A 56,084-nucleotide genomic window follows, 5' to 3' on the forward strand; every position below is an offset into this window, starting at 1 on the left:
AATTTTAAGAGTTTATAGTATGATTTATGTGCTATTTTGACAGTAATTTAAGAGTTTATAGGATACAAGAACGACGAAAGGATCTAGTTCTCACTAGATCCTTTCGTCGTTCTTGCCTATATAAATAAATTATTAGGTGGAAACTTTTGTTAAAATTAGATCACCAATTGTCTTTCTATCAGTCCAATACTGGCCTTCCAATATAGATTCATCTTCATTTATTCTAAGTATAACTGAGCCATAATGTATAGGACTCTTGGCTTTAACAGAGGCTTTAGGCTCGCTTCGGTAAGAGTACCATAGGTTTTTATATCCTCGTTCTAAGTCTATGTCAAGTGAAGATGCAGCACTATTACTTTTCATTTCTTTAGTCTCAATTTTTACATTAATATGAAACAATGACTGAGTAATAGTTGCTTTTGCATCTATTGGATCTGGAGTCTCTCCATTATCGTCTTGCCAACTTGATATGAGTTGACCTTCCCAAGTTCCTGACAAGTCAGGAACTTGTATTAGCCATCCTTTAAATATTTTCCATTTCCACATATACTTGATGAATAGTCCCCAGAATAATACATTAATTGATACGACAGAAGATATTTGGCCGAAATCTGAAACATCAAGCTGGCCTAATTTAAAACCATGATGATACCATATTAGTGCAAACCAGGTCGCAAGGGCTAGGCCAATAATTGCGAAGCCGAATGTTCTTAAGTCGTGTTTAATCATTTTTTGTGAATTCTGCGTATTCCCAAGCTGATTCTGCAAACTTTACTCCATCCTGAGCTGTCCACTTAGAATGTCCTCTGAATAGATATAGAAGTTCACTTACTTCTCCCCATTCAGAATACTTGCTTTCGTCAGTAAGGTTGGCGTGTAAAAACTGAAGTGATGCCCGAACTGCGTCGTAGTAGGTCGAATGATTTATAAGAGTTTCATTTGGTACATTCCATGCCAAACACTCAATGAAAAATGATGGCAACCTTTTATAACCAGAAACACCATCCATTTCTATATTTAGTGTTTTAAGTATTCTGGCGATCCTCTTGTATTGATGGCCTGTTGCTACATTCTTTGTTGTGCCATTTTCTATGTGATGCAGTGGAAAGTTGATTATTTTATCTCCCAATGTTGATCGAAATTCAACACCTGAATAGTAGCCGCCATTTTCTCTATACCGTCTGTGTTCATAGCATATTACGACGTCGGCATGAATGCGATAGGAATTTTCTATAACTACGACTGCCTTCTTTCCCACTTCAACGTTTTTCTCGCCAAACTTCGCTACCAATGCATTAATCACTTCTTGCTTGTAATCTGCATATTTGGGGCCTACTGCATCAGTTAGGCCGAATGTTTCATTGGATGAATTTGGAGGTAAGTGCGTAAAAAATACATCCATCAATCTTACACAAATGTCTATGTCACTTTCTGTTCTAACATTAGTATTATTTCTATAAGAACCTTGTAAGAATATTTCTATGTTTCTTTTTGCTAATTCCGTGTCGGCTTTTAATGCCTCCTTTACCATCCTTTCTGCATTGGCGCACCTTTTTTCCTCTGTTTCTGAAAGTGGTTGCCGCCATTGGTTAAGGCGGTTCTCCCATTCTGACTTGTTCATCGTGTTATATAGAAAAATGAGTTTACGGATTTGGCAACTTGGGACACAACAAAGCGCAAGAGGCACTTCGTTGCGCTCCGTTGCACTCAGAATGACAGGGATAGTTACCCCAGCTTCTCCAGCGTCTGGTCGTTGTCGCCTGTGCGCTTGCCGGGGCGGTCAATGATGAGGCGGGCGGCCTGGATGCGCTGGTAGAACTCGGGGGCGGAGCGGGCATACTTGCGCAGGCTGCGGTCGAGGCGGTCTTCGAGCAGGGTGGCCAATTGGGAGAACTTGTCTTTGATGGCGAGGCGGGCGGCTTTGGCTTCGCTGATTTGCTGGCGCGGGTCGTTTTTGCTGGTGCTGAAGGCGGCGAGGGTGTCGCGCAGCTCGGCGAGGCGCTCGGGGCTGACGCCGTAGTCGAGCAGGTGCTGGGCGGCGTCGGTGAGGGCGTTGGCGCGCAGGTTGAGGAGGGTGCCGTAGCTGTGGTTGGCCGAGGCCTGGAGGCCGGGGTCTTGCTGGGCGGTGGCGTAGGCGTACAGGTCGCCGGCTATTTCGCTGGCGCTGGTGGCCAGCTGCTCGCGGCGGTCGGTTTTGGCGGCGGTTTTGCCTTTGCTGGCGCGCTGGGTTTGCTGGCGCAGGGGGCCGAGGTCGTCGGTGAGCTGCTGGAGCTCGGCGAGGGTGTTTTGGAGGGCTTTGTCCTGCTGATAGGGGGTGGGGTCTTGCCGGAGGGCGAGCAGGGTGTTTTGGGCGGCGGTGAGCCGGTTGTCTTGTTTGGCGGTAAGCATTAGTAGTAGGGTATGAGGGTATGGGGGTAAGAGGGTATGATGGGGTAGAATAGGTGTGGGCGCGGGGATACTCAGCGTAAAGCTCAAGAATAGAAATATTCGGGAAGATTATAGGTATGCGGTGGGTAGAAAAGTGTGACCGGGCTTTGGACGACTAGGGCTATGCTTTGGACGGTTGGGGCCGGGCTTGGAAGAAGTGTGCCCACGCGTTGGACGAGTGCGGCCAGACTTTGGATGATGGGGGCTACGCTTTGGACGATTCGGGCCAGGCTTTGAGAACCTGTGACCGGGTTTTGGACAAGGAGGGCTGCGCTTTGGCGGAGTAAGGCCGGGCTGAGAGTGAGTGCGGCTATTGTTTGGTAGGGGCGCTGCTTTCGGGGGGAGGGTGCCGAGGCGTTTTGCGCTCAGTGTAGCCAACAGAAACGCCCCGAAACCAGCGTGGCTCCGGGGCGTTTCTGCTACGTTCAACCAGGCTTTTCTACGCCACCGGCCGGCCTTGCTCTTCACTGGCCCCCGCCGCCCGCCGAAACAGCAGCCCCGCCGCAACCCATAGGCCGGCAAAGACCGTGTTGAGTACAATCACCCACAGCACGCCCATCGTCAACTCCGGCTGCTTGATGAGCAGCGCCACGAACGGCACGGCGAACTGTGTAAGCGCGGCTCCGAACATGGCCTTGGCCATTCCTTGCGGCTGGAGTTTCGCTGCCACCGCTCCAATGAAGCCCACGGCCAGCACCACGCCGTAGAGCAGGTTCACGGGGTTGTCCTCGCTGCCGATGAAGCCCACGGCCAGGTTGCCCCACACCAGCAGCAGGGAAGCTGTTGCCGCTATTGCGGCAGCCAACTTATAGGCCATCGGGCGGCGCTGGCTGGCTACCAGCACGTACGTGAGGCCCGTACCAAACAACAGAGCACCGGCCACCACAAAATCCGAGAGAGTCCAGACGACTTCGCGGGTGAACTGCATGGCTACCAGCGGAATGGCGAGCAGGAGCATTGTGGTAAGTGTAATCCAGGTGAGGCTTTTGCGAAGGATCATGGTCAGGAGAGGTTTAGGTAGTACGGTTGTCAGGCGGCATTTGGGAACCATGGAATGACAAAGCTCTGCGAAGTATGCAAAAGAACTTTGTATTTCAAAGTGTAAGAACCAATAGTTGGCAGGATAGGGGTAAATAGCGTTGCAGAAGCGAATTATGAATCGGTTGGCCAACCACGGCCTTACCCTCGGCGGGCTACTCCGCCAACTCCCCGTTCTCGTGCAGCCAGTCGAAAATCAACTGGTCCACGGCCGACACCTGGGGGCGGTGGCGGTAGGTGAGCCAGACGATTTCCTCGATTTCGGTGGCGGGCTGTAGCTGGCCGGTATAGGTGGCGGCGTAGAGCGTCATCTGCACCAGTACCTCGGGCGCGTGGCCGTGGGCGGGGGCCGTGAACACGCCGCGCGGTTGCAGACTGGTCGCATCCAGCGTTACGGTCAGCTCCTCCCGGATTTCACGCAGCAGCGTATCGGCGTCGGTTTCGCCTGGCTCGCGCTTGCCGCCGGGCAGGTAGTACCGGTTTTTGCCCCGGCTGCGGGTGCTGAGGATGCGGCCATCGTGCAGGTGCAGCCAGGCAATCTTGTCGATGAGGGGCATGGGGCCTAAGGTAGGGCAGAACGAGGCGTGCAGCGGCTAGACGCGCTGCGGCAGGCGCTGCAGCAGGCCCTGGTAGAGGCGGTCCACGTCGGGCTTGCGGAACAGCTCGGTGCCGGGGTTCATGGTGGCGGCCGAGCCGCAGGCCACGCCCAGGCGGGCCGTTTCGGGCAGGCTCAGGCCGGTGCTGAGGCCGTATACCAGGCCCGCCACCATACTGTCGCCGGCGCCCACGGTGCTGCGCTTTTTCACGGCGGGAGCCGGCACGTGGTCCACGGCATCCTTGGTAACCACGCAGGCGCCCTGCGGCCCCAGCGACACCACCACGATATCGGCCTGGCCCTCGCGCACCAGCTGCTGGGCGGCGGCGGCTACGGCTTCGTCGTCGAGCTCTTCCACGCCGGTCATCTTGCTCAGCTCGCCCACGTTGGGCTTGATCAGGTACACGCCTTCCTGCAAAATGCGCTGCAAAGCCGGGCCGGAGGTATCGGCAATGATGCGGGTGCCGGCCTGCTTGGCCCAGCGGGCTATTTCGGCCAGAAACTCCGGCTCCACACCGGGCGGCAAGCTGCCGCTAATGACCAGGAACTCGGGGACCTCGGGCAAGTTCCGCAGGGCCGCCAGCACCTGCTGCTGCTCGGTGGCGGTCAGCTCGGTGCCGGGCATGCCGAAGCGATACTGCTGGCCACTGGAAGCATCTACCACGATGAAATTTTCGCGGGTGCGGCTGGCTGTTTCCACGGCCAGCTGCTGCACCTGCTCCTGCGCTAGCAGCTCCTGCAGCAGCTGGCCGGTGGGCCCGCCGGCCGGAAACACCGCCACCGAGTCGGCCCCCAGCCGGCGCAGCGCCCGGCTCACGTTGATGCCGCCGCCACCGGGCTCGAACTTGGGCGCGGCGCAGCGCAGCTTCTGGTCGGGGATGATGTGGTCGGCGGTGGTGCTCTTATCAACGGTCGGGTTCAGGGTCAGCGTGACGATGTGGGCCATGGGAGTAAGGTAGCTGCGGCTTGGGCAGAGATGCCGTAAAGGAAAAGTAAAGCTAAAGATGCGGGAAGCAGACCAGAGCAACGAGGCGCTAGCGCCCAGAGTCAGGCCCGCCGGCAGCCGCCAGCGGCTTCGGGGCCAGCTGCCGCAGGAGCACCAGCAGCATGTGGTAGATTTCCTGCAGCTGGGCGGGATTGGTGAGGGCCTGCTCTTTGGTGAAGGTCAGGAGCGTGCCGGCCTGCGGCGCGGCCGGGTCGGCGGTAAGGTCGAGGCGCAGCTCTTGGTACTGCAGCAGCGTCTGGCGCACTACGGGGTCGGAAAGGAGCAGGGCGCGGAGCTGGTCGGGGTGGTTGGTGCTGACGATGTAGGCCGCGTTCAACTCCGGGTCGCCCAACTCTACGTCCTGCAAGCCCAGCAGCTTGCCCAGCTCGTGCACCCAGTCCTGCTCGTGCAGCGCGAAGTGCAGCGCCGTCTGGCCCGGCACCACGGCCCGAAACGTGGTGGTTTCGTAGCCGCTCTCAAAGCCGCCACCTAGGTCGATATTCAGCTCCAGCTGCACCTGGTAGCCGTTCTGGTGCAGCGTGGCCGTGTATTCCAGCAGGTCGGGGGTGCGGGCCATGTCGGCGGCTACTTGCTGCCACAGGGCGGTTTCGGTGTCAGCGGAGAAGGTAGGGGCAGTGTCCATGGCAGCAGGCAGAGAAGGGGTGTGGTAGTTGTACCGGCCAGAGCGTCGTCAGGTTGTTGAGGGGCTGGGCTGGTCAGAAGCGCAGGTACCTAACCGGTTGGGGTTGAATGTGTGGTGAATTTTCGGTAACTTCTAACCACCAGCGCATTAGCGCTGGTTTGCTGCCATGCTGACGAGAGAGAGAAGCCTGCTTACCCGGCTTACCCATCTGCCCTGGTGGGCCTACATTTTTCCCATAGTGGGCTTTTACCTGCTGGGCTGGGTGCTGCATTTAGTAGGTGTCATTCCTGGCCAATAGGCTGAGGCGGCCCGCCCACGGGTGCCATCGGCTACATCTGCAACCGGATGTGGGTGGGGCGCTGTGTGCCCGAACGTGCCCAACGGCATAGCGGCCCAACCTGCGGCGCAGGCCTGCGTTAGGAAGGGTATGAGCCGTGCATTCACCAAAGAAGACGATTCGCTGGAGGCGCCCATCGTGCCGCCCCGTGCCCCCCTGCCGCCCGGCATGGCCAACTACGTCACGCCCCGCGGGCTGGCTTTGCTGCGGGCCGAGCTGACCACGCTGGACGCGGCCCGCACCCGCGCCGAAGCCAACCGCGAAAACGACGCCGACCGTACCCGCCTGCTGTCCCTCTACAACGCCCAGCTCACGGCCCTCAACGCCCGGCTCGGCAGTGCCCGGCTGATAGACCCGCGGGCCCAGCCGCCCCAGGAAGTGCGGTTTGGCGCCACCGTAACGCTGCGCACCCGCAGCGGCGGCCGGCCCGGCACCGAGCGGCGCTTCACCATTGTCGGCGTAGACGAAGCCGACGTGGCCGAAGGCCGGCTGGCCTTTGTAGCGCCCATTGCCCGGGCGGTGCAGGGCGCGCAGCTGGGCCAGCTCGTAACGCTGCAGTTGGGCGGCCAGCAGGAAGAAGTGGAAGTAATCGGCATTTCCTACGACGACCTGGCGCTGCCGGCCGCCTAGCCGCAACGCGGGCCGCCGGCCATAGCTCAGCTGCTTCCGGATAAGCCCGTCGGGGCTTTCCGGCTGGCTTCATTTCTTTTACACGTCGTTTTAAGCCTCTTTCCTATGCGCCTTCGATTTCTACTCTGCTGCGGCCTGCTGCTGGCCGCGTCCGGCCTGCGGGCCCAGTCCACCATCACGGGCACCATCCGTTTCGGGGGCGCCGTGCGCGACTACCGCCTCTACGTGCCGCGGGCCTATACCGGAAACCAGGCGGTGCCGCTGCTGCTCAACCTGCACGGCTACGGCTCCAACAACCTAGAGCAGGAGCAGTACGGCGACTTCCGGGCCATTGCCGACACGGCCAATTTCCTGGTAGTGCACCCCAACGGTACCCTCGACGGTACCGGCAGCCGCTACTGGAACACGTTTACGCCCCCCGGCAGCGGCGGCCCCAACGACGTAGCGTTTCTAGCCGCCCTAATTGACACGCTCAGCGCCCGTTACCGCATTGACGCCAACCGCGTGTACAGCACCGGCATGAGCAACGGCGGCTTCATGAGCTACGAGCTGGCCTGCCAGCTGAGCGGCCGCATTGCCGCCATTGCGTCGGTTACGGGCAGCATGGTGGCCAGCCGGCAGGCGGTGTGCATGCCGGGGCGGGCGGTGCCCATCCTCGAAATCCACGGCACCGCCGACGGCACCGTGCCCTACAACGGCAACATTCTGTTCTTGCCCATCCCGACGCTGCTGGCCAGCTGGGTGCAGCGCAACGGCTGCAACCCCACGCCCATCATCACCCAGGTTCCCGACATCAACACCGCCGACGGCAGCACCGTGGAGCGGCAGCTATACACGGGCGGCCGCAACGGCAGCGTGGTGGAACACTACCGCGTCATCGGGGGCGGCCACACCTGGCCGGGCGCGCCGGTGAACATCGGCGTCACCAACCGCGACATCAACGCCAGCCGGGAAATCTGGCGGTTCCTGCGGCCCTACCGCCTGACCGGGCTGGTGGCTTCCACCAAACCCGAAACCTCCGGCCGGTTGTTGCAGCTGGCTCCCAACCCGGCGCAGGAGCTGGTTACGCTGCGCGCCGAAGCCGGCCAGCCGCTAACCCGGCTGCGCGTAACGGATGCGCTGGGCCGCGTGGTGCCGGCCACCTCGCGCCGCACTTCCGACGGCAGCCTGCAGCTGTCTACATCTGGCTGGGCGCCCGGCATCTACTGGGTGCAGGCCGAAGTAGCCGGGCAGCCGGTGGTGCGCAAGCTGGTGAAGGAGTAGGCGGCCTTGCTTCTTTGGCGGCGCAGGGATTTTACTCAGAACGTCATGCTGAGTTTACCGAAGCCTCTCTACTGCAACGATAATTCAACGAAGCGGTAGAGAGGCTTCGGCAAACTCAGCATGACGTTCAACTAGCGCTTCTCAATACCCGCGGGCCAACTGCACCAGGTTTTGCAGCGGCTGCTGGTGGCGCAGGCGGTGCAGGTTGTCGAGCAGGATTTCCACTTTGCCTTCGTCTTCGCGGGGCTGGCCGCCGCCGCTGTGCTGGGTGAGCAGCACATTGGGCAGGCTCCACAGCGGATTATCGGCAGGCAGCGGCTCCTGGGCCGTCACGTCGAGGACGGCGCCAGCCAGGCGGCCGGCTTGCAGGGCGGCCAGCAGTGCGGCTTCGTCGGTGGTGTTGCCGCGCCCGACGCTGGCGTAGAGGGCGTGGGCGGGCAGGGCCTGCATCATCTCGGTCGAGAAAAACTGGTCGGCGCTGCCGGGCAGGCAGTTGATTACCAGGTCGGTTTCGGGTAGTGCGGCCAGCAGGTCTTCGCGGGAGTGGAGCTGAGCCCGGGCGTCGGTGCGGGCCAGCAACTGTACGTGGCAGCGGAACCCCGCCAGCTGCTCGGCCACGGCCTGCCCGATGGCGCCACTGCCCAGAATCACCACCCGCTTGTCGCGCAGCAGGCCCACGCGGCCCCGGATGGGGCCGCCCACCCACTGCCGCCGGCTCTGCAGCACGGCCAGCTCCGGAATGGCGCGGTACCAGCCCAGAATGCCCGCCACGATGGTTTCGGCGCAGGGCCACGCGAAATAGTCGCCCACGTTGGCCACCAGAAACTCCACTCGTAGCTCCTGATACCGGTCGATACCGGCTGAGTCAATCTGCCAGAACTGCAGCGTGGCCGGCGCCCCGGCCGCAAACCACTCCGGCGGCGGATTGCCAAATACGACTTCGGCCTGTTGAAAAGCCGCCTGCTGCTGGCTTTCCGGTAGGTCCTGCCGGAAGGTGGGGTGGATGCCGGCGGGCAGCTGCTGGAGCAGTAGCTGCCGGGCCGGGTCGTTGAGCGTTGCGTACACGAAGAGTTGCATAGCGTGCTTGTTCTTGAAATCCTCTCTGCGGGTTGCAGTTGAGCTTGCAAATGCCCGCATTGTACCGGACACCGGCCGGGACGCGCCGGCCGATCAATCTGAAAAACCTGATAGCTTCGTAGGTCAGAATCCTCTCACACGTATCACGCTAGCTTTACATGCAAGACCTCACGCACAACCAGGTTCAGGACTACTACGGTCAGCAGCTGCGCACGCAGGACGACCTGCAAACCAATGCCTGCTGCACCGACGATATACCCGACGAGCACAAACGGATTCTGGCCCAACTGGAATCGGAAGTGCTGGAAAAATACTACGGCTGCGGCGTGGCCTTGCCGCCGCTGGTGGAAGGCTGCACCGTGCTTGACCTGGGCAGCGGCAGCGGCCGCGACGCCTATCTGCTGTCCAAGCTGGTGGGGCAGGAGGGCCACGTAATCGGGGTGGACATGACCGAGGAGCAGCTGGACGTGGCCCGCCGCCACATCGACACCCACACGGCGCGCTTTGGCTACTCGCGGCCCAACGTGGAGTTCCGCCACGGCTACATCGAAGACTTGTACTCGGCCGGCCTGCCCGATAACAGCGTGGACGTGGTGGTCAGCAACTGCGTGCTCAACCTCAGCACCGACAAGGAAGCCACCTACCGCGAGATTTTCCGGGTGCTGAAGCCCGGCGGCGAGCTGCACATTGCCGACGTATTCTCGGACCGCCGCGTGCCCGAAGTGCTGCGCCAGGACCCCGTGCTGTACGGCGAGTGCCTGAGCGGCGCGCTCTACATCGACGATTTCCGGCGCCTGCTGCAAAAGCTGGGCGTCGATGACTACCGCCTCACGGCCAGCCGCCGCCTCACCATCGGCAACCCCGAAATTGAGGCCAAAGTGGGCAACATCGGCTTCTACTCGCTCACGGTGCGGGCCTTCAAGCTAGCTCTTGAAGACCGGTGCGAAGACTACGGCCAGGTGGCCACCTACCTCGGTACCATCCCCGGCCACCCGCACGCCTTCGTCCTCGACGACCACCACCGCTTTGAAACCGGCCGCCCCATGCTGGTGTGCGGCAACACCGCCGACATGGTGGGCCAGACCCGCTACGGCGCGCACTTCCGCGTGCTGGGCAGCAAGGAGCAGCACTTCGGCCTGTTCCCGTGCGGCCCCACGGCCGCCGCGCCCGCCGGCACCGACGCCGCCGTGGCGTCCTGCGGCTGCTGACAGCGCCAGTCAAGGTGCCAGCTTGGCTTCCCTAAGCAAGTGGACCTATACCGATAGGCTGAGTGCTCAATATTCCTGTCTGATTACTAAAAAGGCCCCGTACCAATTGGTGCGGGGCCTTTTTGCTGACGTCGAATGTCAGGAAACTAGTCTTTCTTGGAGTACTGCCGGTAGCGGACCGGATCCTTTTTCTTGTCGCGCTTGCGGCCGATGATGGCCCCGCCTACGGCACCAGCTGCGCCGCCAATGATGGCACCTTTGCCCCGGTCGCCTTTACCGGCAATGACGGCGCCGGCCGCGGCACCCGTGCCGCCCCCGATGATGGCGCCTTTGCCTTTCCGGCTCATGCCAGACTGGGCAGCGGCGTCGGAAGCGGAAACTGTGCTGCCCAGCAGCAGAACGGCCGACAGCATGGCCGCATATAGTTTGATGGTCTTCATGTCAGTGGAATTTAGCAGTTGGGAAACTGAACTATGCCCCTGAAACGGCCGGTGGAATAATTGGGTTGTAAGCAGGCCATAATATTGCACATCAGGAGTATGACGGCCAGCCGGTAGCAAAAAAACACCCCGAGCCAGATGGCCCGGGGTGTTGGAAAATGCGTTGGCGGAGCTGGCTAGTTGCCGGGCGCCTGCGCGCCGGCCGGTACCGGCGCCGAGCCTACGGTGGCGGGCGTCTTCACGTACTTGTTCAGCCAGGAGTTCATCTCCCAGAGCATGTGCATGATGGACTCGCGGGCGGCGTAGCCGTGGCTTTCGGCGGGCAGCACTACGTAGCGCACGGTGGCGCCGTGGCCTTTCAGGGCGTTGTAGAACCGCTCACTCTGGATGGGGAAAGTGCCGGAGTTGTTGTCGGCCTCGCCATGAATCAGCAGAATGGGCGTCTTGATCTTGTTGGCGTAGTTGAACGGCGACATGGCATTGTACACCTCCGGGGCCTGCCAGTAGGTGCGCTCTTCGCCCTGGAAGCCGAACGGCGTGAGCGTGCGGTTGTAGGCGCCGCTGCGCGCAATGCCAGCCCGGAACAGGTTGGAGTGGGCCAGCAGGTTGGCCGTCATGAAGGCGCCGTAGCTGTGGCCCATCACGGCCACGCGCTTGGGGTCGACCACGCCCAGGCGCTGGCCTTCGTCGATGGCGGCTTTGGCCGAGGCCACCAGCTGCTCGGTGTAGGTGTCGTTGGGCTCCTTAGTGCCTTCACCCACAATCGGTATGCTGGTGCCCTGCAGCACGGCGTAGCCCTGCGTCACCCAGAACACCGGCGAGCCCCACGAGAGGCGCGTGAAGGTGTAGGGCGAGCCTTTCACCTGGCTGGCGTCTTTCTTATCCTTAAACTCCACGGGGTAGGCTTCCAGCAGCGTGGGCAGCGGGCCATCTTCCTTTTTGTAGGTGGGCGGCAGGTAGAGGTTGGCGGTCAGGTCGACGCCATCGGCGCGCTTGTACTTGAGCACCTGCTTTTTCAGGCCGCCGAGGCTGGCGTAGGGGTTGGCAAACTTGGTAAGCGGCGTGAGGCGGTTGCTGCGGGCGTCGCGCAGGAAGTAGTTGGGCGCGTCCGTCACCGACTCGCGGCGCGTAACGAGCTGGCGCTTGCTCTCGTCGAGGATGGCAATGGGCTGCTCGTAGAATGGGGCTTCGGAGCGCCACCAGCGCAGAATCTTCTTGGTACGCACGTTCATCTCGTCCACAAACGGCCGGTCGCCTTCCGGCGAGGCGCCGTTGCTGAACAAATAGATGGTGCTGCTGGTGGGGTCGGTGGCCAGCACCTGGCGGCCCAGGGCGTTGCGCTTCAGGTACGGCGTGCCGGGGTCGGTGTAGGTGTCCTGCGACGAGCGGTCGAACAGGACCGTGAGCGAGGTTTTGGTGGCCAGGTCCAGCGTCCAGGTGGTTTCGTGGCGGTCGGCCCAGCGGTAGCCCTGCACCAGCGCCAGCTTGTCGGTGCCCCAGTAGATGCCGGCGTAGCGCATGGGCAGCGCGGCCAGCTCCAGCGGCGCGCCCTCAAACGGGGCGGCCAGCGCAAACACTTTGTCGCGGATGGGGGCGGCCGTTTTAGGGTCGCCGCCGTCCTGGGCTTCCACCCAGAACACGGTGGCCGGGGCGTCTTCGCGCCAGCCGTGGGCCCGCGGGCCGGTAGGGGCCGCGTCGAAGCTGGTAGGCACGTTATCGGCCAGCGGCAGATCTTCCAGCGCCTTCACTACGGGCCCGTCGATGCTCAGAATGTCCACCCGCACCGGGAAGCTGCTCACGGGCAGGGTGTAGGAAAACGGCCGGTGGCGCGTCTTCACCAGCACGTAGCGGCCATTCGGCGAGGGCGAAGCCTGCTGAATGATGCCCGGCTCACCGAGCGGCTGCATGCGCCCATCGGTAGTCACGCGCACGGCCTGCGACAAGGCGAAGTACTGGAACTGCCGCTCGTCGGCGGGGTTTTTCAGCAGATCCTGGTAGGTGCGGGCGGCAGCGGTGCGGCCGCTGTTTTCCTGGATGGTGGGGCCGGTGGGCGCCACCGTGGCCGACGGCACCTCGCCGCGGCCGCCCACAATGGCGCGCGCAATCACAGCCTTGCTGTCAGACACCCACTCGTAGCTGGACCCAAATACGCCGTTCAAAAAGATGTTCGGCACCAGCCGGGCCGAGGCCGAGGCCACGTCGGCCAGCCACAGTTCTATGTGGTTGTTGGTGGTGTGGGTGAAGGCAATTTTGGTGTTGTCCGGCGACCAGGTGACTTCGCTGATGCGGGCATTGGCCGGCAAGCCCTGAATCAGCAGCTCCTTGCCGTCGGGCAGGCGCTTGAGGCGCAGCATGGTGGCGTACGTCACGCGGCTGGGCCCGTTGGTGCGCGGGTTGATGCGCAAGCCCGCCAGGCGCAGCTCCGGCTGCGAGAGGTCGGCGATGGTGGGCATATCCTGCACGTCGAGCTGCAGCATCCACTGGCCATCGGGCGAGATGCTCACGCGCGGCGTGGGCGGCGTTTCGGCCAGGGTGGCAATGGCTTTGGGCGGCAGCTGGTAGGGCAGATCCTGCGCCCGTGCGGCCAGGCTGGCCAGCGCCAGCGCAACAAAGAGAAGAGTTTGTTTCATATGAGTAAGCAGACGCAGACCAACGGATTCGTCGGCAAAAGTCGGTATTTAATCCCGGCTGAATAGCATAGGCGTATCATAATCTGTTGGTTGTGAGGGCACGGGCTGCTGTTAATAGCGAGTTCCGGCCGGCACGCCGCTCCAAAAACGCCATCAGAGCTTCATCCGCCCCCTCTGCAAGCCTGCTGACGACCAAGCCGGTAGCCCCAAACGCCACCGGCCCGACAACTGCAACGCTGCCGGGCCGGTGAGTATGGAAACGGCCTACGCCGCCAATAAGCGCCTAGTGATTGATAGGCGCTTCGATGACAATAAACTTGCTTTCCGCTTCGCAAACGATGTGCACGTCGGCGGTTTCCCACAAGCCCAGGCTTTCGCGCGGCGCCACGGCCTGGCCGTTCACGGTCAACTGGCCTTCGAGCAGAAAGATGAATACGCCCTTGTTAAGCGGGTTCAGCGCGTAGTCCACAGTCTGGCCGGCGTCGAAGAAGCCCAGCGAGAGTTTCGCGTTCTGGTTGATCCAGCAGTGGGCCGTGCCTTCCTCGTTGCTGACGATGGTGGTGAGGCGGTTGCGGCGCTTCTCGGCCGGGAAGTGGCGGCGCTGGTAGCGGGGCGTCACGTTCTGCAGCTTGGGCTCAATCCAGATCTGCAGGAAGTTCACCTCGTCGTCGCCGATGTTGTGTTCCTCGTGGCGCAGGCCGGTGCCGGCGCTCATGATCTGCACCCAGTCGGTGGAAACCTCCTCGGAGTAGCCCAGCGAATCCTTGTGATTCATGCGCCCGGCCAGCATCACCGAAATGATTTCCATGTTGGCGTGGGCATGCAGCCCGAAGCCGCCGCCCGGCTGCACAAAGTCGTCGTTGAAGACGCGCAGCAACCCGAAGCCGCTGCGGGCCGGGTTGGCGTAAGGCCCGAAGCTGAGTGAGAAGTTGCTCTGCAGCCAGCCGATATCTTTCAGGCCGCGGTCGGCGGCGGAAATGAGAATGTGTGGCATAATACTAGGCTGGTAGTTGACTATGGAAGGCAATTTCGCTTACGGGCTTGCGCTGGCGGGGCGCTTTCTCGCGGCTCAGGAACGGCTCCTCCAGCTGGTCGGCCTCACCGACGTAGCCTAGCGCCAGCATGGCCACTGGCTGCAACGACTCCGGAATCCGGAAGGCTTCGCGGGCCTTATTCGCATCGAAGCCTGCCATGAAGTGGCCGTGCAGATCCAGGGCCGTGGCTTCCAGGATCAGGTTGGCATTGGCCATGCCCAGGTCGTGGAGGGCGGCGCCGTTGGGGTTGCCGTTGTCGTAGTGCGTTTTCACCAGGGACAGGATAAGCACTGGGGCGTTTTTGGCCCAGGGTTGGTTGCCGGGCAGCAGGCAGTCTACCAGCTTCTGAAACGTTTCCTGGTCGGATTTGTGGGCGTAGATATAGCGCCAGGGCTGCTCGTTCATGGCGCTGGCAGCCCAGGCGGCGGCCTCAAACACCTGGTTCAGGGCGTCGGGCGCTACGGGCTGGCTGGTGAAGGAGCGCGGGCTCCAGCGCTTCCGAATCAGCTCGTGGACAGGGTAGGTGGTGGGGGCGTAACGCATAGTATCGCAGATGGTGCAGATGAAAAGGATGTTGCAAATGATGAGTAGCAGATGAAAAGGATATTGCGGATGGTGCAGGGAGCATCGATCCGCGACATCCTTTTCATCTGCATCATCTGCGACTTACAGGCTCATGGGTACGTCCATCAGCAGCAGGCGGGTGTTGCTGTCAGCCTGCACCGTGAAGGACGTGGTGTCCCAGATGCCGAAACCGTCGCGGGCGTGCAGGGCCTGGCCGTTGATGGTGGCGTCGCCTTCCAGCACGAATACGTAGACGCCGTTGCCGGAACGCTTCACCTGATAGTCGGCGCTGAAACCGGCGTCGAAATCGGCCAGATGGAACCAGGCATCCTGATGAATCCAGACGCCGGCATCATCGGGGTTGGGCGAGAGGACCTGTTGAAACTGGTTGTGGCGGTCGGCGGCCCGAAAGCTCAACTGGTCGTAGCGGGGTTGCACGCCGCGCTTGTTCGGAAACACCCAGATCTGCAGAAACTTCACTTCCTCGGTGCGGCTGTGGTTTTTCTCGCTGTGCGCGATGCCCGTGCCGGCGCTCATCACTTGCACGTCGCCGCTCTGGATGATGCCGTGGTTGCCGGCGTTATCCTTGTGCTCCAGCGTGCCGGCCAGCGGAATGCTGATGATTTCCATGTTGTCGTGCGGGTGGGCGCCAAAGCCCATGCCGGCGGCCACGGTGTCATCGTTGAGCACGCGCAGCACGCCAAAGTGCATCCGCTCCGGGTTCTGGTAGCCGGCAAAGCTGAACGTGTGGTAGGAGTTGAGCCAGCCGTGGCTGGCGTGGCCGCGGGAGCCGGCAGTGTGCAGGAGCGTTTGCATAATCGGGAAGTTGAAACGGGTCTGAAGGAAGCCGCAGAGTGCGGTTGGTGATGCAATATATGTACATACATCAATTGCTTCCTAAAAGTTTACTTCATTTCCGATATTCTGTTTGGAAGGGGAGAGGCGGTTGTCGCACAAACGGCGCGCTCGGGGCGCCTCACCCCCCGGCCCCCTCTCCGAAAAGGAGAGGGGGTGCCAGGCGAAGTCGGCTAGCGCATAAACACGACGGTGGCCGTGAGCCTTGGAATAGCCGCATAGCGGCGGCAGGTTCACCAATAGAACCTGCTGCCGCTACGTGGCTTTTGCTATCTGCCGTACTTTCTGCTACATCCCTGCCGCCGCTACGCGGCTGCTTGAAAAGGTGGTTCGGCTGCTGCAATGGAAATCACTCCGTAGCCCAGGACTTAAACTCCGGGCTACTGCCGCCTACTGCTTCTGCAGCTTGCGTGAGGCCAGCACGCGGCCCTGGCCGTCCAGCCATTGCACCAGGTACAGCCCCGGAGCCACGCCGGCCACCGATACTTCCGTTTCGGCGGTGGCAGCGGGGGCGGGCCATTGCCGGGCCACCTGGCCGCGGCTATCGAGCAGGCGCACGGTGCGGCTGCTGGCCGGGGGACCCAGCGTGAGGGTGGTGGCGGCGGGGTTGGGGTAGAGCGGGAGGGTGGCGGCTACGGCGGAACTGGCCGCCAGCGGCCGGCATTGCATGGTGGCTGTCAGGTAGCGCCACAGCTCGGTATCAAACGACGACACCGCCAGCCGCGAGTCGCCGGCCGACTTGCCCTGGCGCACCACCACCAGCCCCAGGCTGGGCACCACGTAGATTTTCTGGTCGTTTTTGCCGAGCGCCGCAATCAGGTCGGCGGGGGCCGTGGGGATGAGCGGGCCGTTGAAAACGAGCTGCAGGCCCGGCAGCATGTAGGAGGGCTGCCCGTTCAGCCACCAGAGGTAGCCGTAGCTGCGGTTCAAGCTCTGCGAAGGCGTGGTCATGCGGCGGAAATAGGCGGTGTCGCGCAGAATGGCGGTGCCGTTCCAGGTGCCGCGGGCCAGCGTGAGCAGCCCGAAGCGGGCCATATCGCGGGCCCGGCTGTAGTACACGTCGTTCACCCATAGCCCGCTCATGCCGATGCGGCTAGCCAGCTTCTGGTTGGTGTACTGATTGATGGTGAGGCCGCTGGCCTGGGCCACCACGTCCTGCAGCAACCGGTAGGGGCCGGTGTGGTAGGCCCAGCGCGTGCCGGCGTCGGCGCGGTAGAGCAGGCAGCCGGGGCTGGTGCTTTCGTTGTCGCAGGGCGGGGGCGGGGCGTCGTTGAGGCCGGTGCTCATCGTGAGCTGATGACGCACCGTGATGAGTGCCTGCTTGGCGGCCGGCGCCGACGTCCAGCTGCGGCCGAGGTAGCGGGAGGTGCTGTCCTGGAGCTGCAGCAGGCCCTCCTGCTGGGCCACGCCCACCAGCGTCGCCGTCAGCGACTTGCCCGCCGACGCCCAGTACCAGACGGAATCCTGGGTGAATGTGCCGTAGTAGCGCTCCACCACCAGCCGCCCGTCTTTCAGAACCACAAACGACTTGGTACCCTTGCGGCCCAGAAACGCCACCAGCGAATCGAGCTGGGGCTGGCACCAGCCCAGGCTCTGGGGCGTGATGGTGGCCCAGTTTCCGCTGGCGGGCGGAAAGTACAGGGGAGTTTGCTGCGCCCGGCCCGGCAGCACCGGCAGCAGCAACAGAATCAGCAGGAAGCGTAGAACGTGTTTCATAGGGCAACTACAAGTATAGCGGTTGCCAGATGGACGGCGAAACGGCGGCCGGGTTTAATGCGGCGCTACCGGCTCAGCACCAGCCCTTGGGTGTCGGGCGGGTCGGCAGTTACTGGCACAGAGTTGAGCTGGAAGCGGCGGCGCGTAAGCTGGGAGCAGGCACAGCAGCCTTTGCCTTCCTCAAAAGCCAGTTCGATATTCGTGACATCGTACTGGCGCTGCGCCGCCGGAACCAGCACTCGGTAGCTGTATTGATTGAAGCGCAGGCTGTTGCCGGGCCGAGGTGCAAACAGCCCATTTAAGGGCAGGTCAAAATCACGCGAATAAAAATTAAAAGAAGAATCGCGCTGGCGGCGTACAGTGTCGAGAGGCTGCTGATAGTTGTTGAGCGTATAGCGCACTACATACGCCGAGCGTACCTCCGCCCACCGGAATCCGCCATTTAGGCTGTCTGCGTCGAAACGCAAACCAAGGCCTTCCGCAATACATGAGTCGCAGTTTTTAGTGCCGCAGCAGCCGGCCAGTGCAGCGGTCAGCAGACCGGCAGTTATGAAGCGTAATAGCATAGGTAAGAGGAAGTAAAGGCGATTTAAACTTTTCAATAAGCCGCGCTACCAGAAACCACCTGCCGGTCCGACGGCGGCAGCCGTCCGACCGGTTGCCGCGTGCTGACGTTGTTTCTGCGGTGTCGTGGAGGTGGCGCTACCGGCAACCGGTCGGACGGCTGCCGCCGTCGGACTGGTGTTACCGGAGCGGCGCTACCGGCTCAGCACTGTGCCCGTGTAGGAAGTGCCGTCGGCGGTGATGGGGCGGCTGTTGAGGAAGTAGCGGCGGCGGGTATTATAGGAGCAGGGGCAGCAGCCAGTGCCTTCCTCGGTGCTGATTTCCAGGTTGCTGATGTCGAACTCGCGGTTGGCCAGCGGCACCACGATGCGGTAGCTGGAGCCCAAGAACTGCGCCGCCGTGCTGATTTTGCCCGCAAACAGCAGGTTCAGTACCACGTCGCGGTTGGAGTAGCCGAAGCCTTGGTAGATGTTCTGGAACTTCTGCCGGATGGTGTCGCGGGGCTGGGTGAAATCGGGGTTAGCGTAGCGCACCACGTAGGCCGAGGCCACCTCGGCCTGCCGGAAGCCGTTGCGCAGCGTGTCGGCATCGAGGCGAAACAGCACCAGCTCGTCGGCAAATGGGTCGCAGGTGTCGCAGTCGACGGTGCCGCAGCCGCAGCCGGCCAGGGTGGCGCTCAGCAGGCCGGCGGCCAGCAGGCGCAAGGAAAGCGGGCGGGAGGGTAGAAATGATAGCATAGGATAGCAAGAAGGGAATGAACACCGCGCAGTTGCATACAGCACCGTAATTTGCCGGCCCTGCAATATACCTATGCTGCCTTCAGAACCGATAGTGTCTCGCCTGGCGCCCACGCCCAGCGGCTTCCTGCACCTCGGCAACGCCGTCAACTTCACCCTCACCTGGCTGCTCACGCGCCAGGCCGGCGGCACGCTGCACCTGCGCATCGACGACCTGGACCGCGCCCGGTTCCGCCCCGTCTACCTCGACAACATCTTCCAGACAATCGAGTGGCTGGGTGTCGACTACGACGCAGGCCCCACCGGCCCCGCCGACTTCGAGCAGCACTACTCGCAGCGCCACCAGCTGCCCGCCTACGAGGCGGTGCTGCAGCAGCTGGCGCAGGTGCCCGGCCTGCTGCAGGCCAGTACCCGCTCCCGCACCGGGGCCACGCCCGCCGCTACCGTGCCGCTGCACACGCCCGAAGCCGCCTGGCGCGCCCAGGTACCGCCCGAAACGGAAATCAGCTTCCCGGATGCCGCCCAGGGCTCCACCACGGTGCCGCTGGGCTCCCTGATGCCCGATTTTGTGGTGCGCAAAAAAGACGGCGTCGCCGCCTATCAGGTGGCGTCGGTGGTGGATGATCTGCGGCTGGGCACCAACCTGCTAGTGCGCGGCCTCGACCTGCAGGCAAGCACCGCCGCCCAGCTCTGGCTGGCCCTGCAGCTGCCCGAAACCGCGCCGTTCAACGCCACCCGCATCCGGTTCCATCACCATGGCTTGCTGCTCGCGCCCGATGGGGAGAAGCTCTCGAAATCCACGCAGGCGGGTGGCTACGGCGGGATTGTGAACGAGGCCGCCGGTCCGCAGGTGGTGTACGAAGCCGTGGCTAGGATGCTGGGCTTGCCGCCCGGCCCGGTTGGCTCGTTGCCGGAACTGGCTGACAGGTGGCGGGAGGTGGTTGGTTGAACGATGAACTATCCGGCTGTCATGCAGAGGCGCAGCCGAAGCATCTCGCGTGCTGAGGTTTTGGAGGTAGATGTCATGCTGAGCTTGTCGAAGCATCTCGCGTGCTGACACAGGATTACCATTGTAACATCAGCACGCGAGATGCTTCGACAAGCTCAGCATGACGTTCTATTGCTACCAGCCTCTACCGCAACTCCTTCTTGAACTCCTCGGCCCAATGATCCGCCAGGCGGGTGGGTTCAGGGAGCTTGTAGCCGCGCAGGCAGGCCAGCGTGAGGCGGGTGGCGGTGGCCTGGTCGCAGCGGTGGCCGGGGCTCACGAACAGCGGCAGCACCTTGTCTTTGCTGCGGACAACTTCGCCCAGCAGCTCGCCGCTCCGGTCGGTGAGCGGGCTGAGGCTGCCGCGGGTGGGGGCCGGCTCCTGGAACGAGCCGGTCAGCTTCTGCTTGGCCACCCCGAACGTGGGCACATCCAGCATGACGCCGATGTGGGCCGCAATGCCCATGCGGCGCGGGTGCGCAATGCCGTGCCCATCCACCATGATGATGTCGGGCTTCTGGCGCAGCTTTTCGTAGGCCAGCAGCACGTTGGGCGCCTCCCGAAACGACAGCAGCCCCGGAATGTAGGGCAGCGTGACGGCGCTGGTGTGATACACCTTTTCCACCAGCTCCAGCGACGGAAATTGTAGCACCACAAACACCGACAGGATGGTGTCGGTCGTGGGAAACGATGAGTCGCAGCCGGCAATGAAGGCGGGCTCGCACTGCAGCGGTTCCTGGCGCACTTCGGCGCGCATCGTGTCCTGCAGCTGCGTCAGCTCCCTGACGATAAGCGGATCGGCGGGTGGGCCGGGCGGGCGGTAGTAGGCCATATGGTGGGGTGGCGGATGGGCGGGATGGTGGGGTAGTAGCGGAAACCGTTTACGCAGAACAGTGCCTGGCTGTAACGGTTGTCAATCGTCGTACGGGACTATGTACGCAACCGGGCAAGGTTCTGCGCGAGCTTTGGATGACAGCTTCTCGCCTAACTTCCTCAATCCGCCATTCCACTACTCCATCAACCCGCCAGCTACGCCCTCCAGCCGCTCACGCCACTGGGGGAAAAAGAGCAGCTGGATCTGGATGAGGGCCCAGGCCAGAATCATGGGCAGCACTTTCAGCTTGTAGGGGTCGAAGACACTTTCGCGCACCGAGGAAGGAAGCAGGTCGGTGGCCGAGAGCGTGGTAAGCAACGCCACCAGCACGAACAGCGGCAGCGCCAGCGGCGTGCTGCGGCGGTAGTACATCCACCAGAGCACGAAGCCCGCCACCGGAATGATGAACGTCGGCGACTCGGCCATCTGGTTGAACACCACCACGAAAATCAGGATGGCCGACACGTAGAGGCGGCGGTAGTCGGGGTGGCGCCAGAAACGCCAGTGCACCAGCGGCAGCAGCAGCAGCAGCAGCCCGGCCGCCTGCACCGGGCCTTTGGGCACGTTCAGGTTGAACCACGCATCGAGCAGCCCCATCAACGAGAGCTGCACCGCCGTAGCCGAGGCCCGCACGATGTCGAACCAGCCCTGGTAAATCATCAGAAAGTCGGCCCACGAGGTAACTAGCAGCGGCGAAAACGCCAGCGCCAGCCCAAACAGCGCCGACCACAGCACGCCCCGCACCAGCTGCGTGGGGTAGAACAGAAACAGCAGCCCGATACCGATGCCGTAGATTTTGATGAACAGTGCCAGCATCAGGCACAGTGCCGCCCAAGCCGTTTTCTGGTTTTCGAGGTTGATATACACCCACAGCATGAGGCCGACCAGCAGGCAGTTGGCCTGGCTGTTATGGAAGGCTGTCATGGCATCAATCAGCACCAACAGCAGAAACAGCATGCTACGGTTGGTATCCGGAAACAGGCGCCGGCCGGCCGTGTAGAGCACCACGCCGTTGAGCAGGTTCCAGCCCAGCAGCCCCAGCCAGTCGGGCAGCACCGCAAATACGCCCATAAACAGCGCAAACGTAGGGCTGTACTTGTAGGTGTCGTAGTAGTACTGCGGATATTCGAGGTAGAGGTCTTTGCCCTCCAGCAGGTTGAAAAACGGCTTCGCGAAGATGTAATAGTTGTTGATGGTACCCTTGAGGTAGTGCTGGGCCGTGACGATGACAATGAGCACCGTGTAGACCACAGCCACAAAACGAGGATTCAGCAACACGCGGGAGTAGCGGGCAGGCAGCATAGGCAGAAAGGAATAGGAGCGGCAAAAGTACACCGATTCGTGCCACGCTCCTGCTGGTAGCGGCACCTGGTTAACCTGAGGACCAGCTGAACGGCCGTAGCGCGAACTTTGTAGTTCGCGGCCCCGCGCCGTTGCGACGGATGTCCTTGCTGGCCGCGAACTGTAAAGCTCGCGCTACGGCCCGCTATCCGGTTCCATTCCAACCCCCGCCCGGGCTCCCGCGTTAGGAAAGCAGACAGTTTTACCTGTTTCCGCTATGTCCAAACCTGAACAACCTGCCCACACCGGCAGCGGCGCCTTTTTCGAGCGCCGCTACTGGGTGGACGTGCAGCACGCCCGCCAGCCGGCCGCCGAACTGCTCGACCACATTGAGAGCCACCTGCCCGACTTTTCGCCCGATCTGCTGGCCGAGTTCGAGAAATCCAAAGGCGCCGCCCATCGCCTGAGCGTCGGCGACGAGTTCGGCGTGAAAATCCTGGGCCCCTGGAACGGCGACGTGCGCGTCACCGACATCGGAGACGATTACTTCGAGCTGGCCACCCTGGAAAGCCACCCCGAGGCCGGCCGCATCTGCTTTTCGCTGAAGCCGCACGCCACGCTGCCCGACACACTGCGCTTTGAAATCCACTCCAAAGCCCGCTCCCGCGACGGGCTGGTGGCCTTCACCTACGACACGCTGGGCTTTGGCAAGAAAGTGCAGCAGCAAACCTGGGAAACCTTCTGCCAGCGCGTGGCCGACTACTGCGGCGGCCTGCAACTGGGCCCGGTGCAGGTAGAAACCATCCGGCAGGACGAATCTGGCACTGAAATCACGCACGATGCCTAAACCGGCCCCTCTCTACGAGCTGCAAAAGGCGCGGCTGGAATCGTATGCCCATGCCGGCTACAACTTCGACTACGCCCGCTTGAGCGAGTACACCCGCGCCAACGGCTGGAACGTGGACGACTACGAAACCGAGCTGCCCGCCGAGGCGCCTGGCCCGGCCGAAGCGCACGGTTCCTGGGCTGCTGCCCGCGAAGTGCTGCGTAACTACACGTTTCCGCCGCCCGGCCTCATCACCGGCATCTTCGTGCCCGACCAGCCATTGGAGCAGCGCGTGATGGTGCTGCGGGGGCAATTCCTGTTCTTCACGTTCTGGTTCGGCGTACGCATCGGCGGCGTTACGGACGAGACGCGCACCCTGCCCGACGGTTCCCGGGAGCAGGTATGGGGCTACAACTACCGCACGCTGGAAGGCCACTTCGAGCGGGGGCAGATTGAATTCACCGTCCACAAGCACCTGACCACCGGCCGGGTGCGCTTCCATATCCACGCCGTTTCGCAGACGGGCCGCATCCGCAACCCCTTCTACTGGCTCGGGTTCAAGCTGTTTGGCCGGATGCTGCAGGTGCGCTTCTCGCAGCAGTCGGTGCGGCGGCTGAAGGAGCAAGTGGAGGAGATGCTGCGCAAGGGCTGGACCTCGCCCGACGCCTCGGAAGCGCCGCCCATTCGCTCTACCACCGACCACACCAGCGCCCAGGAGCAGTTGGATGAAGCCACGTAGGCAGGTCAACTGGCACGTCATGCAGAGGCGCAGCCGAAGCATCTCGCCAGTGTAGTAATCAATGAGGCTACCACACGGGCGAGATGCTTCAGCTGCGCCTCTGCATGACGTTCTGGTAAAACGTGCTGATTTCTACGCTTCCTCTACCGGCTCACCGCCGTTAATCATGTCCGACGTAATGCCGGGCTCGTCGGTGACTTCGGCGCGGAACACGCCTACGATGTGGGCCACCACGAAGGCCAGCACCACATACATCGAGAATTCGTGGATTTCCTTCATCGTGTGCTCGATGCTGCGGAAGTTGTCTTCGAAGACCAGAATCATGCCCGTCACCACCATCACGGCCAGCACCACATAGAAGGCGCGGTAGCTGTAGCGCACCCACACGGCTTTGGTGGAGCCCGGCTCGCCGGCGGCTACGCGGCTTTTGAGGCGGGCCAGCTTGGCGGCGGTGCGCTGCCCGCCCCGCTGCCGGAAGCTCACCAGCACGCGGTAGGCCAGCAACACCGAAATGGTAATGCCAATCCAGATATGCCAGTCCCAGATGCGGTGCGCCACAATGCGCGTGAGGCCGCGCAGCTTGTCGGGCGCAATGGCCACGCCCTGGTCGGCCAGCACCTTGCTGAACTCCGGCGCCAGCGTCTTCACCTTCACGATGACGAACAGAAACAGAATGGTCATCAGTTGGGCCAGCACGAGGCCGGAATTGGCCCAGTGCCAGATGCGCAAACCCAGCGAATTACGTTTGGGGCCCGTGGCGTTGGGCGAAGAGTTAGGGGAAGAAGTCATCGTGTGGAATAAGAGAGGAACGGGAAGAGTAATGTGGCCCGTAATGTACACGCTTATGCCCGCACGCCCATACGCCTGGCGGCTTTTCTGCGGGGTTCCGTACCGCCTCCGCCCGGCTGGTAGCCTCCTCCGCAAAACTTTTCCGGCGCCATAGAGTTATAGCCTCTCGCACTTTTCTGCTTACTCACTTACCTGCCAAACCATGACTGCAGCCAAAGGCTACGCCGCTCACACGGTAAACGCTCCCCTTGCTCCCTTCGATTTTGAGCGCCGCGACGTCGGCCCGCACGACGTGCGCATTGAAATTATGTTCTGTGGCGTGTGCCACTCCGACGTGCATCAGGTGCGCGACGAGTGGGGCGGCTCGATCTTCCCAATGGTGCCCGGCCACGAAATTGTGGGCCGCGTAACCGAAGTAGGTGCCCACGTAAAAGGCTTCAAAGCCGGCGACCTGGCCGGCGTGGGCTGCATGGTGGACTCCTGCCAGCACTGCGCCGAGTGCAACGACGGCCTGGAGCAGTACTGCGACAATGGCTTCACCGGTACCTACAACGCCATCGGTAAAGACGGCCAGCCTACTTACGGTGGCTATTCCAACAGCATTGTGGTAACGGAGAAATTCGTGCTGCATGTATCCGAAAAGCTGGATCTGGCCCGCGTGGCGCCGCTGCTGTGCGCTGGTATCACCACTTGGTCGCCGCTGCGCCAGTGGAACGCCAAGAAAGGCGACCGGGTAGCCGTAATGGGCCTCGGCGGTCTGGGCCACATGGCTGTGAAATTCGCCGCCGCTATGGGCTGCGAAGTAACTGTGCTCAGCACCTCGCCTTCCAAGGAAGAAGATGCCAAAGCTCTGGGTGCTCACAAATTCGTGGTTACCAAGGATCCTGAGGCCATGAAAGGCATCAGCAACTACTTCGACCTGATCATCAACACCGTGTCGGCCCCGATGGACCTGACGCCCTACGTGGCCAGCCTGCGCCTCGATGGTACGATGGTGCTGCTGGGCGTACCGCCAGAAGCGCCGCAGCTGCACGCCTTCAACCTCATTGCCAAGCGCCGTCGCATTGCCGGCTCGCTAATTGGTGGTATCCAGGAAACCCAGGAAATGCTGGATTTCTGCGCCGAGCACAACGTAATGAGCGACGTGGAAGTAATCCGCATGGACTACATCAACGAAGCCTACGAGCGGATGATGAAGTCCGACGTGAAGTACCGCTTCGTTATCGACCTGGCCACGATTTAACTGTCATTGCGAGCAGCGCGAAGCAATCCTTCCTCTCTTTGCCAGACACGTTAGATTAAGCAAAAAGCCCTCCGGCGTTAGAGTACTACTCTACTGCCGGAGGGCTTTTCGCTTAGGGCTGCTTTGCTCTCAGATAGGAAGGATTGCTTCGCTATGCTCGCAATGACAAGGGGTTTACTTGCGTGCAAACACGTACGGGTCTTCCTCTACGTAGTCGTTCACGCGCAGCTCCACAGTCTGCACCTTGCCATCGGCTACCACGAACTTGGCCGGCATCACCCCAAACACCAGGTCGGAGTAGGTGGCGCGGAATTCCTGGCCGTCCATGTAGTCGAGGGTAGCGGTGAGGCCGGGGTGGTTGGGGATGGTGATGAGCAGCTGCTTGCCTTTCTGGCTGATCTGGATGCGGCCGAACAGCGGGTTTTCGTACTCGCCTGTATAGGCGCTGAGTTGCAGCGGGGCTTTGGCTTTCTTGCTTACGCGGGCAGCCAGAGCGGCCGTGGGGTCGGGAGCGGTGCTTTGGCCGGCCTTGCGGCGGGCTAGGGCCTGGGCGCTGCGGTCTACGTAGGGCATGCCCAGGTAGCTGTCTAGCAGCTGGTAGCGCAGGGCCTCGAAGAAGCTCTGGTTGTCGTTGTTGGTGAGTACGGCAATGCCCAGGCCGGCTTCCGGTACGAAGCACACGTTGCTGACTTCGCCCGAGGCCCCGCCGGTGTGCCAGAACACCTGCCGGCCGTTGTAGTCGGCGGCCTCCACGCCCAGCCCGTAGGTGACGAAGTGCATGGGGTACAAGCCCGATTTGCGGCTGCTGATGATGGTGTTGGCGTCGCGGGTTTTGCGCAGCGCGGCCCAGGGCAGCACCTGCCGGCCCTCGTAGCGGCCACTATCCAGCTGGAAGCGGAGCCACTTGCCCAGGTCCGTGACGTTGGATACCATGCTGGCGCAGGGGGCCATATTGTCCCAGTTATCAAACGGTACCCGCGCCAGCGGCCCGAAGGTGTTGGAATAGGCGTAAGCAATGTTGGGCCGCTGCCCAAACCCGGCCGACGACACGAAGGTGCTGGTCATGCCCAGCGGTTGCAGCAGATTCTGCTGCACGTAGGTTTCCCAGCTGGTGCCGCCGGTGGTGGCCGGTATTACCTCGCCCGCCGCTACAAAGGCCGAGTTGGAGTAACCGTAGTCTTTGCGAAACTGGCGGGTGGGCTGCATCAGGCGCATGCGGCGCACAATTTCGGCCCGCTCCAGGTTGGACTTGAAGAAGGTGAAGTCGCCCTGAAACGTCTTGAAGCCCAGGTGGTGGCTCATCAGGTCGCGCACCGTTACCAGGCGCGAGGCGGTGGAATCGTAGAGACGGAAGTCGGGCAGGTACTTGGTCACGCGCTCATCCAACCCGATTTTGCCCTCCCCATCGAGCTTGGCCAGGGCCGTGCCGGTGAACAGCTTGGTGTTGGAGGCAATCATAAACAGCGTATTGGCGTCCACGGGTTCGGGCTTGCCTACCTGCCGCACGCCGTAGCCCTTTTGCACCACCACCTGCCCATCCTTCACTACCACCACCGCCAGCCCCGGCACGTCCCACTTCTGCATGCCGCGCCGGATGTAGCTGTCGAGGCTGTCGGTGATGAAGCGGTTGGGGGCGGGCGTCTGAGCCTGGGCGGCGGTGGCGAAAGCCAGGCTGGCGGCCAGCAGGCAGGGGCGGAGGAGGGTATGTGTCATTGAAGGAATAGAAAAGCAGGATTGGGCCTGCAATATGCCAGAATGCCGTTACTCCTTCTCCACCGGGTACTGAAACTCGCCTTCCAGCACGAAGCGGCGGCCGCCGCGGCCGGCCTCGCACACCTGGCAGCGGTAGGTGCCGCGCAGCCAGTGCCGCGTGGCATCCACACCCGTAACCACCACGAAACCCGTGTTCTGCCCGCACGATTTCGAGTAGGCGGCCACCTTGCCGAAGCGGTAGGAGGCGTCGCGGTTGCGGCCGCTCAGGATTTCCTGGAAGCTGTAGGTGCCCGCCTGAATGGGAAACCGGTCGATGATGATGGTCAGGCCCTCGCCGTCGGGGTCGTCGGCGCGCACCACGTTCAGGCGCAGGGCGCGGTCCTCGCTCAGGAAAAACCGGGAGCTGCTGGTATCGGCCTTCACGGCCTCGCCGTTGATGCGCAGCGTGAGCTGCCGAGCCGATTCGGGCAGGGCGGCGGGCCGTTTCGGGGCCAGGCTGAGCAGGGGCAGCAGCAGGAGTGGGAGCAGGCGGTTCATGGGCGGAGCAGGGCAAGAATCAGCCCAGAAGATACGCAATACCACTACCAGAACGTCATTCCGAGCGGAGCGAGGAATCTCGCGTGCTGACGTCGGGAGTACCACCACAACATCAGCACGCGAGATTCCTCGCTCCGCTCGGAATGACGATCTGATGAAAATGACGTGCCTTATTCGCGCCAGTCAGCTTACACCAGCGTGCGGCCGGGGTACTGCTCCAGCGCGGCGGCCAGGCAGTCCATGGCTTGGCCGATGACTTCCTGGTTGACTACGTAAGCCAGGCGCACCTGCTGGCGGCCCAGGCCGGGCGTGGCGTAGAAGCCCGAGGCCGGCGAAATCATCAGCGTCTGGCCGTGGTGGCTGAAGCTTTCGAGCAGCCACTGCGCAAACCGGTCGGCATCGTCTACGGGCAGGTGAGCAATGACGTAGAACGCGCCGCTGGGCGTGGGCACCTGCACGCCGGGCATCTCACGCAGGCGGCGCAGCATCAGGTCGCGGCGGGCCAGGTACTCGGCTTTGGTGTGGTCGAAGTAGGTGTCGGGCAGGTCGGCGGCGGCTTCGGCCAGCAGCTGGCCCAGGCCCGGCGGGCTCACCCGCAGCTGGGCCAGCTTGAAGAATACGTCGCGCAGGGCCCGGTTCTTGGTGACGATGGCCCCGATGCGCGCCCCGCAGGCGCTGTACCGCTTCGAGATGGTGTCGAGCAGCACGATGTGGTCGTCGGCGCCGTGCAGGTGCAGGGCGCTGGTGTACTCGGCGTCGTAGCAGAACTCGCGGTAAGCTTCGTCGGAGAGCAGATAGAGGTTGTGGCGCAAACACAGGTCCTTGAGCTGCTCCATTTCCTGGCGGCTATACACGTAGCCGGTGGGGTTGTTGGGGCTGCAGATCAGGATAGCCTTGGTGCGGGGCGTGATTTTGCGTTCGAACTCCGCGATGGGCGGCAGGGCGAAGTTGTCTTCCAGGCGGGCCGTCACGGCTACCACGTGGGTGCCAGTAGCCACCGCAAACGCCGAGTAGGGCCCGTAGAACGGCTCCGGGATAATCAGCTCGTCGCCGGGGTCGAGGCAGCCCAGCAGGGCAAACGAAATGGCCTCACTGCCGCCGGTCGTCACCAGCACGTCGTCGGCCACCACCGGTAACCCCAGGCGCTGGTAGTAGTCGGCCAGCTTGTGGCGGTAGCTGAGGTAGCCGGCCGTGGGGCTGTATTCCAGCACCCCGATGCTGGCCTGCTGCACGGCCGCCAGCATGGCCGGCGGGGTTTCGATATCGGGCTGGCCGATGTTGAGCGGGTGCACCACCAGGCCACGCTGGCGGGCGGCATCGGCGTAGGGCGTGAGTTTGCGGTACGGAGAAGCGGGCAGAGCTACGCCGCGCTGAGAAAGCTGAAGCATGGTCTTAAATATAGGCTAGCCCACGCAAAACCCGGCCAGTATCGGCGGAAAAACCCGCGTCCGGCCCCGCTGCACCCCAACCCGCGGCCCGCTTCGGCAGTTACAGCCCATATGAACTCTCCCGCGTCTCTCCCGGAACACTGGCTGCGTGGCCCGCTGCCGGGCTTCTCCCCGCTGCTGCAGCCCCTGGCCTACGCCCTGCTGCAGGCCCGCGACGAAGTAGCCACCGCCCTCCACCACTTCCCCGACCACCTGCTGGGCGCGCGGCCGGCCGGCGTGGCCTCGGTGGGGTTTCATCTACGCCACCTAGCCGGCGTGCTCAGCCGCATGCAGACCTACGCCGCCCGTCAGCCCCTCAGCGAAGAGCAGTTCCGCTACCTAGCCGCCGAAACTACGGATGATGCCGCCGCCAGCACCCCCGCGCTGCTGCGGCAGTTTGGAGAGGCCGTGGAGCAGATGCTGACTACGCTGCGCAGCACGCCGGAAGCCACGCTGCCGGAATTCCGGCCGGTGGGGCGGCAGGCCCTGCCCAGCACCGTGATGGGTTTGCTCACGCACGCCGCCGAGCACACCACGCGCCACACCGGCCAACTGCTGGTAACGGCCCGAGTGGTGCAGGCCGCCGAAGGGCATTCGTAACAAAAAAAGGGCTCCGCAATGGAGCCCTTTTTCGTGCGTGCTGCAGTTGATTCTGCTGGCAATAAACGCTAGTACATGGCGTCGATGCCGGTTTTGTCGCCGGCTGAGAGGCCGGTGCGCTGGATGTTGAAGGTCGAGCCGTCTTTCTTGGTGATGGTGGGCTGGCCGTTCGAGGAAAACGAGAACGAGCCGTACATCATGATGGAGCCGAAGTCGAGCACGCCGTAGTCGGTGCCGCCGTAACCCAGGCCCGAGTACTTGGTGAAGTTGCCTTCGTAGCCGGCCTGAATGTTCTGGGTGAGGATGTTCACATAGGTGTCCCGGTCGTTGCGGGTCTGCTCATGGAACAGGCCCAGTGCGTGCCCGATTTCGTGGATGGTGTTGCCCGTGGAGCAGCCCGAAGCCAGGTTGATGTACTGGCGGCTCCCGATCATGCCGATGTTGGAGGAGCAGCCCGAGCCCACCCGGAACGTCACGTAGTTGGTCTGGGTGGTGCGGGGCACGAAGCGGATAGGCGAGTTGGCCTGCCAGTGGGCAATGGCATCCGTCACCCGGGCCTGGTTGGGCAGGGCGGTATCAATGGTGTAGTACACCACGCCCGACGGCCAGCGGCCGGTGGTGCGGCCGGCGCTGCCGGGGCGGCCGGGGTCCTGGCTCTGGCTGGCTTCTACCTGCTCCTGCGTGAGCAGAATGTCGCCCTCGTATACTTTCTCGCCGTTGATTTCCTGGTAGCTGATGGGCTGGCCGCCCCATTCGCCTGCTTTGGCCGCGCCGGTCTGGCCGGGGTAGGCCTCTTCGGCTTTGGCATCCTGCGCCTGCTCCAGCTGGGCGGGCTGAGCGGCATTGTCTTGGTCCTTGTTGCAACCGATTAGCGAAATAGTGCTAAGTGCTACTGCGGCGGTTAGTCCGGAAAAAGAGTGTTTGCGCATTGTAAAGGAGGTTTGGTTGTGGATGGCCGGATAACGTGCATCGGAAAAGAAATATTCCCCTGACGCCGCGAAAAAATATCGTTCTGGGAATAATACCGCACCCCCTAACCAGCATAACCCACCTAACGGCCCGGCCGCACGCAAAACGGCGCCCCCGCCGCCGAACCTGCCAGATGAACGGCAAGTTTCAGCGGCGGGGGCGCCGGACGGGCTAGCCCGAAGAGGGAAACTACATCTTGGTCTTCGTCTTGTTGGTCTTCATTTTGCGCTTGTCGGAGGGGCGCATGGTGGCAGGGTCGGGGGCGCCGTAGTTGCCTTCGCGGGTACCGGTGCCAATTTGAGTTTCGATGGTGGCACCCTGGGGCTGGGTGGTGGTGGGGGCAGTGCGCTCCGGTACGCCGGAAGTGGCGGGGGCTCCGTAGTTGCCCTCACGGGTGCCGGTGCCGAGCTGGGTCTCGATGGTGGCACCCTGGCGCACGCCCGACGGCGACGTGGTGGTGGCGGGGGTGTTGGTGGTAGTGGGGGCCGGCGTGGTTTGGGCCTGCGAGGCGGTAGCTACACCGGCTACCAGCAGGGCTGCAAGAAACAGGGAAGATTTCATAATCTGGAAAGTCAAGGGATGGAATATGAGGGCTGTACGCGCCGGCCAAGCCGCCGGTTATCGTTGAGCTGGCCGGCGGCGCGGTGGGCAGGGAGCAGTAACTCCTGCCCTGGCAGCGTCTGGGGGCACTGACGCCGGTATTCCGTATCCTTGGGGCTATGGCTAAACAAGATTATGGCAATTGGGGGCTGCCCGCGCCGGCAGGGGCTACCGTGACGCAGTGCCAGCAGCAATTACTGCAACAGTTGAAAGGCGGCGGCGCGCTGTCATCCTCCGATAAGGAGGGCCACCGCACGCTGTGCTACTACCGGCAGGCGTTCCTGTTCGTGAGCGTGGGCGACGAGGGCACCCAGGTGCTGCACCTGCCCACCGACGAGCACCTGCTGACCTACGTGTGGCGCGACAGCCGCGGCAAGCTGGTGCTGCAGAATGGCCATTACCACTGGAACTACGATCTGACAGAGGCAAAAACCTTGGAGCGCTGGCAGGCGCTGGTGGCCCGTGTAAAGCCGTTCAGTGAAAGTCAGCAACGGTTTGTGGCCTTGGTGCTGCGCGACTTTGGGGCCCTGGGTCAGTAGCTAGCAGTGATTGGGTTGCTCTTGACAGGACAGCAACAAGGCACGTTTGCACTTGCATGAGTTCAGCGCAGCGTACGTGTACCGGCTCATGAAGCGAGTTTTCAACTCGCCCGCCAGAACCGCCAGATGCCGCGGGGCCGGATTGCCGCGTCGCGGCGGTGGAGGCACCGCCTCCATATCAGGGGCTGGCTATGAGTTATGATGTGCTAAACGCGCGTCAGGCGGGGCGCTCCGGCAGGGCTTGGCTACCTGCTGGGTGCTGATCCATGACCAGGAAGAGACAGCGCGCCGGGAACAGTTGGCACAGATTTTGGCACCGGATGGGAACTATTTTACCTTTTTCGTTTACCCCAATGAAACACGCCCTACTCCTCGCGCTATCTGCTACGGCCATACTGTTTTCGGCCTGTGCCAAAGACGACGACCTACCCGCACCTGCCGCTGCTCCAACTGCCCCCTCGCCCGTGGTGCCCCCCGTGGTGAATCCCGGCTACGTGCGGGTGGTCAACAACCTGGCCGTGCGCCCCGGCAGCAACGTGCAGCAGGGCGCCGTGCAGCTCCAAGTGGACTTTCAGTCGCTGGGGCCCGCTGCCGCCATTGCTACGGCATCACCCTACCAGGCGCTGTCGTCTGGCGAGCGGGCGGTGCAGGTGGCGCTGCCGGTCAGCTCCGGCTCCGGCTGGGTGTCGTTCAGCCGGCTGCCGATTGCCAAAGACCAGCGCTATTCCCTGTTCACGTATAGCAACGGCAGCCAGACGTCGGCGCGGGTAGTGCAGGAGGCGGCGCTGCCGGCTCCCGTGGCCGGCAAGGCCCAATTGCGGGTGCTCAACCTGGCCGCCGAATCCACGCCGGTGCGCATTGAGGAGTCGGCCGCGCCTGCTGCTCTCTACCCGGAAGTGGCCTGGGGCTCCATCACCGGCTATCAGGCCGTGGACGCCCGCGCCTACACGCTCTACGCTTCGCGCACCAACGGCAACTACGACCCGCTGTTCAACCAGGCCGTGACGCTGGTGCCCGGCAAAGCCTACACCCTGGTGCTGCGCGGCAGTAACTATCCTGATGTCGTAGCCCCCGAGAAACTGGCCTTCGACCTGATAGAGGACGAATAGTATCCACTTCCCCAAAACTGAAACAGGGCACCCACCGGGTGCCCTGTTTCAGTTTTGGGCGCTGGCACGAGTTTATCATAGCGTAACTCGTGACGACCCATATCATGAGGCTGTACCTTATCTGCCAGCACGATACTAAACGGGTGGCGTGTGATCTGTTTACCGCGTTGCGGCAGTGGAGGCACAGCCTCTACCTAATGGGCTGTCCATGAGTTACCCTTCGCTAAACTCGCGCCAGATGGAGGCAAGTGGAGCCAGCTGAACCGAAAAGCTACAAGATAAAGTTTCCACTAACTTTGAGAATAAATGTCAAAATAGTAACGATCGATCAGCAAATATGGCAAACTATTATGCCTTCAGGCTTATGCTATCTAAGCCAGCTCAAATGGATGCATTTGAACAAGAGTTATCTAAGCGGCAGCTATTGGAGCTCGCAATTTCTAGGATAAACGAAAGTCGCCTATTTGCATTCAATGCTAAAGGTAAAAGATATTTGATTTATTATCAAATTGAAATAAATGCTGGTACATATGCTCTGCAAATAGCGCGTGAGGATATAGTTTTAGAGCCTAAAGCAGGAGAAACGGGAATTACGAACCAACAGGATGTTATTTATCCATATAGTTATTTTATTGTAGATATTCCACGTCAAATATTATTGGTTCAAGAAAAATTTAGTTCTTTTAGGGATGTTGATTCTATAGTCAGTAGAGTGAAGGATTTTTTTGAAAAGACACTAGAGGATCAAAGAGTAACTGTAGCTATTGATGCTATTAGTTATGCGGAATATATCTGGACTGAAATTGAAAATGCTCAAGAATTATACTCTTTAGTACTGGACATAGATCCACCAAACTTCTTCGGGTCAAGGTTTAGAAGTAATATAGATATTCGTGAAGCATACGAGGAAACTAACTTTACAAAATTTAAGTTAATACTCTCAAATAAGTTTGGTCAATTAAGATTGAGAAGAGAGGAATTTGAAGAAATTATCAGAACTGTATCTTCCGGTGCTGGCAACTTTATCGTTAAATTACGTGATAGTTTAGGTAGAATAGTTAGTGTGGGAAATCACACTAGACCTAAAAGTGTAGAAATGCCGGAAGACCCTATTAACATCCCTCCAGATGTTCTTGAAGAAGAAATAGATCAAGCAGACAAATTGAACAATAACAGGCCGCTGTAGTGAAAAAAATGATTCAAAGCTTGGGGTTTATACTCTTCGGAGCCCTTTTTGCTTTGGGTGCCTTCGTGCTGGTGAATATACCTCAGATAAAATTCGCTGAAAGTGAGTTTCTCCTAGGGTATTTGGGTATATTTTTAGGCTTTGCTTTTTCTGTCGTGACATTTGTGATGACCCTCGTTGATAAGGGAAGGCAGAGGATTATAGATGCTAAGAATTACACTGAAGATGAAAAAAAAGAAAGTAAGAGTAGAATGAGTATGCTTATTAGTGAGTTAGAGGATATAATGATATTCTTATTTACTTCCTTTGTCATAGTTGTATTTATAATGATTTGGGAAGTTGTTGATATTTCTTTTATAAAAATTCCAGAAAATATGTGGTATTCCAAGGTTAGATTGCTCAAGGCTGTCAAATTTTCTATTTTTGGCTGGAGCGTATATGGTATATATGATCTTTTGATAGCCGCATTTAAAGTGAATGAGAGAGTTGAAAAAATAATTGAGCGTACAGAAATCACCAAGTAGTCAATTAATCATTGAAAAACCCCGCGTTGGCCGTAAGGCTGGCGCGGGGTTTTTCAATGATTAATTGACTACTGCCAAGCTATTACATCCGGGCGATAATCTCGTCGCCGAATTCCGAGCATTTCAGGAGCGTGGCGCCTTCCATCAGGCGTTCGAAGTCGTAGGTGACGCGCTTAGCGGCAATGGCGGCTTCGAGGCCTTTGTAGATGAGGGCGGCGGCTTCGTTCCAGCCCAGGTGCTCCAGCATCATGGCGCCGCTCAGAATCACGGAGCCAGGGTTCACCTTGTCCTGGTTGGCGTACTTGGGCGCCGTGCCGTGGGTAGCCTCGAAGATGGCGTGGCCGGTGAGGTAGTTGATGTTGGCGCCCGGCGCAATGCCGATACCGCCCACGATGGCGGCCAGCGCGTCGGAGATGTAGTCGCCGTTCAGGTTCAGGGTGGCCACCACCGAGTACTCGGCGGGGCGGAGCAGAATCTGCTGCAGGAAGGCATCGGCGATGCTGTCCTTGATCAGGATTTTGCCGCCGTCGAGGGCCGCTTTCTGCTGGGCGTCGGCCACTTCCTGGCCCTGCTTGGCCAGCACCTTGTCGTACTGGGCCCAGGTGTACACCTTGTCGCCGAATTCCTTTTCGGCCAGCTCGTAGCCCCAGGTTTTGAAGGCGCCCTCCGTGAACTTCATGATGTTGCCCTTGTGCACGATGGTCACCGAAGGCTTCTTGTGCTCGATGGCGTACTTGATGGCGGCGCGCACGAGGCGCTCGGTGCCTTCCTTGCTCACCGGCTTGATACCGAACGAGGAGGTTTCGGGGAAGCGGATTTTCTTCACGCCCATCTCATCCTGCAGAAATTCCAGCATTTTCTGGGCCTGCGGCGTGCCGTTCATGTACTCGATGCCGGCGTAGATGTCCTCGGTGTTTTCGCGGAAGATGACCATGTCGGTCAGCTCGGGGTGCTTCACGGGCGAAGGCACCCCGTCGAACCAGCGCACGGGGCGCACGCAGGCATACAGGTCCAGCTCCTGGCGCAGGGCCACGTTCAGGCTCCGGATGCCGCCGCCTACGGGCGTGGTCAGGGGGCCTTTGATGCCCACCAGGTACTCGCGGAACGCCTCCAGCGTGTCGTTGGGCAGCCAGTTGCCCGACTGCTTGAACGACTTCTCCCCGGCCATCACCTCTTTCCACACCAGCTTCTTCGACCCGCCGTAGGCCTTCTCCACTGCGGCATCGAATACGCGGACGGAAGCCGCCCAAATGTCCGGACCCGTACCGTCGCCCTCAATGAAAGGAATGGTCGGCTGGTCGGGCACATTGAGCTTGCCGTTTTTGATGGTGATTTTCTGTTCTGCCATTGTTGAAGGTACTTTGGGACTTAGGGTTTTAGTTGAGAAGGGCCGCTTTTCTGAACGTCATGCAGAGCGGAGCGAAGCATCTCGCCAGGACGGTATTACCACTCCGGCGTCAGCACGCGAGATGCTTCGCTGCGCTCTGCATGACGTTCAGCCGGCGTCAATACCCGAAAATTTCTTTCAGGGTAAGTTGCTGGACCTGGCCGTACTTGGCCAGCTCCTTGAAATTGAGGCGGTCTTTGGAGCCAATCACCAGAATGGTTTGGTTCTGGCCTTTCACGCGGGCCTGCTGAAACTTCTGCAGGTCCTGGAAGCTCATGTTAGGCGTCTGCTCATACACGTCGCGGCGCAGGTCGTAGTCGAGGCCGAGGCGGCGGGCGCGCTCGTAGCTGAGCAGGATGTCGGCCTTGGTGATGCGCTCTGTGGCGATGCTGTTGCGGATGGCGTTCTTAGCGATTTGCAGGTTGGCTTCGGCCACGGGCATGTCGTTGAGCAGCGTGTTCATGCCGGCCATGGCCTCGGGCAGCTTGTCGCTCTGGGTGCCGATGTAGCTGAGGTTGTAGCTGCTGCGGCCGGCCTTATCAGCATTGGCGTAGCGCGACGAGGCGGAGTAAGCCAGCGCCTTGCTCTCGCGCAGCTCCTGAAACACGATGCTGCCCATGCTGCCGCCGAAGTACTCGTTGTAGAGGCTGGTGGTCGGCACTAGGGCCTTGTCGTAGATGGTGCCTTTGGTCAGGAACAGGATTTCGGCCTGCACCATATTGTAGTCCACCCAGTACACCTTGCGCTGGTTCATGGCCTGCTCCGCGAAGTCCTTGGCCGCCGGGGTAGGGGTGAGCTTGGCCGGGCCGCGGTGCAAGGCGTTCAACGTCCAGATCAGTCCTCCTCCAATAACGCCATTCCCATTTGGGCGTGGATCTTGCCCTTTGTAAACAGCCAACGGTTCATTGGTTGCCGCCCGCGGCCCGTAGTACAGCACGCGGTGCTGGTAGGTCGGGATGGTTTTGATGGTGGCGGTGAGCTGCTCGGGTTTCAGGGCCTTCAGCTCTTTCTCGCTCAGCTGCGTGGTGAAGGGGTTTTTGGGGCCGTACTTGGCGAAATTTACCATGGCCTGGCTCAGAATCACCTGCTTGTTGAGCTTGGCATCCTGGCGCGACTTCAGCACGCCGGCCACCATGTTTTTGAGGGCCGCGGCATCGGGCTTGGGCGCGGCCAGCAGGCTTTCGAACAGCTGCAAAGCCGGCTCGAAGTTGCTGTCGAGGCCGGAAAGGCTGACGGTAGTGCGGTCCTGCCCGCTCTGCACCGCGAAGGAGCAGCCCAGCTTGTAGAACTCCTGCTGCAGCTGCGCGGCCGTGTATTTGTCGGTGCCCAGGTACTGCAAGTAGTCGGTGGCGAGGCCCAGCTTGGGGTCGTTGTTGGTGCCCAGGTCGAGCACGTAGAACAGGTTGAAGAGGTTGTTTTCGGTGTTGCGGGTGTAGTACACCGGCACGCCCGAGGCCAGCTTCACTTCCTGAATGTCCTTCTTGTAATCCACGAACACCGGCTGCAGCTCGGGGCTGCTCAGGCCGGTTACCTGCTTGTAGAAGTCGGAGGCCACTTCGCGGTTCACGGGCACCGGCGTAATGGCCGGCTTCACCACTTTCACGGCGTTGGCGTCTTTGCCGGTGCGCTTGTAGATGGCCGCGTAGCCGGGACCGTAGTACTGGTTGGCCACGCGCATCACCTCTTCCTTGGTGATGGTGCCGAAGTCGTTGATCTGCTTCAGGTAGTCCTTCCAGTCCGTGCGGGCCACGAAGGCGGCCACGAAGGCGCCGGCGCGGGACTCGTTGTTTTCGTAGCTTTTGGTGCGCTGCAGCTGCTCGTTGTTGATGATGGCTGGAATCAGCCAGTCGGGGAAGTCGCCCTTTTTCACCTTGTCGAGCTGGGCGAGCAGCAGGTCGCGCACCTCCTCCAGCTTCTGGCCCTGGCGGGGCGTGGCGTAGAGGATATGCGAGGAGTAATCGTTGTTGATGTCGGTGAACGAGGCCGCCTGCAGCACCTTCTGCTGCTGATTCAGGTTCAGGTCAATCAAACCAGCCTGGCCGTTGCTCAGCAGCTTGTCCACCATGCGCAGCACCAGCGCCTCGCGCGTAGTCGTGCCGGGGAAGCGGAAGCCGAGCATTACGTTTTCAGCGTCGGGGCCCACAATCTCCGTCACGAGAGGCGCCGTGATGGGCGCTTCTTGGGCGGGCGTGAAGGCCGGCACCGGCTTGCTTTGCAGCCGGCCGAAGTACTGGTCGATGACGCGGATGGTCTGGTCGTAATCCAGGTCGCCGCTCAGGCAGAGCGCCACGTTGTTGGGCACGTAGTACTTGTCGAAATACCGCTTAATCTCCGTGATGGACGGGTTCTGCAGGTGCTCGATGGTGCCGATGGTGGTCTGGGTGCCGTACTCGTGCTTCTGGTAGAGGCTCCGGTTCAGAGCCTCATACTCTTTGCTGAAGTCGTTGTCGAGGCCGCGGTTTTTCTCCTCGTACACGGCCTCCAGCTCGGTGTGGAACAGGCGCGGCACCATCTCGCCCAGTCGCTCGCTCTGGATGGCGGCCCACTTCTCCAGCTGGTTGCTCGGAATGTCTTCCTGATACACCGTCTGCTCCACCGAGGTGTAGGCGTTAGAGCCCTTGGCCCCGATGGCGCCCATTACCTTGTCGTACTCATTAGCCACGGCGTACTTGGCCGCCACGCTGGAAATCGAGTCGATCTGGTGGTAAGTGCGCTTGCGGGCGGCGGGGTCGTTGCGCTGGGCGCGGTATTGCTCGTAGAGGGCCTCAATCTTGGCCAGTTCCACTTTCTCGGCAGCCCAGTTCTGGGTGCCCAGCCGGGAGGTGCCTTTGAACACCATGTGCTCTAGGTAGTGCGCCAGGCCGGTAGCGGTGGCCGGGTCGTTCTTGGAGCCGGCGCGCACGGCCAGGTAAGTCTGGATGCGCGGGGCGTCGTCGTAGTCGGAGAGGTAAACGGTCAGGCCGTTATCCAGCGTGTAGATGCGGGCTTTCAGCGGGTCGCCTTCTACGGTCTGGTACTTGTACTCTTTCTGCTTGGGAGCTTCCGGGCTGGCGGCGGGGGTAGCGGTGGCTGCCGTGGTAGCGGGCTTGCTGGTCTGGCATTGGGTAAGACCGAGCGTGGCCAGGGCCGGAAGTAGAAACAGAAGCGGTTTTTTCACAGGAAGGCCAGCGCGGAAAGCAGAGCGGGAAGGAAATTAAGGAACCAAAGATAGGCGGCCCCCCCGGGAATAAAAAGCTCCGCCGCAGCCCTTCCGGCGCGAAGTGCGAAAAAATGCTTATGAGAATCACGGATTTCTCCGGATTAAACGGATTGGTCGGATTTTGTGGACGGTGCAGCCGGGGGGGGGCTACGAATTCCCCAAAGGGGTTCGTAGTACCACTATCGTTGCTGATGCCTGCACGATGGGTAGTCAGTGAGGGGCGTTCAACGATGGTTGGTTACCGATGGTCGTTCAACGATAGTGGTGCTGCGAACCCCTTTGGGGAATTCGTAGCACCACAACCGCCTAGCACAACCCGCTAAAATCCGTGAGCTAGTCTACGTCGAGGCCCAGCTTCTGCTTCATCTCGCTCAGCATTGGGTACTTCTCCATCAGGTAATCCATCTTGTCGGAGGAGGTGTAGAGCTTGCGGCCGGTTTCCACTCGCTCCACGATTTCCACCGTCACGTTCAGGCGCGGGTAGCCGGTGCGGCGGCGCAGCTCACCCAGAAACTCCGAGCGTAGCTCGTTGAACAGGTCTTCCTGCACCGGGTTATCCACGCGCAGCAGAATCATGTGCTGCTCGTTGGCCTGTACGGGGCGGTTGAGCAGGCTGTAGTGCATCATGCTGATGGGCTTGCGCTCCTCGGTCAGCTCCTTCCACACACGCTGTAGCACCTCGTCATTGATGGCGGGCAGGCCGGTGGTGGGGCCGCTGGGCTCGGCTTCGGTAGCGGCTTTGCCGGCGGCGGCTTTCTGCTCCATCTGGGCCTTCATGGCGCTTAGGCTACCCAGGCCGGGCAGCTTGGTGCCGAGGCCCAGCGGCTTGCCGGCCGGCGGCATACCGGGGCGGGGCGGGGGCATGGGCGCGGCCGTTACGGCCATCTGGCCCGGCTCGTGGCCGGCAATGCTGGGCGCCCCGATTTCCACGTGTGGCACGGTATCGCGCAACTGCCGGGTGGTGGGCACCTGGGTGGCCGTCTCGTCCTCGATGCTGGGCGTGTCGTGCAACTCCTCCACGCCGCTTTCCACCGGCACAATGGGCTCAGGGTCGGCGGGGGCGTGGGCTAGTTGTTCGTTGTTCGTTGTTCGTTGTTCGGTGGCTGGAGCGGCGCTGTACACAGCCGGAGCTTCGGCCGTACCGTCGGCCACTAGGCGGCCGTTAGCGGCGGGGGCGGCTGGTGCCAACGGCGGGGCCGATGTTGGCGCTGCTACCGGGGCGGGGGCTACGGCTGGGCTAGGGCTTTTTTTTTTCGCTTCGCCGTTGGCGGCTGGTGCGGCCGCGCCGCCCTGCAGGTCGCGTGCAAACTGCACGGCGCTGTTGAGGTAGGCCAGCTTCATCAGCGTGAGCTCCACGTGCAGGCGCTGGTTTTTGGCCTGCTTGAACTCCCGGTCGCAGAGGCTCACCAGGTTCAGGGCCGAGAGCAGGAAGGGCAGGGGAGCCGCCTGCGCCTGCTGCACGTAACGCGCCCGGATGTTGTCGGACACTTCCAGCAGCTGCACCGTCACGGGGTCCTTGCACACCAGCAGGCCGCGCAGATGCTCGGCCGCGCCCACCACAAAGTTGTGCAGGTCGAAACCCTGCTGCATCACCTCATCCAGCAACAGTAGCGTGGCGCTCAGGTTTTCGGTCAGCAGGGCGTCAATCAGCCGGAAATAGTACTCGTAGTCCAGAATGTGCAGGTTCTGCACCACGTCCTGGTAGCGCAGGTTCTGGCCCGAGAAGGTCACCATCTGGTCGAACATGCTCAGGGCGTCGCGCAGGCCGCCGTCGGCCTTCTGGGCCAGCAGGTGCAAAGCGTCGTCTTCGGCCTGAATCTGCTCCTGGGTGGCTACGTAGCGCAGGTGGTTGCGCATGTCGTCCACCTTGATGCGGTTGAAGTCGAAAATCTGACACCGCGACAGGATGGTGGGGATAATCTTGTGCCGCTCGGTGGTGGCCAAAATGAAGATGGCGTAGCTCGGCGGCTCCTCCAGCGTTTTCAGAAACGCGTTGAAGGCCGCATTCGAGAGCATGTGCACTTCGTCGATGATGTACACCTTGAAGCGGCCCTGCTGCGGGGCGTAGCGCACCTGCTCCACCAGACTGCGGATGTCCTCGACGGAGTTGTTGGAGGCTGCATCCAGCTCGTGCACGTTGAACGAGGCGTTTTCCTGGAAGGCCCGGCACGAGGAGCACTTGCCGCAGGCTTCCAGCTCGAAGGGCGTATTGTCGGGGTCCGGGGCCTGCAGCAGCGCGTCGGGCACGATGTCGGGCTGAGTTTTAATCAGCTCCGAAACCGGCCGGCTTTTGCGCACGTGCTCCTCCACAAACTCGCAGTTGATGGTTTTGGCCAGAATCCGGGCGCAGGTGGTTTTGCCCACGCCCCGGGGGCCGCAGAACAGAAACGCCTGGGCCAGATGCTGCGAGGCAATGGCGTTCTGCAAAGTGGTGGTTACGTGCTGCTGCCCCACCACGCTGCGAAACGTGGCCGGGCGGTACTTCCGGGCCGAAACAACAAAATTTTCCATACGAGCTACCGGCAAAGATACGCAACCGCCCGCCCGATTCCGCCCGACTGCCGCCACCGACTACCGGATTTGCTGCCGGATTGCAGCCGCCCGGCTAGTCACACGATGATGTGATTATGAGTATATTTAATAGAATTTATTTTCTATTTGTGCGCCGATCCGCAGCAGGTTATGAAATGCCTGCCAGGTACACTGCCTTTCCTTTGTGAAAGCAGTAACCAGCTGATTTGGTAGGATTTGGGGCAATGCAGCCGGCCCCGTGGTGAAGGTGCTGCTGACTGTTTTGTTTCCCCTACTCGTTTTTCCTATGAAACACCCCGTTCTGTTGCCGCTGCTGGGCGGCCTGCTGATGAGTACCGCCGCCCTGGCCCAGTCTTCCGTGCCCGCCGCGCCCACGGGGCCGGCTTCCGACACCTATTTCGGGGTGAAGGTGGACGACCCGTACCGCAACCTGGAAAACCTGCAAGACCCCGCCGTGGCTTCCTGGATGAAAGCCCAGAGCGAGTACGCGCGCCGCACCCTCGACGCCATTCCGGGCCGGCAGGGGCTGATTGATAAAATGGTGGAAATCGACAAGCGCAAGGCAGCCCGCGTAACCGACCTGCGCGTGGCCGACAACGACCGGTACTTCTACTACAAATCCCGCCCTCAGGACCAGCAGCCCAAGCTCTACTGCCGCGACGGGTATAAGGGCCAGGAAGTGCTGCTCTTCGACCCCGAAGCCTACGAAAAAGGCAAGGTGTACAACATCAACGGCTTTGCGCCCAGCCCCGACGGCTCCAAGGTGTCGTTCGGCATCAGTGAAAAGGGTTCGGAGTTGGGTAACACGCTGATTATGGATGTGAAGACTCGCAAGCTGTTCCCCGAGCAGATTCCGCTGAACCGGGGCGGCGGCGAGTGGCTGCCCGACAACCAGACCCTGGCCTACCTGCCCTACAACAACGGCGACCTGAAGGACATGGCCGCCCGCCAGAACACCCAGTGCCGCCTGCACCGCCTGGGCACGCCCGTAGCCCAGGATCAGGTTGTCTTCTCCAGCCAGCTCTACCCAAAGCTCGGCATCAAGCCCTCCGACTACCCCTACGCGGGCATTGACCGGGACACGAAGCAGGCCTATGGCTTCCTGTACTCCGTGGACCGCTACCTGAACGTGTTCTACGCCCCGGCGGCAACCCTCACCAAGCCCAATATCCCGTGGCAGCCCTTGTTCCGGCCTGCCGATGAAGTCACCAACTTCGTCACCGACGAGCAGCACATCTACTTCGTGACGTCGCGCAACACGCCCCGGCAGAAGCTCATGCGCATGCCCGCCGCCCGCCCCAACGTGGCCGCGGCCGAGGTGCTGGTGCCCGAAAGCGCCGACGAATCCATCATGGACGAGCAGCTGAAAACCACCAAGGACGGCGTGTATTTCGTGCGCAGCCGCAACGGGGTGGAGGCCCGGCTGTACTTCGTGCCCCGGGGCGGCAAAGCCGCGCAGGAGCTGAAGCTGCCCCGCGCCGCCGGCCGCATCGAGCTGACCAACAAAAACGCGCAGTCGTCGGACGTGTGGGTGACGCTGGGCGGCTGGACCACCGACCGGCAGCGCTACCGCTACAGCCCGGCCAGCCGGCAGTTCACGCCCGAGCCGCTGTCGTCGGAGGCGCAGTACCCGGAGTTTGCCGGGCTGGTGGTGGAGGAAGTGCTAGTGCCCTCGCACGACGGGGTGCAGGTGCCCCTGTCGTTGATTTACCCGAAAGGCCTGAAGCGCGACGCCTCGGCCCCGGTGCTGATGGTGGGCTACGGGGCGTATTCTGTTTCCATGGAGCCCACGTTTATGCCGCCGTTTTTGCTGTGGGCGCAGCAGGGTGGCATTCTGGCCTGCCCGCACGTGCGGGGCGGGGGCGAGCTGGGCGAGGCCTGGCATAAAGCCGGCCAGAAAGCCACCAAGCCCAACACCTGGAAAGACCTCATTGCCTGCGCCGAGTACCTGACCAAGAACAGCTACACCGCGCCCGGTAAAATTGCCATCAACGGCGGCAGCGCCGGCGGCATCCTCATCGGCCGGGCCATGACGGAGCGGCCCGACCTGTTTGCCGTCGCCATTCCGGAAGTGGGCTGCCTGAACCCTGTGCGCATGGAAAACTCGCCCAACGGCCCCGTCAACATCCCCGAGTTCGGCACCATGACCAAGGAAGATGAGGCCAAGGCCCTATTGGAAATGGACGCCTACCACCACCTCAAGCCCGGCACCCAGTACCCGGCCACTCTCGTCACGGCCGGCTTCAACGATCCGCGCGTCATTGCCTGGCAGCCGGCCAAGTTTGCGGCGCGCCTACAGGCCAGCAACGCCGGTAGCCGGCCCGTGCTGTTCTTCACCGACTACGAAGCCGGCCACGGCATGGGCGACTCCCGCCTCAAGCAGTTCGAAAGCATTGCCGACCTGATGGCCTTCGGCCTGTGGCAAACCGGCGCCCCCGCCTTCCAGCCCGATAAGGTGGCGGTGAAATAGCCGCCTGTCATTCCGACCGCAGGGAGGAATCTGAAACGCGGATTACCGGATTGCGAGGATTTCGGTCATTCAACATCTGTGTAATCTGAGCAATCTGCACAATCCGCGTTTCAGATTCCTCCCTGCGGTCGGCATAACAAAACGGAACATTTTCGGCCGTTGGCAACGTTTTCTTCCCGATGTGCGTACATTCGCACCCCGCTACCTCGGTGGCGGGCATGTTCTTTCTCAATTGGGGCCGACCGGAATTGACAGCTTGTGCATGTCGCGAGTAAGCGTGTCGGGAGTTGGATGAATCTCCCGTAAAAAAAGCCGTCCAAACAATAACTGGCGAGTATAGCTACGCCATGGCTGCCTAGTTTAGAACTACGCACTGCCATCGTCCCGCACCCGTATTCCTTCTCACGGGTGAGTTCGGGGCGTCGTAAGAGTTAGGATAGCGTAGGTGGCGCTGTGACGCCTGCGCGAAACTCAAACAGATAAGGGGAAATCAAGGGCCTGATGTGCGCCTGGTTTCCTTCGAAAATCCAAGCATAGATACACACGTAGAAAGCTCGACGCCTTCCTTGTCTGGACCAGGGTTCGAATCCCTGCGGCTCCACTGAAACCCGCCTTGCAGCTTGCAAGGCGGGTTTTTTGTTTTCGGACCCATGCCTTGGGCAGCAGCTACTGCCAGCAGCACTTCGGCGCACCCCCGACACCGGCCGCGGCGAAAAGTTGCGTGTGGGGCGAGGTAATAGCCGGAAATATTGCAGTCTTTGTTATCTTGCTGAGGCTATGAAACATGGGCTGACCTATTTGCTTCTGCTGTTATGCACGTTTGCCGCTGAGGCGGGCCGGCCCCCCGTAGCCACCGAACAGCGTGCTTCGCAGTTCCGCATTGCCAAGCTGCCTGCTGCGCTGCACGCTACCTGGCTGGGTATGCCCCGCCAGCAGTTCCGCAATCTGGTGCCCGAGCAGCGCCTTGGTGCGCCGTCTTCTATCAGCTACTTCAGCCGCTCCGACGAATCCCTGACGTTGGGGGGCTACCGCATCACCGGCGTCAGCTACGGCTTCTACAAAGACCAGCTGTGCTGCATTGAGGTGCGTGTGCTGGGCGAGGCCAACTGCCGGGGTATCCAAAATCTGCTGGCCAAAGCCTACGGGCCGGCCGCCACGGCCACGGGGCAGTACTGGCAAAACCCCCAGCTGCGCCTGCAGTACTCCGAAATGCCCAAAGGCTACGCCACGCTGCTGCTGGCCAGCCCCTCGTTGCTGGCACAGTTTCAGGCCGAGCAGCAGCCCCGCAACCAGGCCGTATAAGGCCGCTGCCCTGCAAGCATCACCCCATCAGATTCTGGCCCTGCGGTCAGAGTTTTTTGTTTTCGGCAGGGACAGCGGCCGGGCGCATCAGCTTCATTCAGGGGTGATAAATACTTGCTTATAGTACAGTTGTTTTATATATATAATGCTGAATATCAGAATTGTGCACGAGAAATAAGTAGGGCAAATCAAGTCGGGCGGGCCGGATGTCCGTATGAGAAGGTAGAGGGCGCAGCCTGCTGGCAGCGCCCATTACCTCCATCCGACTTGTCTTTCCTGATTATGAAAAAGTCCCTGTTTTTCGCTGCTTTCCTACTGACCACCGCCGTAGCGGCCAACGCCCAGGTTTCGCCCTCCGTGCCCCAGCGCGGCGGCACCATGAACCAGACCACCGTACCGGCCTCCACGCCTTCCAACCCCGGCACCCTAGACCAGCGCACTCCCACAACGACCAACCCCACGCAGATGGGCACCGGTACCATCGTAACGGACCAGCCAGCCACTATGCAGAACGGTACCATGCAAAATGGCACCATGCAGGACCGTACCATGAACACGCGTACCACCACTGTGCCCAACCCGGCCGCCACGCGCCGGCAGCGTACCAGCACGCGCCGCACCACTACCAACACTACCACCGTACCACCGCAGCGCTAATAGTAGCTCTGCCTGCTCATAAAAAAGGCCGCTCCTGTTCGGGAGCGGCCTTTCTTTTTTGCCTAGTAATGATGCCGGAATTAGCCTTCCAGCTTGCCGCCGGCTTGCAGCAGCAGGTCGCCAAGGTCGCGCAGGCCGGCCTGCAGGTCGGCGGGGGCGCTGGCTACGGCTTGGTTGGTCTGGGTGCCCAGCATGCTGAGCGAGCGGCCAATGGCGGCGGCATCGAGCGAGCCGCTGCTCAGCAGCGACTGCAGATTGCCGATTTCGCGGCCGATGTCCTGCAGGGCGGGCTCGCCGCTTTGCAGCAACTGCTGCTGCCAAGTTTCGGTGTTGTCGATGGCGGCGCTGACGGGGATGCCCGTGAGGCCGTTTTTTAGGGAGTGGACGGTAGCGTTGAGCAGGTCGTTGGCCATGGGAAGGGAAACAGTAACGAGGGAAGAAGGAGTAGCCGCGGCTGCCGGCTTAGGCCTGAGTGGCCGGGCCGGCGGCTGCTGACTTGCGGGGTTTACGGGATTTGGGCGCCGCCGGCTGACCGGCCGCTGGAAAGTTGGGAGCCACGTAGCCTGCCGGGGCCGCCGGCACCATCGACAGGTCGCGCAGGATGGTGCAGGCGCGGTGGGCACTGGCTTCCTTGTCCTTTATTTCCAGCATGATGTCGACATCAAGGCCCTGCAGCTGCTGCACAAACTCGCGGAACAGGTCTTCCTCGATGGCACCAACGTGCTTGCCTTTCCGCTCGCCTCTCGACTGGGAGCTGTAGTCCATCATCATCACCCCGTCGCGGGTGGGGTGCCAGGTGGCGGCGGCCAGGCGCAGGGCCTCGGCCATGGGCTCGCCGTGGTTGAGGCACTCGTGGTGGAAGTTGTCGAACAGGATGGGCAGGCCGGTGGCGGCGTGCAGCTGCAGGCAGTCCTGCAAACTGAAAAGCCGGTCGTCGTTTTCAACCACCACGCGCACCTGCACGGCCGGCGGCAGCGTGTGCCACACCGCAATGAAGCGGGCAATGGCGGCTTCCCGGTCGCCGTAGAGGCCGCCCAGATGGATCTGGAGCTTGGCCGTGCTGTCGAGCTCCATCAGATCCAGCATCGCGCCTTGGTAAACCAGCTCGGCAATGCTGCGCTGCACGATGTCGGGGTTGGGCGAGTTGAGCACTACAAACTGGTCGGGATGCAGCGAAATCCGCATGCCGTGGGCCTTGATGTAGTTGCCGATAGCGCGAAACTCGGCCGCGAAGTGCGTTTGCCAGGGAAACGTGTTGACGGCGTGCGAGGCAAACGGCACGATGTCGGAGCCGATGCGGAAGAACAGCAGGCCGTGGGCCACGTTGTACTCCAGAATGCGGCGCAGACACGCCAGATTGGACGCTACGGTTTCTACCAGCCGCTCCTCTGAATAAGAGGCCAGCCGGAACGTGGACGCCGAAGTGCATTCCAACGAGTTATTCATGCAGGGATACCCGATTTTCATCTTCGGGCTTACGGCAGGGCCGGTGGGCGGGTTGGTAACAGAACCAAGAAGCACCAAGACCGTCGTGCTTCGCTTTGCTCTGTGGGACAAGCCCTGCCATACCACCGCAGTGCTACTTCACCTCGTAGCCGCGGTTGTCCTTGAAGTTTTTGTTGTACTTGAGGCGGGCTTTGCGGGCCTGCTCGGCGGCTTCCTGGGCCCGGATTTCCTCCATCTTGCGGCGCTCCTGGCCGGCCCGCGAGAACTGCTCGTAGATCAGGCTGACGGGGCTGGCCAGGGTGGGGGCCACGGCCTTGGGCGCAAGGGTATCTACCGGGAACAGGGGGCGGGGGGCCGGCGGGCGCTTCACGGCGCTGGTGGGGGCGGTGCTTGGGCGCTTGATGTTGCGCAGGGCCCGGTTGATGGCGGCGCGGTCAGGGCGGCCTTCCGTCACGCGCACTTCGCCCAGCAGCACACTGTCGCGCACCATCATCACCTGCATCACCAGCTGCGAGAGGCCGGTGCCGCCCAGCGGTATGCGGCGCGTCCGGAAGCCCAGGGCCCGGAATACCAGCGTGTCGCGGTTGCCGGCATCCAAGCGGAAGTCGCCTTCCTGGTCGGCTACGGTGCCGCGGCCGGTGCCCTGCACAATAACGGCCGCGCCGGGAATAGTGCGGCCGGTGCCGGCTTCCAGCACCGAGCCCGAAATCCGGACCTGCGCCGTGGCAGCGCCGCAGAACAGCAGCACCAGCAGCAGGGCCCCGGTGCTGCCGGCCAGCAGGCGGCCCCAGGCGGTGCGCCGCAAAAACAACCGCAGCCAGCTGCGCAAATACTCAATCAAAACGCTCATCAACCAGAAATAAGGCCAGCAACCGGCAAGGTAGCCAACAACAGAGCCAAAAAAAGCCCGAACCGTTGCAGGTTCGGGCTTTGATAATGGTCAGCAAACCGTAATCGGCCAACTGAAGGTCTGCCCCGACGAACAGAACAAACCTTTATCAGCGTGGGCAGCCTGCCAAAACAGGCCGTAGGCCGATTATTCTGCTTTGGTTTTACCGTCTTCGGTTTTGGTCTTCATGGTGCCGTCGTCGCCGTCGACCTTCATTTTGTTGCCTTCAGCATCTTTGATCTTCACGTCGCCGTCGGCCGATACCTTCACCTTGCTGCCGTCGGCACCTTTGGTTTTGCCTTCTTCCATGCTCATCGAGCTGTTTGAAGCCGAAGCATCGGTGGTGCTTACTTCCGGCGTGCTGCTCATGTCATCCATGTACAGGTCGTCGCGGTAGTCCATGCGGCTGGTTTCGTAGGCCGAGTACTGGGTGGGGTCGGTGAATACCGACTTCATTTCAGTGTCGGCGTCCATGTAGGCGGTGCGCATAGCGGCAGCCATACCGGTGGTGTCGGTGGCGTACTGAGCCTGCAGCTCGCCGAGGCGCTTGCCGCGGTTGATGTACACAGTGCGCACCTTCTCGCGGGTGGCATCATCGAACTTCATCTTGGCGGCCATGGCAGCAGCAATCCGGTCGGCGCGCTGCTGGATGGCGTCGTCGGAATAGGCCGTGGTGGTGGTCGTGGTCGTCGTGGTGGTCATGCCATCCGTGGTGGTGGCCGTTTCGGTGGTCTTGTTGTCGGAGCACGAAGCCATCGTGAAGGCAGCCGCAGCCGAAAGCAGGAGCAGGGTCTTTTTCATTGTAGAGAGGGGTTGTGGAAAAGGGAGAGAGTAGGGTAGGAAAAATCCAATGGCGCGTATACGGTGCCATTGGAAATTCAGTTGCCGCCACCCATACTCACGCCGCCTTGCCCAGGATTTTATGCCTGATAAGGCTTCCTTTCGCTCCTGATTCAACTCTCTGATGAAGGCACCACCGCCCATCACAGCCGCGCCGTATCACGCGGCCGGGGTGACATATCCGGCGCCAACTGCTAATCAGTGGTGGACAGGTTGTTTGGGGGAGAGGCTGGTACCGGCGTGCGCGACGTGACATCCGTCTGAGGAACGGGCGACGCCGGCAGCTTGCCCACCGGCGAAAGCGCCTGCAGCTCCTGCTCGGTAGCTTCCTGCACGCGGCGGGTGGCGGGCAGCGTGGAAGCCGCCGGGCGGGGCCGGGCGGCAGGCACGTACGTTGCTGAGCGCGGTGTTTGGATGCGCGCAGCTACGTTCGTGTCAGTCTTGACCCTGGCTGGCAGTGGCTGTTCGAGCTGGGGCTGCCGGCCCCGGTAGGTGAGGGGGCCTTTGGCAGGAGGCGCGTACAGCGTGGTATCGATGGGCGCCGAGCTGCCGATGGACGAGGTGGAGCCGGGCACCGTGTTGCCGTAACAGCCGGCCAGCCCGATGGCTGCACTCAGCCACAACGGGCGCCAATGAACAGGCTTCATACAAGGAATACAAAGAAGGTTACGGCAGACGCGCCCTTCCGACATCCTGTTGTCGGTTGCCGGCCGTCTGCCGGGTAAAAAAACGCTTGGTGGCCGGGTTTGTTTGGCTTTTAGGCCCGGCGCAGCTCAAACACGGTGATTTCGGGCAGGAAGCCCACCCGGCCGGGGTAGCCGAGGTAGCCCAGGCCGGTGTTCACGTACAGGTACTGCTGGCCCTGCTTGTAGAGCCCGGCCCACTGCCGGTACACGTACTGCACGGGGCTCCACTTGAAGAAAGGCAGATTGACGCCGAACTGCATGCCGTGGGTGTGGCCCGACAGCGTCAGGTCCACGTCCGGAAACTCGGGCCGCACCTGCGCGTCCCAGTGCGAAGGGTCGTGCGAGAGCAGGATCTTGAACGGGGCCGATGGGTCGGCGGCGGCATGGGCCTTGGCCAGGTCGCCGTATTTGGGGAAGCGCATGGCCGCGCCCCAGTTCTGAATGCCCAGAATGGCAATTTTCTCGCCGTTGCGCTCGATGTGGTGGGCTTCATCGAGCAGCAGCTTCCAGCCGATTTTGGCGTGGTTGCCCTTGAGCCGGTCGAGGTTGGCGGCTTTGGCCGCGGCGCCGCCCTGCTCGGTCCAGTCCACATAGTCGGCGTAGTCGTGGTTGCCGAGGATGGAGAGCTTCTGCAGCTTGCTCTGGATCTGGGCCAGCGTGTCGATGTGGTCTTCCACCTCGGTAGCAATGTTGTTGACCAGGTCGCCAGTCATCACCACCAGGTCGGCGTTTTGCTGGTTGATGAGGGCCACGGCGCGCTGCAGCGGCTCGGTGGAGGCGAAGCTGCCGGTGTGCAGGTCGGAAATCTGCAGCAGCTTGAACCCGTCGAACGAGGTCGGCAGGTTGGGGAAGCGCAGCGTTACGCGCTTCACGCGGTAGTCGGTGGCACCTTTCAGCATACCCCAGGCCAGCGCCACAAACGGCACGGCGGCCGTCACGAGGGCAATTTTGCTCAGAAACTCACTGCGCGAAATGCCCGTGCCGGCCGCGCCGGCCGGCTGGCCCGAAAAGCGCTGGGCCAGGCTGCGGATGCCGCGCACCAGGTCTTCGGGGAACAGGAACAGCAGTACCACCACTTTGGCCAGCAGCAAGCCCAGCAGCATGCTGGTGAGGTAAGCCTTGTAGGGCGCGTGGCCCTGGGCCCGGGTGGCCATGGCCCAGATGGCAATGCCCCAGAGCAGCACCGTCAGGAGCCAGTAGAGGAAGTCGGCGGTTTTGCGCGTGACGGGAGAGGCGCTGTGCAGCGCCGTGCGGACGGCCTGGAAGCCATACCACTCGGCGGCCAGAAACAGCAGCAGAAACAGAATACCAGAAAGGGAACGAAGCATATCGGGGGTAGAAACTCGGCTGGCCGGAATTGGTTCAGTCGGCCAGCCTGCCAGGGCAGACGAAAGAACAGGGTTTTTACTTTACTTGCCGGCTCCCTGCAACCTCAGTGCCGTATGCAAGCCGTTGACAATCTGTCTGAAAATAAGCCGGCGCCGGAAGCCGCCGCTATGCCGTACGAAACCCCGGCCTCTTTCGGTATCAAGAGCTGGGCTGAGGAAGACCGGCCCCGCGAAAAGCTGATGCAGAAGGGCCGCGCGGCCCTTTCCGACGCCGAGCTGCTGGCCATTCTGCTGGGCTCGGGCACCGCCAAGCTCTCGGCCGTAGACGTGGCCAAGCTGGTGCTCAGCGCCGCTCAGAACGACCTCAACGCCCTGGCCCGCTTCTCGCTGAAGGAGCTGATGCGCCAAAAAGGCATTGGCGAGGCCAAGGCCATTACCATTATAGCGGCGCTGGAGCTAGGCCGCCGCCGCAAGGAGGCCGACGCCCCGGCCCGCACCACCATCACCTGCTCCCGCGACATCTACCGTGTGGTGCAGCCCCACCTGCAGGATCTGCCGCACGAAGAGTTCTGGGTGGTGCTCCTGAACCGGGCCAACGTGGTGATGCGCACCGTCAGCATCAGCCGCGGCGGGGTAGCCGGCACCGTCGCCGACCCGAAGCTGATTTTCAAGGAGGCGCTGGAGCAGCTGGCCAGTAGCGTGATTCTGGTGCACAACCACCCCAGCGGCAACCGCAACCCCAGCGCCGCCGACATTGCCCTCACCCGTAAGCTCAAGGAAGCCGGTCAGTTCCTCGACCTGCCCATCCTCGACCATCTGATTTACACCGACGCCGGCTACTTCAGCTTCGCCGACGAAGGCATGCTGTAAAACCAGCTAGCCCGATGTAGAGACGCAATATTTTGCGTCTCGTCGTTGCTGACGTTGTTTAACCGGCGCGGTTCCGGCCGTTCAATGACGAGACGCAAAATATTGCGTCTCTACACCTCCCTACTTGCGCATAATACCGAAACACCCCGCAGCCAGTACCTTTGCCGCCATGCGTATCAACCCCAAACTGCTCGTCGGCCTCGGCCTGCTGCTCGTAATCAGCTATTTCCTGCAGGACCTTGTCTTCAACGACGGCCAGTACGCCGCCCGCCTGCGCAAAGCCCGCAAGGAAAAGGACGACAGTTTCCGCCGCGTGAAAGGCTCACCGCTCAGCGAGGAACAGCGCAACACCTTCGACAGCCTGAACTACTACGCCGCCGACCCGGCCTACCGCTTCGAGGCGCAGCTGGAGCAGTTTCCGCAGCGCGACACCGTGGAGCTGCCCCTCACCACCGGCAAGGCCGACAAGTACCTGCGCTGGGGCCGGGCCAGCTTCATTTTGAGCAAGCAGGAATACAAGCTGACTTTGTTTCTGAAGGCCGACGGCAAGGATTCCACCCTGTTCATTCCGTTCACCGACCGCACCAACGGCCGCGGCAGCTACGGCGGCGGCCGTTACCTCGACGCCACCCGGCCCGCCGCCGGCGACACCGAAATCGTGCTCGACTTCAATGCCGCCTACAACCCGTTCTGCGCCTACAACGACGGTTTCGCCTGCCCCGTGCCACCCCAGGATAACCGCCTGGCCATAGACATTCCGGCCGGCGAGAAGGCCTACAAAGAATAAGGTAGCACGGACTTCAGTCCGTAGCTCGCCCTGCATTGCAGGCCTTGTTGCACGATGTGGAGAAGCTGCGGGCTGAAGTCCGCGCGACACTTTTCGGCCACTACGTCAATTCCGTACCTTTGCTGAACTGACGCATCCGCAACGGTGCCAATGCCCACGGGTATGAAGCCCTGGGCTAGTCAGCGTCCGGTGCTGAAACGCTCCGTAGCCCCGGGCTTCAGCCCTGGGCCGCGTGCGCCGCGGGCAATCAATCCTCAACGACTTACCATGAAAATATCCTACGACTGGCTCCGCACCCTGATTCCGACCGATAAACCCGCCGAGGAAATCGGCCAGCTCCTGACGGGCTCCGGGCTGGAAGTGGAAGGCATTGAGGAGCTGGAAAGCATTCCGGGCGGCCTGCGCGGCGTGGTGCTGGGCACGGTGCTCACCTGCGAAAAGCACCCCGACGCCGACAAGCTCAGCCTCACCACCGTGGACGTAGGCGACGGCCAGCCGCGCCAGATTGTGTGCGGCGCCGCCAACGTGCGCGCCGGCCTCAAAGTGGTGGTAGCCCTCGATGGCGCCACACTTTATCCGGCGCAGGGCGAGCCGTTCAAGATCAAGAAAAGCAAAATCCGCGGCGCGGCGTCTGAAGGTATGATCTGCGCCGAAGACGAAATCGGGCTGGGTACCTCGCACGCTGGCATCATGGAGCTGGACACCGACCTGCCCAACGGCACGCCCGCCGCCGACTATTTCGGCCTGGGCTCCGACTCGGTGTTCGAAATCGGGCTGACTCCGAACCGCGCCGACGCGGCCTCGCACTACGGCGTGGCCCGCGAGCTGCGCGCTTTGCTGCGCCAGCCCTGCCAGCTGCCCGACCTCAGCCAGTTCAAAGCCCCCGCCGAGGCCACGCAGAACATCCAGGTGACGATTGAAGATATCGAAGCCAGCCCGCGCTACGCCGGTCTGCTGCTGGAAGGCGTGCAGGTAGGCCCCTCGCCGGAGTGGCTGCAGCGCCGATTGCGCAGCATCGGCCTCTCGCCCATCAACAACGTGGTGGACGTGACCAACTTCGTGCTCCACGAGCTGGGCCAGCCCCTGCACGCCTTCGACGCCGACCAGATTACCGGCAACCACATCCGGGTGAAGCGCGCCGAAGCCGGCGAGAAGTTCACCACCCTCGACGGCACCGAGCGCACGCTGCGCGCCGAAGACCTGGTAATTGCCGACGCCAATGGCACGCCGATGGCGCTGGCCGGCGTATTTGGCGGCAAAACTTCGGGCGTGAGCGACGCTACCACCCGCGTGTTCCTGGAAAGCGCCTACTTCCAGCCGGCGGCCGTGCGCAAAACCGGCCAGGTGCACCAGCTCAAAACCGACGCTTCCTTCCGCTTCGAGCGCGGCACCGACCCCAACATGGTGCTGATTGCCCTGAAACGGGCGGCGCTGCTGCTGCAGGAAGTGGCCGGCGCTACCATCGTGGCGCCCATCGTGGATGAGTACCCCACTGCCATCGGGCACACGCTGGTGCGGCTGCGGCTGCCGCGCGTGGAGAAGCTGGTGGGCCAGTTCATCGCGCCGGAGCGCATCCGCCAGATCCTCACCGACCTCGACATCCTCATCAGCGAGGAGCTAACCAATGAAGCCGGCCACACGGAGTGGATTCTGAGCGTGCCGCCGCACAAGGTGGACGTGACCCGCGAGGCTGATATCATCGAGGAAATCCTACGCATCTACGGCTACAACCACGTGGCTTTGCGGCCGCACAACTCGGCCACCTACCTGGCCAGCTTCCCCAACCCCGACCCCGAAATCATCCGCCAGAACACGGCGCGGCTGCTCAGCGGCCAGGGCTTCTCGGAAATCATCACCAACTCTATCACTAACTCGCTTTACTTCGAGAAGGAAGGCGAAACCGATGAGACGCTGGTGCGCCTGCTCAACTTCAACAGCGCCGACCTGAACGTGCTGCGCCCCAGCCTGCTGCCCAGCGGCCTGGAAGTGGTGCGCCACAACGTCAACCGTCGCCAGCGCGACCTGAAGCTCTACGAGTTCGGCAAAACCTACCACCTCAAGCCCGACGGCAGCTACGACGAGCGCAACAAGCTGGTGCTCTACCTGACCGGCAACACTGCGGCCGAAACCTGGCAGCAGAAATCCGAGAAAAGCAGCTTCCACCAGCTGGCCGGGGCCGTGCAGCAGGTGCTGGCGGCGCTGGGCTTCCCGGCGCCCACCTCGCAGCCGGTGCAGCACCCGCAACTGGCCGGCGGCCTCACGCTGCTGGCCCAGAACCAGCCCGTGGCCCAGCTCGGCGCCGTGTCGGGCGTGTGGCTGAAGAAGCTCGACGTGAGCCAGCCTGTGTGGTACGCCGAGCTGGACTGGGACTGGCTGATGCGCAAGTACAAGAACAGCCTCGTGGCCCGCGAGCTGCCCAAGTTCCCGGAGGTGCGCCGCGACCTGAGCGTGGTGGTGGATAAAACCGTCACCTTCGACCAGCTCCAGCAGATTGCCCGCCGCACCGAGAAGAAACTGCTGCAGCAGGTAAACGTGTTCGACGTGTACGAAGGCCCCAACCTGGGTGAAGGCAAGAAGAGCTACTCGGTCAGCTTCCTGCTCCAGGACAGCACCCAGACCCTCACCGACCAGGCCATCGACTCGGTGATGAACCGCCTCATCCAGCAGTTCGAGCAGCAGGCCGGGGCCCTGATTCGGAAGTAAACGCCTGTCATTCCGACGAAGGAGGAATCTGGGTGGAATCGGTAAAGCGGTTCTACTCAGATTCCTCCTTCGTCGGAATGACAAATGGTTTGGTGCGGAAGATTTACTCAAGCTGCCTAACTTCAACCCAAACAAAACCAAAAAAATGGCTTCCTCCCAGCAGCTTGCTCAACTAGACCGCCTGGAGCGGCAGGTGAACACCTTAGTGACTGCCTATCAGCAGTTGCGCGAGGAGCTGGCCGATGCCCAGACGACTGTGGAGCAGCTCCGGGCCGACGTGCGCGACCGGGAGCGGCAGCTC

General features: G+C 61.6%; 51 protein-coding genes, 1 other RNA gene and 1 pseudogene (1 of these 53 only partly in view). 20 read left to right on the top strand and 33 right to left on the bottom strand.

The features are described from left to right. Positions 1-132 precede the first annotated feature (132 nt). The 7 genes from O9Z63_RS00500 to O9Z63_RS00530 all read right to left on the bottom strand — a co-directional run bounded on the left by O9Z63_RS00500 (position 133) and on the right by O9Z63_RS00530 (position 5,688). Positions 133-729, bottom strand: a complete 597-nt coding sequence (locus tag O9Z63_RS00500; RefSeq protein ID WP_270127284.1) for a Cap15 family cyclic dinucleotide receptor domain-containing protein — start codon at positions 727-729, stop codon at positions 133-135. After that, positions 722-1,621 carry a nucleotidyltransferase domain-containing protein gene (locus O9Z63_RS00505; RefSeq protein ID WP_270127285.1) on the bottom strand — a complete coding sequence of 300 codons (900 nt, stop codon included), beginning with the start codon at positions 1,619-1,621 and terminating at the stop codon, positions 722-724. The genes O9Z63_RS00500 and O9Z63_RS00505 overlap by 8 nt, the downstream gene beginning before the upstream one ends. Before the next feature lie 104 nt (positions 1,622-1,725). After that, entirely contained in the window at positions 1,726-2,388 is a 663-nt protein-coding gene (locus O9Z63_RS00510) for a hypothetical protein (protein ID WP_270127286.1), read from the bottom strand. Between the two features lie 478 nt (positions 2,389-2,866). Then, positions 2,867-3,427, bottom strand: coding sequence for a hypothetical protein (locus tag O9Z63_RS00515; protein WP_270127287.1), 561 nt, complete (start codon positions 3,425-3,427; stop codon positions 2,867-2,869). Between the two features lie 193 nt (positions 3,428-3,620). Continuing rightward, a complete protein-coding gene (locus tag O9Z63_RS00520; RefSeq protein WP_270127289.1) occupies positions 3,621-4,022 on the bottom strand; it encodes an NUDIX hydrolase in 402 nt (133 codons plus the stop codon). A gap of 36 nt (positions 4,023-4,058) precedes the next feature. Further along, complete coding sequence (locus tag O9Z63_RS00525) at positions 4,059-5,006, bottom strand: 1-phosphofructokinase family hexose kinase (protein ID WP_270127291.1); 948 nt, start codon at positions 5,004-5,006, stop codon at positions 4,059-4,061. 88 nt (positions 5,007-5,094) lie between these two features. Then, entirely contained in the window at positions 5,095-5,688 is a 594-nt protein-coding gene (locus O9Z63_RS00530) for a hypothetical protein (RefSeq protein WP_270127293.1), read from the bottom strand. A gap of 427 nt (positions 5,689-6,115) precedes the next feature. Here O9Z63_RS00530 and O9Z63_RS00535 point away from each other — a divergent pair, with 427 nt between their 5' ends. Both O9Z63_RS00535 and O9Z63_RS00540 read left to right on the top strand, forming a co-directional pair. Next, entirely contained in the window at positions 6,116-6,655 is a 540-nt protein-coding gene (locus O9Z63_RS00535) for a GreA/GreB family elongation factor (RefSeq protein ID WP_270127295.1), read from the top strand. Between the two features lie 105 nt (positions 6,656-6,760). After that, positions 6,761-7,918: an extracellular catalytic domain type 1 short-chain-length polyhydroxyalkanoate depolymerase gene (locus O9Z63_RS00540; protein WP_270127296.1), complete on the top strand. Its 1,158-nt coding sequence runs from the start codon at positions 6,761-6,763 to the stop codon at positions 7,916-7,918. 141 nt (positions 7,919-8,059) lie between these two features. On the opposite strand, the gene O9Z63_RS00545 is transcribed toward O9Z63_RS00540, so the two are convergent. Then, positions 8,060-8,995, bottom strand: a complete 936-nt coding sequence (locus O9Z63_RS00545; protein ID WP_270127297.1) for an NAD(P)-dependent oxidoreductase — start codon at positions 8,993-8,995, stop codon at positions 8,060-8,062. 158 nt (positions 8,996-9,153) lie between these two features. On the opposite strand from O9Z63_RS00545, the gene O9Z63_RS00550 reads away from it, so the two are divergent. Further along, positions 9,154-10,203 carry a methyltransferase domain-containing protein gene (locus O9Z63_RS00550; protein WP_270127298.1) on the top strand — a complete coding sequence of 350 codons (1,050 nt, stop codon included), beginning with the start codon at positions 9,154-9,156 and terminating at the stop codon, positions 10,201-10,203. A gap of 146 nt (positions 10,204-10,349) precedes the next feature. On the opposite strand, the gene O9Z63_RS00555 is transcribed toward O9Z63_RS00550, so the two are convergent. The 8 genes from O9Z63_RS00555 to O9Z63_RS00590 all read right to left on the bottom strand — a co-directional run bounded on the left by O9Z63_RS00555 (position 10,350) and on the right by O9Z63_RS00590 (position 18,743). After that, positions 10,350-10,643: a glycine zipper domain-containing protein gene (locus tag O9Z63_RS00555; protein ID WP_270127299.1), complete on the bottom strand. Its 294-nt coding sequence runs from the start codon at positions 10,641-10,643 to the stop codon at positions 10,350-10,352. Positions 10,644-10,819: 176 nt separating this feature from the next. After that, positions 10,820-13,273: a S9 family peptidase gene (locus O9Z63_RS00560; protein ID WP_270127300.1), complete on the bottom strand. Its 2,454-nt coding sequence runs from the start codon at positions 13,271-13,273 to the stop codon at positions 10,820-10,822. Between the two features lie 283 nt (positions 13,274-13,556). Continuing rightward, positions 13,557-14,267, bottom strand: coding sequence for a pirin family protein (locus tag O9Z63_RS00565; RefSeq protein ID WP_270127301.1), 711 nt, complete (start codon positions 14,265-14,267; stop codon positions 13,557-13,559). Positions 14,268-14,271: 4 nt separating this feature from the next. Further along, the gene (locus O9Z63_RS00570) at positions 14,272-14,850 is read right to left on the bottom strand and encodes a nitroreductase family protein (protein WP_270127302.1); all 579 of its coding nucleotides are present in this window, start codon (positions 14,848-14,850) and stop codon (positions 14,272-14,274) included. A gap of 123 nt (positions 14,851-14,973) precedes the next feature. Then, positions 14,974-15,687, bottom strand: coding sequence for a pirin family protein (locus O9Z63_RS00575; protein WP_270127303.1), 714 nt, complete (start codon positions 15,685-15,687; stop codon positions 14,974-14,976). Positions 15,688-16,116: 429 nt separating this feature from the next. After that, positions 16,117-17,442: a serine hydrolase gene (locus O9Z63_RS00580; protein ID WP_270127304.1), complete on the bottom strand. Its 1,326-nt coding sequence runs from the start codon at positions 17,440-17,442 to the stop codon at positions 16,117-16,119. A 65-nt stretch (positions 17,443-17,507) separates the two neighbouring features. Beyond that, on the bottom strand, positions 17,508-18,008 hold the full coding sequence (locus O9Z63_RS00585) for a hypothetical protein (protein WP_270127305.1): 501 nt from the start codon (positions 18,006-18,008) through the stop codon (positions 17,508-17,510). Between the two features lie 192 nt (positions 18,009-18,200). Then, positions 18,201-18,743, bottom strand: coding sequence for a hypothetical protein (locus O9Z63_RS00590; protein WP_270127307.1), 543 nt, complete (start codon positions 18,741-18,743; stop codon positions 18,201-18,203). A 73-nt stretch (positions 18,744-18,816) separates the two neighbouring features. Here O9Z63_RS00590 and O9Z63_RS00595 point away from each other — a divergent pair, with 73 nt between their 5' ends. Then, the gene (locus tag O9Z63_RS00595) at positions 18,817-19,692 is read left to right on the top strand and encodes a glutamate--tRNA ligase family protein (RefSeq protein WP_270127308.1); all 876 of its coding nucleotides are present in this window, start codon (positions 18,817-18,819) and stop codon (positions 19,690-19,692) included. Between the two features lie 184 nt (positions 19,693-19,876). On the opposite strand, the gene nfi is transcribed toward O9Z63_RS00595, so the two are convergent. Then, positions 19,877-20,563: a deoxyribonuclease V gene (nfi, locus tag O9Z63_RS00600; protein WP_270127309.1), complete on the bottom strand. Its 687-nt coding sequence runs from the start codon at positions 20,561-20,563 to the stop codon at positions 19,877-19,879. A 177-nt stretch (positions 20,564-20,740) separates the two neighbouring features. Continuing rightward, a complete protein-coding gene (locus O9Z63_RS00605; protein WP_270127310.1) occupies positions 20,741-21,907 on the bottom strand; it encodes a glycosyltransferase family 87 protein in 1,167 nt (388 codons plus the stop codon). A 256-nt stretch (positions 21,908-22,163) separates the two neighbouring features. Between O9Z63_RS00605 and O9Z63_RS00610 the strand changes: the two genes are divergently transcribed. Then, on the top strand, positions 22,164-22,733 hold the full coding sequence (locus O9Z63_RS00610) for a hypothetical protein (protein WP_270127311.1): 570 nt from the start codon (positions 22,164-22,166) through the stop codon (positions 22,731-22,733). Continuing rightward, positions 22,726-23,451 carry a DUF1990 domain-containing protein gene (locus O9Z63_RS00615; protein ID WP_270127313.1) on the top strand — a complete coding sequence of 242 codons (726 nt, stop codon included), beginning with the start codon at positions 22,726-22,728 and terminating at the stop codon, positions 23,449-23,451. The genes O9Z63_RS00610 and O9Z63_RS00615 overlap by 8 nt, the downstream gene beginning before the upstream one ends. Positions 23,452-23,583: 132 nt before the next feature. Here O9Z63_RS00615 and O9Z63_RS00620 read toward each other — a convergent pair whose 3' ends face one another. Then, positions 23,584-24,240 carry a cytochrome b/b6 domain-containing protein gene (locus O9Z63_RS00620; protein WP_270127314.1) on the bottom strand — a complete coding sequence of 219 codons (657 nt, stop codon included), beginning with the start codon at positions 24,238-24,240 and terminating at the stop codon, positions 23,584-23,586. A gap of 202 nt (positions 24,241-24,442) precedes the next feature. Between O9Z63_RS00620 and O9Z63_RS00625 the strand changes: the two genes are divergently transcribed. Then, complete coding sequence (locus tag O9Z63_RS00625; RefSeq protein ID WP_270127316.1) at positions 24,443-25,483, top strand: NAD(P)-dependent alcohol dehydrogenase; 1,041 nt, start codon at positions 24,443-24,445, stop codon at positions 25,481-25,483. A 174-nt stretch (positions 25,484-25,657) separates the two neighbouring features. Here O9Z63_RS00625 and O9Z63_RS00630 read toward each other — a convergent pair whose 3' ends face one another. The 3 genes from O9Z63_RS00630 to O9Z63_RS00640 form a co-directional block, all read right to left on the bottom strand. Then, complete coding sequence (locus tag O9Z63_RS00630) at positions 25,658-27,196, bottom strand: serine hydrolase (RefSeq protein ID WP_270127317.1); 1,539 nt, start codon at positions 27,194-27,196, stop codon at positions 25,658-25,660. A gap of 48 nt (positions 27,197-27,244) precedes the next feature. Beyond that, positions 27,245-27,733 carry a hypothetical protein gene (locus O9Z63_RS00635; protein ID WP_270127318.1) on the bottom strand — a complete coding sequence of 163 codons (489 nt, stop codon included), beginning with the start codon at positions 27,731-27,733 and terminating at the stop codon, positions 27,245-27,247. A gap of 188 nt (positions 27,734-27,921) precedes the next feature. Next, positions 27,922-29,121, bottom strand: a complete 1,200-nt coding sequence (locus tag O9Z63_RS00640; RefSeq protein ID WP_270127319.1) for a pyridoxal phosphate-dependent aminotransferase — start codon at positions 29,119-29,121, stop codon at positions 27,922-27,924. 111 nt (positions 29,122-29,232) lie between these two features. Between O9Z63_RS00640 and O9Z63_RS00645 the strand changes: the two genes are divergently transcribed. Beyond that, positions 29,233-29,760, top strand: a complete 528-nt coding sequence (locus tag O9Z63_RS00645) for a DinB family protein (protein ID WP_270127321.1) — start codon at positions 29,233-29,235, stop codon at positions 29,758-29,760. A gap of 68 nt (positions 29,761-29,828) precedes the next feature. Here the strand turns inward: O9Z63_RS00645 and O9Z63_RS00650 are convergent, their stop codons facing one another. Together O9Z63_RS00650 and O9Z63_RS00655 are read right to left on the bottom strand one after the other, a co-directional pair. Beyond that, a complete protein-coding gene (locus O9Z63_RS00650; protein WP_270127322.1) occupies positions 29,829-30,689 on the bottom strand; it encodes a M12 family metallopeptidase in 861 nt (286 codons plus the stop codon). 229 nt (positions 30,690-30,918) lie between these two features. After that, on the bottom strand, positions 30,919-31,290 hold the full coding sequence (locus O9Z63_RS00655; RefSeq protein WP_270127323.1) for a hypothetical protein: 372 nt from the start codon (positions 31,288-31,290) through the stop codon (positions 30,919-30,921). Between the two features lie 158 nt (positions 31,291-31,448). Here O9Z63_RS00655 and O9Z63_RS00660 point away from each other — a divergent pair, with 158 nt between their 5' ends. From O9Z63_RS00660 to O9Z63_RS00675, 4 genes are all read left to right on the top strand, one after another. Next, positions 31,449-31,868, top strand: coding sequence for a hypothetical protein (locus O9Z63_RS00660; RefSeq protein ID WP_270127324.1), 420 nt, complete (start codon positions 31,449-31,451; stop codon positions 31,866-31,868). 353 nt (positions 31,869-32,221) lie between these two features. Further along, on the top strand, positions 32,222-32,977 hold the full coding sequence (locus tag O9Z63_RS00665; RefSeq protein WP_270127325.1) for a DUF4397 domain-containing protein: 756 nt from the start codon (positions 32,222-32,224) through the stop codon (positions 32,975-32,977). 364 nt (positions 32,978-33,341) lie between these two features. Next, entirely contained in the window at positions 33,342-34,163 is an 822-nt protein-coding gene (locus O9Z63_RS00670) for a hypothetical protein (RefSeq protein WP_270127326.1), read from the top strand. Then, positions 34,163-34,687: a hypothetical protein gene (locus O9Z63_RS00675; RefSeq protein ID WP_270127327.1), complete on the top strand. Its 525-nt coding sequence runs from the start codon at positions 34,163-34,165 to the stop codon at positions 34,685-34,687. Before O9Z63_RS00670 ends, O9Z63_RS00675 begins: the two co-directional genes overlap by 1 nt. Before the next feature lie 82 nt (positions 34,688-34,769). Here O9Z63_RS00675 and icd read toward each other — a convergent pair. The 3 genes and pseudogenes from icd to dnaX form a co-directional block, all read right to left on the bottom strand. After that, positions 34,770-36,038, bottom strand: a pseudogene (icd, locus tag O9Z63_RS00680) (NADP-dependent isocitrate dehydrogenase); the annotation flags it as partial. Between the two features lie 154 nt (positions 36,039-36,192). Then, positions 36,193-39,231, bottom strand: coding sequence for a M16 family metallopeptidase (locus tag O9Z63_RS00685; protein ID WP_270127329.1), 3,039 nt, complete (start codon positions 39,229-39,231; stop codon positions 36,193-36,195). A gap of 375 nt (positions 39,232-39,606) precedes the next feature. Beyond that, the gene (gene dnaX / locus O9Z63_RS00690) at positions 39,607-41,784 is read right to left on the bottom strand and encodes a DNA polymerase III subunit gamma/tau (protein WP_270127330.1); all 2,178 of its coding nucleotides are present in this window, start codon (positions 41,782-41,784) and stop codon (positions 39,607-39,609) included. A 307-nt stretch (positions 41,785-42,091) separates the two neighbouring features. Here dnaX and O9Z63_RS00695 point away from each other — a divergent pair, with 307 nt between their 5' ends. From O9Z63_RS00695 to O9Z63_RS00710, 4 genes are all read left to right on the top strand, one after another. Beyond that, the gene (locus tag O9Z63_RS00695; RefSeq protein ID WP_270127331.1) at positions 42,092-44,275 is read left to right on the top strand and encodes a prolyl oligopeptidase family serine peptidase; all 2,184 of its coding nucleotides are present in this window, start codon (positions 42,092-42,094) and stop codon (positions 44,273-44,275) included. A gap of 234 nt (positions 44,276-44,509) precedes the next feature. After that, positions 44,510-44,879: a transfer-messenger RNA gene (gene ssrA / locus O9Z63_RS00700) on the top strand. Positions 44,880-45,052: 173 nt separating this feature from the next. Further along, a complete protein-coding gene (locus tag O9Z63_RS00705; RefSeq protein WP_270127332.1) occupies positions 45,053-45,577 on the top strand; it encodes a hypothetical protein in 525 nt (174 codons plus the stop codon). 282 nt (positions 45,578-45,859) lie between these two features. Next, a complete protein-coding gene (locus O9Z63_RS00710; RefSeq protein WP_270127333.1) occupies positions 45,860-46,234 on the top strand; it encodes a hypothetical protein in 375 nt (124 codons plus the stop codon). Positions 46,235-46,314: 80 nt separating this feature from the next. On the opposite strand, the gene O9Z63_RS00715 is transcribed toward O9Z63_RS00710, so the two are convergent. From O9Z63_RS00715 to O9Z63_RS00740, 6 genes are all read right to left on the bottom strand, one after another. Next, positions 46,315-46,647, bottom strand: a complete 333-nt coding sequence (locus O9Z63_RS00715; RefSeq protein ID WP_270127335.1) for a hypothetical protein — start codon at positions 46,645-46,647, stop codon at positions 46,315-46,317. A 49-nt stretch (positions 46,648-46,696) separates the two neighbouring features. Continuing rightward, positions 46,697-47,701, bottom strand: coding sequence for a UV DNA damage repair endonuclease UvsE (gene uvsE, locus O9Z63_RS00720; RefSeq protein ID WP_270127336.1), 1,005 nt, complete (start codon positions 47,699-47,701; stop codon positions 46,697-46,699). A 112-nt stretch (positions 47,702-47,813) separates the two neighbouring features. Continuing rightward, a complete protein-coding gene (locus tag O9Z63_RS00725) occupies positions 47,814-48,530 on the bottom strand; it encodes a carboxypeptidase-like regulatory domain-containing protein (RefSeq protein ID WP_270127337.1) in 717 nt (238 codons plus the stop codon). A gap of 186 nt (positions 48,531-48,716) precedes the next feature. Next, positions 48,717-49,370: a hypothetical protein gene (locus O9Z63_RS00730; protein ID WP_270127339.1), complete on the bottom strand. Its 654-nt coding sequence runs from the start codon at positions 49,368-49,370 to the stop codon at positions 48,717-48,719. A 233-nt stretch (positions 49,371-49,603) separates the two neighbouring features. Then, positions 49,604-50,056 carry a hypothetical protein gene (locus O9Z63_RS00735; protein WP_270127340.1) on the bottom strand — a complete coding sequence of 151 codons (453 nt, stop codon included), beginning with the start codon at positions 50,054-50,056 and terminating at the stop codon, positions 49,604-49,606. A gap of 110 nt (positions 50,057-50,166) precedes the next feature. Beyond that, the gene (locus O9Z63_RS00740) at positions 50,167-51,423 is read right to left on the bottom strand and encodes a metallophosphoesterase (protein WP_270127341.1); all 1,257 of its coding nucleotides are present in this window, start codon (positions 51,421-51,423) and stop codon (positions 50,167-50,169) included. 114 nt (positions 51,424-51,537) lie between these two features. On the opposite strand from O9Z63_RS00740, the gene radC reads away from it, so the two are divergent. From radC to O9Z63_RS00760, 4 genes are all read left to right on the top strand, one after another. Next, a complete protein-coding gene (gene radC / locus O9Z63_RS00745; protein WP_408613555.1) occupies positions 51,538-52,293 on the top strand; it encodes a RadC family protein in 756 nt (251 codons plus the stop codon). Between the two features lie 169 nt (positions 52,294-52,462). Continuing rightward, positions 52,463-53,080 (top strand): DUF1684 domain-containing protein, encoded by a 618-nt coding sequence (locus O9Z63_RS00750; RefSeq protein ID WP_270127342.1) that lies wholly within the window; start codon positions 52,463-52,465, stop codon positions 53,078-53,080. A 267-nt stretch (positions 53,081-53,347) separates the two neighbouring features. After that, the gene (gene pheT / locus O9Z63_RS00755; protein WP_270127343.1) at positions 53,348-55,783 is read left to right on the top strand and encodes a phenylalanine--tRNA ligase subunit beta; all 2,436 of its coding nucleotides are present in this window, start codon (positions 53,348-53,350) and stop codon (positions 55,781-55,783) included. Between the two features lie 145 nt (positions 55,784-55,928). Continuing rightward, positions 55,929-56,084 carry the 5' portion of a hypothetical protein gene (locus O9Z63_RS00760; RefSeq protein WP_044014152.1) on the top strand. The gene runs 141 nt beyond the window's last position, so the window shows 156 of its 297 coding nt (coding positions 1-156); its start codon is at positions 55,929-55,931; the stop codon falls past the right edge of the window.

Source organism: Hymenobacter yonginensis (assembly GCF_027625995.1).
Classification (GTDB): Bacteria; Bacteroidota; Bacteroidia; order Cytophagales; family Hymenobacteraceae; genus Hymenobacter; species Hymenobacter yonginensis.

Bases quoted from the DNA above. Each gene is read 5' to 3' on its own strand.
- O9Z63_RS00500 (WP_270127284.1), bottom strand. From the start codon at position 729: ATGATTAAACACGACTTAAGAACATTCGGCTTCGCAATTATTGGCCTA.
- O9Z63_RS00505 (WP_270127285.1), bottom strand. From the start codon at position 1,621: ATGAACAAGTCAGAATGGGAGAACCGCCTTAACCAATGGCGGCAACCA.
- O9Z63_RS00510 (WP_270127286.1), bottom strand. From the start codon at position 2,388: ATGCTTACCGCCAAACAAGACAACCGGCTCACCGCCGCCCAAAACACC.
- O9Z63_RS00515 (WP_270127287.1), bottom strand. From the start codon at position 3,427: ATGATCCTTCGCAAAAGCCTCACCTGGATTACACTTACCACAATGCTC.
- O9Z63_RS00520 (WP_270127289.1), bottom strand. From the start codon at position 4,022: ATGCCCCTCATCGACAAGATTGCCTGGCTGCACCTGCACGATGGCCGC.
- O9Z63_RS00525 (WP_270127291.1), bottom strand. From the start codon at position 5,006: ATGGCCCACATCGTCACGCTGACCCTGAACCCGACCGTTGATAAGAGC.
- O9Z63_RS00530 (WP_270127293.1), bottom strand. From the start codon at position 5,688: ATGGACACTGCCCCTACCTTCTCCGCTGACACCGAAACCGCCCTGTGG.
- O9Z63_RS00535 (WP_270127295.1), top strand. From the start codon at position 6,116: ATGAGCCGTGCATTCACCAAAGAAGACGATTCGCTGGAGGCGCCCATC.
- O9Z63_RS00540 (WP_270127296.1), top strand. From the start codon at position 6,761: ATGCGCCTTCGATTTCTACTCTGCTGCGGCCTGCTGCTGGCCGCGTCC.
- O9Z63_RS00545 (WP_270127297.1), bottom strand. From the start codon at position 8,995: ATGCAACTCTTCGTGTACGCAACGCTCAACGACCCGGCCCGGCAGCTA.
- O9Z63_RS00550 (WP_270127298.1), top strand. From the start codon at position 9,154: ATGCAAGACCTCACGCACAACCAGGTTCAGGACTACTACGGTCAGCAG.
- O9Z63_RS00555 (WP_270127299.1), bottom strand. From the start codon at position 10,643: ATGAAGACCATCAAACTATATGCGGCCATGCTGTCGGCCGTTCTGCTG.
- O9Z63_RS00560 (WP_270127300.1), bottom strand. From the start codon at position 13,273: ATGAAACAAACTCTTCTCTTTGTTGCGCTGGCGCTGGCCAGCCTGGCC.
- O9Z63_RS00565 (WP_270127301.1), bottom strand. From the start codon at position 14,267: ATGCCACACATTCTCATTTCCGCCGCCGACCGCGGCCTGAAAGATATC.
- O9Z63_RS00570 (WP_270127302.1), bottom strand. From the start codon at position 14,850: ATGCGTTACGCCCCCACCACCTACCCTGTCCACGAGCTGATTCGGAAG.
- O9Z63_RS00575 (WP_270127303.1), bottom strand. From the start codon at position 15,687: ATGCAAACGCTCCTGCACACTGCCGGCTCCCGCGGCCACGCCAGCCAC.
- O9Z63_RS00580 (WP_270127304.1), bottom strand. From the start codon at position 17,442: ATGAAACACGTTCTACGCTTCCTGCTGATTCTGTTGCTGCTGCCGGTG.
- O9Z63_RS00585 (WP_270127305.1), bottom strand. From the start codon at position 18,008: ATGCTATTACGCTTCATAACTGCCGGTCTGCTGACCGCTGCACTGGCC.
- O9Z63_RS00590 (WP_270127307.1), bottom strand. From the start codon at position 18,743: ATGCTATCATTTCTACCCTCCCGCCCGCTTTCCTTGCGCCTGCTGGCC.
- O9Z63_RS00595 (WP_270127308.1), top strand. From the start codon at position 18,817: ATGCTGCCTTCAGAACCGATAGTGTCTCGCCTGGCGCCCACGCCCAGC.
- nfi (WP_270127309.1), bottom strand. From the start codon at position 20,563: ATGGCCTACTACCGCCCGCCCGGCCCACCCGCCGATCCGCTTATCGTC.
- O9Z63_RS00605 (WP_270127310.1), bottom strand. From the start codon at position 21,907: ATGCTGCCTGCCCGCTACTCCCGCGTGTTGCTGAATCCTCGTTTTGTG.
- O9Z63_RS00610 (WP_270127311.1), top strand. From the start codon at position 22,164: ATGTCCAAACCTGAACAACCTGCCCACACCGGCAGCGGCGCCTTTTTC.
- O9Z63_RS00615 (WP_270127313.1), top strand. From the start codon at position 22,726: ATGCCTAAACCGGCCCCTCTCTACGAGCTGCAAAAGGCGCGGCTGGAA.
- O9Z63_RS00620 (WP_270127314.1), bottom strand. From the start codon at position 24,240: ATGACTTCTTCCCCTAACTCTTCGCCCAACGCCACGGGCCCCAAACGT.
- O9Z63_RS00625 (WP_270127316.1), top strand. From the start codon at position 24,443: ATGACTGCAGCCAAAGGCTACGCCGCTCACACGGTAAACGCTCCCCTT.
- O9Z63_RS00630 (WP_270127317.1), bottom strand. From the start codon at position 27,196: ATGACACATACCCTCCTCCGCCCCTGCCTGCTGGCCGCCAGCCTGGCT.
- O9Z63_RS00635 (WP_270127318.1), bottom strand. From the start codon at position 27,733: ATGAACCGCCTGCTCCCACTCCTGCTGCTGCCCCTGCTCAGCCTGGCC.
- O9Z63_RS00640 (WP_270127319.1), bottom strand. From the start codon at position 29,121: ATGCTTCAGCTTTCTCAGCGCGGCGTAGCTCTGCCCGCTTCTCCGTAC.
- O9Z63_RS00645 (WP_270127321.1), top strand. From the start codon at position 29,233: ATGAACTCTCCCGCGTCTCTCCCGGAACACTGGCTGCGTGGCCCGCTG.
- O9Z63_RS00650 (WP_270127322.1), bottom strand. From the start codon at position 30,689: ATGCGCAAACACTCTTTTTCCGGACTAACCGCCGCAGTAGCACTTAGC.
- O9Z63_RS00655 (WP_270127323.1), bottom strand. From the start codon at position 31,290: ATGAAATCTTCCCTGTTTCTTGCAGCCCTGCTGGTAGCCGGTGTAGCT.
- O9Z63_RS00660 (WP_270127324.1), top strand. From the start codon at position 31,449: ATGGCTAAACAAGATTATGGCAATTGGGGGCTGCCCGCGCCGGCAGGG.
- O9Z63_RS00665 (WP_270127325.1), top strand. From the start codon at position 32,222: ATGAAACACGCCCTACTCCTCGCGCTATCTGCTACGGCCATACTGTTT.
- O9Z63_RS00670 (WP_270127326.1), top strand. From the start codon at position 33,342: ATGCTATCTAAGCCAGCTCAAATGGATGCATTTGAACAAGAGTTATCT.
- dnaX (WP_270127330.1), bottom strand. From the start codon at position 41,784: ATGGAAAATTTTGTTGTTTCGGCCCGGAAGTACCGCCCGGCCACGTTT.
- O9Z63_RS00695 (WP_270127331.1), top strand. From the start codon at position 42,092: ATGAAACACCCCGTTCTGTTGCCGCTGCTGGGCGGCCTGCTGATGAGT.
- O9Z63_RS00705 (WP_270127332.1), top strand. From the start codon at position 45,053: ATGAAACATGGGCTGACCTATTTGCTTCTGCTGTTATGCACGTTTGCC.
- O9Z63_RS00710 (WP_270127333.1), top strand. From the start codon at position 45,860: ATGAAAAAGTCCCTGTTTTTCGCTGCTTTCCTACTGACCACCGCCGTA.
- O9Z63_RS00715 (WP_270127335.1), bottom strand. From the start codon at position 46,647: ATGGCCAACGACCTGCTCAACGCTACCGTCCACTCCCTAAAAAACGGC.
- uvsE (WP_270127336.1), bottom strand. From the start codon at position 47,701: ATGAAAATCGGGTATCCCTGCATGAATAACTCGTTGGAATGCACTTCG.
- O9Z63_RS00725 (WP_270127337.1), bottom strand. From the start codon at position 48,530: ATGAGCGTTTTGATTGAGTATTTGCGCAGCTGGCTGCGGTTGTTTTTG.
- O9Z63_RS00730 (WP_270127339.1), bottom strand. From the start codon at position 49,370: ATGAAAAAGACCCTGCTCCTGCTTTCGGCTGCGGCTGCCTTCACGATG.
- O9Z63_RS00735 (WP_270127340.1), bottom strand. From the start codon at position 50,056: ATGAAGCCTGTTCATTGGCGCCCGTTGTGGCTGAGTGCAGCCATCGGG.
- O9Z63_RS00740 (WP_270127341.1), bottom strand. From the start codon at position 51,423: ATGCTTCGTTCCCTTTCTGGTATTCTGTTTCTGCTGCTGTTTCTGGCC.
- radC (WP_408613555.1), top strand. From the start codon at position 51,538: ATGCAAGCCGTTGACAATCTGTCTGAAAATAAGCCGGCGCCGGAAGCC.
- O9Z63_RS00750 (WP_270127342.1), top strand. From the start codon at position 52,463: ATGCGTATCAACCCCAAACTGCTCGTCGGCCTCGGCCTGCTGCTCGTA.
- pheT (WP_270127343.1), top strand. From the start codon at position 53,348: ATGAAAATATCCTACGACTGGCTCCGCACCCTGATTCCGACCGATAAA.